50 protein-coding genes and 4 pseudogenes (2 of these 54 only partly in view) are annotated in these 57,263 nt (G+C 69.6%); 28 read left to right on the top strand and 26 right to left on the bottom strand.

All coding sequences use genetic code 11. The features are described from left to right. From ACFYO0_RS12855 to ACFYO0_RS12845, 3 genes and pseudogenes are all read right to left on the bottom strand, one after another. Nucleotides 1–177 (bottom strand): annotated as a pseudogene (locus ACFYO0_RS12855) (glycoside hydrolase family 43 protein) (its annotated part extends 204 nt beyond the left edge of the window); the annotation flags it as partial. A 420-nt stretch (nt 178–597) separates the two neighbouring features. Next, nucleotides 598–1,056 (bottom strand): ricin-type beta-trefoil lectin domain protein, encoded by a 459-nt coding sequence (locus ACFYO0_RS12850; RefSeq protein ID WP_388674115.1) that lies wholly within the window; start codon nt 1,054–1,056, stop codon nt 598–600. Then, nucleotides 1,002–1,244 (bottom strand): hypothetical protein, encoded by a 243-nt coding sequence (locus tag ACFYO0_RS12845; RefSeq protein WP_388674113.1) that lies wholly within the window; start codon nt 1,242–1,244, stop codon nt 1,002–1,004. The genes ACFYO0_RS12850 and ACFYO0_RS12845 overlap by 55 nt, the downstream gene beginning before the upstream one ends. Before the next feature lie 549 nt (nt 1,245–1,793). Here ACFYO0_RS12845 and trpC point away from each other — a divergent pair. After that, on the top strand, nt 1,794–2,579 hold the full coding sequence (trpC, locus tag ACFYO0_RS12840) for an indole-3-glycerol phosphate synthase TrpC (protein WP_388674111.1): 786 nt from the start codon (nt 1,794–1,796) through the stop codon (nt 2,577–2,579). A gap of 270 nt (nt 2,580–2,849) precedes the next feature. Here the strand turns inward: trpC and ACFYO0_RS12835 are convergent, their stop codons facing one another. Further along, complete coding sequence (locus ACFYO0_RS12835; protein ID WP_119100237.1) at nt 2,850–3,272, bottom strand: MerR family transcriptional regulator; 423 nt, start codon at nt 3,270–3,272, stop codon at nt 2,850–2,852. Between the two features lie 55 nt (nt 3,273–3,327). Here ACFYO0_RS12835 and ACFYO0_RS12830 point away from each other — a divergent pair, with 55 nt between their 5' ends. Beyond that, nucleotides 3,328–4,299, top strand: coding sequence for an SDR family NAD(P)-dependent oxidoreductase (locus tag ACFYO0_RS12830; RefSeq protein ID WP_388674108.1), 972 nt, complete (start codon nt 3,328–3,330; stop codon nt 4,297–4,299). A gap of 85 nt (nt 4,300–4,384) precedes the next feature. Continuing rightward, nucleotides 4,385–4,633: pseudogene (locus ACFYO0_RS12825) on the top strand (hypothetical protein); the annotation flags it as partial. Nucleotides 4,634–4,692: 59 nt separating this feature from the next. Here the strand turns inward: ACFYO0_RS12825 and ACFYO0_RS12820 are convergent. After that, nucleotides 4,693–7,122, bottom strand: coding sequence for a SpoIIE family protein phosphatase (locus tag ACFYO0_RS12820; protein ID WP_388674106.1), 2,430 nt, complete (start codon nt 7,120–7,122; stop codon nt 4,693–4,695). A gap of 164 nt (nt 7,123–7,286) precedes the next feature. On the opposite strand from ACFYO0_RS12820, the pseudogene ACFYO0_RS12815 reads away from it, so the two are divergent. After that, a pseudogene (locus ACFYO0_RS12815) lies at nt 7,287–7,651 on the top strand (aldo/keto reductase); the annotation flags it as partial. Beyond that, nucleotides 7,642–8,364, top strand: a complete 723-nt coding sequence (locus ACFYO0_RS12810; protein WP_388674104.1) for a FadR/GntR family transcriptional regulator — start codon at nt 7,642–7,644, stop codon at nt 8,362–8,364. The pseudogene ACFYO0_RS12815 and the gene ACFYO0_RS12810, both read left to right, overlap by 10 nt. 222 nt (nt 8,365–8,586) lie before the next feature. Here the strand turns inward: ACFYO0_RS12810 and ACFYO0_RS12805 are convergent, their stop codons facing one another. Further along, nucleotides 8,587–8,730, bottom strand: a complete 144-nt coding sequence (locus tag ACFYO0_RS12805) for an aldehyde dehydrogenase family protein (RefSeq protein ID WP_388674272.1) — start codon at nt 8,728–8,730, stop codon at nt 8,587–8,589. Next, nucleotides 8,719–8,877 (bottom strand): annotated as a pseudogene (locus tag ACFYO0_RS12800) (XdhC family protein); the annotation flags it as partial. The gene ACFYO0_RS12805 and the pseudogene ACFYO0_RS12800, both read right to left, overlap by 12 nt. A gap of 6 nt (nt 8,878–8,883) precedes the next feature. On the opposite strand from ACFYO0_RS12800, the gene ACFYO0_RS12795 reads away from it, so the two are divergent. The 4 genes from ACFYO0_RS12795 (at nt 8,884) to ACFYO0_RS12780 (ending at nt 13,669) form a co-directional block, all read left to right on the top strand. Beyond that, nucleotides 8,884–9,012, top strand: a complete 129-nt coding sequence (locus ACFYO0_RS12795) for a hypothetical protein (protein ID WP_388674102.1) — start codon at nt 8,884–8,886, stop codon at nt 9,010–9,012. 122 nt (nt 9,013–9,134) lie between these two features. Beyond that, nucleotides 9,135–12,359: a fused isobutyryl-CoA mutase/GTPase IcmF gene (icmF, locus tag ACFYO0_RS12790; protein ID WP_388674100.1), complete on the top strand. Its 3,225-nt coding sequence runs from the start codon at nt 9,135–9,137 to the stop codon at nt 12,357–12,359. A gap of 51 nt (nt 12,360–12,410) precedes the next feature. Further along, nucleotides 12,411–13,271 carry a 3-hydroxybutyryl-CoA dehydrogenase gene (locus ACFYO0_RS12785; RefSeq protein ID WP_388674098.1) on the top strand — a complete coding sequence of 287 codons (861 nt, stop codon included), beginning with the start codon at nt 12,411–12,413 and terminating at the stop codon, nt 13,269–13,271. A gap of 50 nt (nt 13,272–13,321) precedes the next feature. Continuing rightward, nucleotides 13,322–13,669, top strand: a complete 348-nt coding sequence (locus ACFYO0_RS12780) for a transposase (RefSeq protein WP_388674096.1) — start codon at nt 13,322–13,324, stop codon at nt 13,667–13,669. An 85-nt stretch (nt 13,670–13,754) separates the two neighbouring features. On the opposite strand, the gene ACFYO0_RS12775 is transcribed toward ACFYO0_RS12780, so the two are convergent. Next, a complete protein-coding gene (locus ACFYO0_RS12775; protein ID WP_388674094.1) occupies nt 13,755–15,221 on the bottom strand; it encodes a non-reducing end alpha-L-arabinofuranosidase family hydrolase in 1,467 nt (488 codons plus the stop codon). 898 nt (nt 15,222–16,119) lie between these two features. On the opposite strand from ACFYO0_RS12775, the gene ACFYO0_RS12770 reads away from it, so the two are divergent. The 10 genes from ACFYO0_RS12770 (at nt 16,120) to hypA (ending at nt 25,968) form a co-directional block, all read left to right on the top strand. Further along, nucleotides 16,120–17,550 (top strand): endo-1,4-beta-xylanase, encoded by a 1,431-nt coding sequence (locus tag ACFYO0_RS12770; RefSeq protein ID WP_388674092.1) that lies wholly within the window; start codon nt 16,120–16,122, stop codon nt 17,548–17,550. A 100-nt stretch (nt 17,551–17,650) separates the two neighbouring features. Then, on the top strand, nt 17,651–18,952 hold the full coding sequence (locus tag ACFYO0_RS12765; RefSeq protein ID WP_388674270.1) for an RICIN domain-containing protein: 1,302 nt from the start codon (nt 17,651–17,653) through the stop codon (nt 18,950–18,952). A 476-nt stretch (nt 18,953–19,428) separates the two neighbouring features. Beyond that, nucleotides 19,429–21,045 carry a hypothetical protein gene (locus tag ACFYO0_RS12760; protein WP_388674090.1) on the top strand — a complete coding sequence of 539 codons (1,617 nt, stop codon included), beginning with the start codon at nt 19,429–19,431 and terminating at the stop codon, nt 21,043–21,045. Nucleotide 21,046: 1 nt separating this feature from the next. After that, nucleotides 21,047–22,135, top strand: a complete 1,089-nt coding sequence (locus ACFYO0_RS12755; RefSeq protein ID WP_388674088.1) for a hydrogenase expression protein HypE — start codon at nt 21,047–21,049, stop codon at nt 22,133–22,135. Between the two features lie 63 nt (nt 22,136–22,198). Next, entirely contained in the window at nt 22,199–23,992 is a 1,794-nt protein-coding gene (locus ACFYO0_RS12750; protein WP_388674086.1) for a nickel-dependent hydrogenase large subunit, read from the top strand. Next, nucleotides 23,985–24,536 carry a NifU family protein gene (locus ACFYO0_RS12745; protein ID WP_388674084.1) on the top strand — a complete coding sequence of 184 codons (552 nt, stop codon included), beginning with the start codon at nt 23,985–23,987 and terminating at the stop codon, nt 24,534–24,536. The genes ACFYO0_RS12750 and ACFYO0_RS12745 overlap by 8 nt, the downstream gene beginning before the upstream one ends. Beyond that, nucleotides 24,533–25,129 (top strand): DUF5947 family protein, encoded by a 597-nt coding sequence (locus tag ACFYO0_RS12740; RefSeq protein WP_388674082.1) that lies wholly within the window; start codon nt 24,533–24,535, stop codon nt 25,127–25,129. The genes ACFYO0_RS12745 and ACFYO0_RS12740 overlap by 4 nt, the downstream gene beginning before the upstream one ends. 42 nt (nt 25,130–25,171) lie before the next feature. Then, nucleotides 25,172–25,378, top strand: coding sequence for a hypothetical protein (locus ACFYO0_RS12735; protein WP_388674080.1), 207 nt, complete (start codon nt 25,172–25,174; stop codon nt 25,376–25,378). Between the two features lie 22 nt (nt 25,379–25,400). Beyond that, nucleotides 25,401–25,604: a hypothetical protein gene (locus tag ACFYO0_RS12730; RefSeq protein WP_388674078.1), complete on the top strand. Its 204-nt coding sequence runs from the start codon at nt 25,401–25,403 to the stop codon at nt 25,602–25,604. 7 nt (nt 25,605–25,611) lie between these two features. Next, nucleotides 25,612–25,968, top strand: coding sequence for a hydrogenase maturation nickel metallochaperone HypA (gene hypA, locus ACFYO0_RS12725; RefSeq protein WP_388674076.1), 357 nt, complete (start codon nt 25,612–25,614; stop codon nt 25,966–25,968). Between the two features lie 47 nt (nt 25,969–26,015). Here the strand turns inward: hypA and hypE are convergent, their stop codons facing one another. The 8 genes from hypE to ACFYO0_RS12685 form a co-directional block, all read right to left on the bottom strand. Beyond that, complete coding sequence (hypE, locus tag ACFYO0_RS12720) at nt 26,016–27,086, bottom strand: hydrogenase expression/formation protein HypE (protein WP_388674074.1); 1,071 nt, start codon at nt 27,084–27,086, stop codon at nt 26,016–26,018. Continuing rightward, a complete protein-coding gene (gene hypD / locus ACFYO0_RS12715) occupies nt 27,079–28,224 on the bottom strand; it encodes a hydrogenase formation protein HypD (RefSeq protein ID WP_388674072.1) in 1,146 nt (381 codons plus the stop codon). Before hypD ends, hypE begins: the two co-directional genes overlap by 8 nt. Continuing rightward, a complete protein-coding gene (locus tag ACFYO0_RS12710; protein ID WP_388674070.1) occupies nt 28,221–28,502 on the bottom strand; it encodes a HypC/HybG/HupF family hydrogenase formation chaperone in 282 nt (93 codons plus the stop codon). The genes hypD and ACFYO0_RS12710 overlap by 4 nt, the downstream gene beginning before the upstream one ends. 3 nt (nt 28,503–28,505) lie before the next feature. Then, complete coding sequence (gene hypF, locus ACFYO0_RS12705; RefSeq protein ID WP_388674068.1) at nt 28,506–30,827, bottom strand: carbamoyltransferase HypF; 2,322 nt, start codon at nt 30,825–30,827, stop codon at nt 28,506–28,508. Continuing rightward, entirely contained in the window at nt 30,824–31,567 is a 744-nt protein-coding gene (hypB, locus tag ACFYO0_RS12700; RefSeq protein ID WP_388674066.1) for a hydrogenase nickel incorporation protein HypB, read from the bottom strand. Before hypB ends, hypF begins: the two co-directional genes overlap by 4 nt. Nucleotides 31,568–31,683: 116 nt before the next feature. Continuing rightward, nucleotides 31,684–32,217 (bottom strand): hydrogenase maturation protease, encoded by a 534-nt coding sequence (locus ACFYO0_RS12695; RefSeq protein ID WP_388674064.1) that lies wholly within the window; start codon nt 32,215–32,217, stop codon nt 31,684–31,686. Next, complete coding sequence (locus ACFYO0_RS12690; RefSeq protein ID WP_388674062.1) at nt 32,214–33,959, bottom strand: enoyl-CoA hydratase-related protein; 1,746 nt, start codon at nt 33,957–33,959, stop codon at nt 32,214–32,216. The genes ACFYO0_RS12695 and ACFYO0_RS12690 overlap by 4 nt, the downstream gene beginning before the upstream one ends. Before the next feature lie 1,048 nt (nt 33,960–35,007). After that, entirely contained in the window at nt 35,008–35,643 is a 636-nt protein-coding gene (locus tag ACFYO0_RS12685) for a TetR/AcrR family transcriptional regulator (RefSeq protein WP_388674060.1), read from the bottom strand. A gap of 73 nt (nt 35,644–35,716) precedes the next feature. Between ACFYO0_RS12685 and ACFYO0_RS12680 the strand changes: the two genes are divergently transcribed. The 3 genes from ACFYO0_RS12680 to ACFYO0_RS12670 all read left to right on the top strand — a co-directional run bounded on the left by ACFYO0_RS12680 (nt 35,717) and on the right by ACFYO0_RS12670 (nt 38,041). After that, entirely contained in the window at nt 35,717–36,724 is a 1,008-nt protein-coding gene (locus ACFYO0_RS12680; protein ID WP_388674268.1) for an SDR family oxidoreductase, read from the top strand. Between the two features lie 515 nt (nt 36,725–37,239). Next, entirely contained in the window at nt 37,240–37,857 is a 618-nt protein-coding gene (locus tag ACFYO0_RS12675) for a histidinol dehydrogenase (protein ID WP_388674058.1), read from the top strand. After that, nucleotides 37,742–38,041: a hypothetical protein gene (locus ACFYO0_RS12670; protein WP_388674266.1), complete on the top strand. Its 300-nt coding sequence runs from the start codon at nt 37,742–37,744 to the stop codon at nt 38,039–38,041. Before ACFYO0_RS12675 ends, ACFYO0_RS12670 begins: the two co-directional genes overlap by 116 nt. Here ACFYO0_RS12670 and ACFYO0_RS12665 read toward each other — a convergent pair. From ACFYO0_RS12665 to ACFYO0_RS12620, 10 genes are all read right to left on the bottom strand, one after another. Then, nucleotides 37,942–38,586 carry a TetR/AcrR family transcriptional regulator gene (locus tag ACFYO0_RS12665; RefSeq protein ID WP_388674056.1) on the bottom strand — a complete coding sequence of 215 codons (645 nt, stop codon included), beginning with the start codon at nt 38,584–38,586 and terminating at the stop codon, nt 37,942–37,944. The two genes, ACFYO0_RS12670 and ACFYO0_RS12665, sit on opposite strands and share 100 nt — an antisense overlap. A gap of 28 nt (nt 38,587–38,614) precedes the next feature. Further along, on the bottom strand, nt 38,615–39,019 hold the full coding sequence (locus tag ACFYO0_RS12660) for a PaaI family thioesterase (protein WP_388674054.1): 405 nt from the start codon (nt 39,017–39,019) through the stop codon (nt 38,615–38,617). 171 nt (nt 39,020–39,190) lie between these two features. Then, a complete protein-coding gene (locus ACFYO0_RS12655) occupies nt 39,191–40,540 on the bottom strand; it encodes an MFS transporter (RefSeq protein ID WP_388674264.1) in 1,350 nt (449 codons plus the stop codon). Between the two features lie 68 nt (nt 40,541–40,608). Continuing rightward, the gene (locus ACFYO0_RS12650; protein ID WP_388674052.1) at nt 40,609–41,088 is read right to left on the bottom strand and encodes a MarR family winged helix-turn-helix transcriptional regulator; all 480 of its coding nucleotides are present in this window, start codon (nt 41,086–41,088) and stop codon (nt 40,609–40,611) included. Nucleotides 41,089–41,146: 58 nt separating this feature from the next. Further along, entirely contained in the window at nt 41,147–41,374 is a 228-nt protein-coding gene (locus ACFYO0_RS12645; RefSeq protein WP_388674050.1) for a hypothetical protein, read from the bottom strand. A 135-nt stretch (nt 41,375–41,509) separates the two neighbouring features. After that, a complete protein-coding gene (locus tag ACFYO0_RS12640) occupies nt 41,510–43,387 on the bottom strand; it encodes an AMP-dependent synthetase/ligase (RefSeq protein WP_388674048.1) in 1,878 nt (625 codons plus the stop codon). 168 nt (nt 43,388–43,555) lie between these two features. After that, nucleotides 43,556–44,971 carry an ATP-binding protein gene (locus ACFYO0_RS12635; protein ID WP_388674046.1) on the bottom strand — a complete coding sequence of 472 codons (1,416 nt, stop codon included), beginning with the start codon at nt 44,969–44,971 and terminating at the stop codon, nt 43,556–43,558. Next, complete coding sequence (locus ACFYO0_RS12630; protein WP_388674044.1) at nt 44,968–45,687, bottom strand: response regulator transcription factor; 720 nt, start codon at nt 45,685–45,687, stop codon at nt 44,968–44,970. Before ACFYO0_RS12630 ends, ACFYO0_RS12635 begins: the two co-directional genes overlap by 4 nt. A gap of 105 nt (nt 45,688–45,792) precedes the next feature. Next, nucleotides 45,793–48,045 carry an MMPL family transporter gene (locus tag ACFYO0_RS12625; RefSeq protein WP_388674042.1) on the bottom strand — a complete coding sequence of 751 codons (2,253 nt, stop codon included), beginning with the start codon at nt 48,043–48,045 and terminating at the stop codon, nt 45,793–45,795. A 110-nt stretch (nt 48,046–48,155) separates the two neighbouring features. After that, nucleotides 48,156–49,067 (bottom strand): LysR family transcriptional regulator, encoded by a 912-nt coding sequence (locus tag ACFYO0_RS12620; protein ID WP_388674040.1) that lies wholly within the window; start codon nt 49,065–49,067, stop codon nt 48,156–48,158. Between the two features lie 206 nt (nt 49,068–49,273). Here ACFYO0_RS12620 and ACFYO0_RS12615 point away from each other — a divergent pair, with 206 nt between their 5' ends. From ACFYO0_RS12615 to ACFYO0_RS12590, 6 genes are all read left to right on the top strand, one after another. Continuing rightward, nucleotides 49,274–50,428, top strand: coding sequence for a tartrate dehydrogenase (locus tag ACFYO0_RS12615; RefSeq protein ID WP_388674038.1), 1,155 nt, complete (start codon nt 49,274–49,276; stop codon nt 50,426–50,428). Continuing rightward, a complete protein-coding gene (locus ACFYO0_RS12610; RefSeq protein ID WP_388674036.1) occupies nt 50,425–52,104 on the top strand; it encodes a hydantoinase B/oxoprolinase family protein in 1,680 nt (559 codons plus the stop codon). The genes ACFYO0_RS12615 and ACFYO0_RS12610 overlap by 4 nt, the downstream gene beginning before the upstream one ends. Then, nucleotides 52,101–54,173, top strand: coding sequence for a hydantoinase/oxoprolinase family protein (locus tag ACFYO0_RS12605; RefSeq protein ID WP_388674034.1), 2,073 nt, complete (start codon nt 52,101–52,103; stop codon nt 54,171–54,173). The genes ACFYO0_RS12610 and ACFYO0_RS12605 overlap by 4 nt, the downstream gene beginning before the upstream one ends. Nucleotides 54,174–54,458: 285 nt before the next feature. Then, on the top strand, nt 54,459–55,733 hold the full coding sequence (locus ACFYO0_RS12600; protein ID WP_388674032.1) for an MFS transporter: 1,275 nt from the start codon (nt 54,459–54,461) through the stop codon (nt 55,731–55,733). A gap of 60 nt (nt 55,734–55,793) precedes the next feature. After that, nucleotides 55,794–56,780 (top strand): phosphoglycerate dehydrogenase, encoded by a 987-nt coding sequence (locus ACFYO0_RS12595; protein ID WP_388674030.1) that lies wholly within the window; start codon nt 55,794–55,796, stop codon nt 56,778–56,780. Nucleotides 56,781–56,821: 41 nt separating this feature from the next. Further along, nucleotides 56,822–57,263: the beginning of an acyclic terpene utilization AtuA family protein gene (locus tag ACFYO0_RS12590; RefSeq protein ID WP_388674028.1), read on the top strand. The gene runs 941 nt beyond the window's last position; 442 of the gene's 1,383 nt are visible here — the first part of the coding sequence; it begins with the start codon at nt 56,822–56,824; its stop codon lies off the right edge, out of view.

Genomic DNA, 57,263 nt, shown 5'->3' with positions numbered 1-57,263 from the left:
AGCCGGCGGTTCCGTGATCGTGACGGCGAGGACCACTGGCCCCGCGGGAATGGACTGTGCGGCCACGACCGTGCGCAGGGAGCCGACGCGCGCGACCACCCGCACCCGCGTGCCGGACACCTCGATCGCGTAGTGGTGCCGCTCGTCGAGCCGGACTGCGAGGCCACCGCGTCCCTCCGCGTCCTGCGGTGGTGTCGAAGCGCTTCACCTCCAGGCGCAAGTTGAAAGGACAAGTTGCTCGCGAAACAAGAGCCTCTACTGCGAGACACTTTTCCCCTGCTGGCTCATCTACAGCCTGCCAGGGAAAATGGGCTCGTTGAAGCGCTTCGACTACCCTCGCTTCAGAGCCAGCTCCATACTCGGCTTCCGAGGGATGTGCGCCGTGGGCTCGGCGTCCTTTCCGCCACTGACCGGCATTCCTTCCGCGAGCCCGGATCGCTGGGGCGCGGAGCTTCGCCGGCCTGCTGGAACGGCCCACGTGCGACGAGCGGTTCGCGATGCCGCACTCGTACGATCCGGAGCCAGGCGCTGTGCGGCGCGGCCGAACGACTGCTGTGCAACCGAGCCCGGAAAGGGCTCGGGTCCCGGGAGCGCGTGTCATCCGGCGGTCAGAGTGGTCCACTTCTGGTTGGAGCCGCCGTTGCAGTCCCACAGCACGGGCTGTGTGCCGTCGGCCGAGGAGGAGCCCGGAACGTCGAGGCAGCGGCCGGAGGCGGGGTTGCGGTAGCCGCCGTTGTAGGGCTGCCAGACCTGGTTGGAGCCGCCGTTGCAGGCCCAGGTCTGCACCTTGGTGCCGTTGGCGGTTCCCCAGCCTGCGGCGTCGAGGCACTTGCCCATGGAGCGCAGCGTGCCGTCGGTGTAGGCGGACCAGGGTTGGTTGGCTCCGTCGCCGCAGCTCCAGATCTGGACGGCGGTCCCGTCGGCGGTGTTGGCGCCGTTGACCTCCAGGCACTTGCCGGCGATGCCGGACTGCACGCGTGCGGCGGCGGGGGCGGGGTTCCTCAGCCACCCGGCGCTGTCCGCGGCCTGGATGCCGCGGTGGAAGGCGTCTGCCATGTTCTGGTAGCCGTGTCGTTGGGATGCAGGGTGTCGGCCAGGTCGGCCGTGGTCAGGCTGCTCGTGTCCACGTACGCGCCGTGCTTGCCCGCGGCCTGTGCCTCGCTCACGATTTGAGGGATGGCCTGGTTGTAGGCGGCGCGGTACTGCTCCTCCGAGCCGCTGGTGGACACGACCAGGGAGGCCACGAGGACGGTTGCGTCGGGGACGTCGGCGGTGATCTGGCTGACCAGCGTTTCAGCCGGGCGGCGGCGGTGGAGACCTGGTAGCTCTCGTTGAGGTCGTTGGTGCCGATCACCAGCGTCACGACGTTGGGCCGGTAGCGGGTCAGCGAGGCGTCGGCGAGTGCGGAGATCTGGTGGATCTTGTATCCGGAGTGACCTTCGTTGTCGGGGTCGGACATCGAACCGCCTCGCAACGTGCCCACGAAGTCCAGCGAATGACCGTCTGTCGCAAGCTTGTTCCGCAACGGAGCCCGGTAACCGTTGCCCGTACTGCTTCCCACACCCCAAACGGATGGCCGCCGGCAGGCGGCAGAGCCGCCAGGTCCGGGATCACCGCACTTCACCTGGTATCCGCGAGAAGTTCGATTCCCGCGCCCCGAGACAGGCCGATACTCTCGCCATGATCGATGCGAACAACGTGCGTTCTGAGGACGGCTTGGACGTGGGTGATGGACGGTTCCACACAAGCCGCGGGACGTCCGGAGCGTCAGACGATTCGGCAGGGAGAGGGCAATGACCGTTCTCGATGGGATCCTCGCGGGAGTTCGCGAGGACTTGGAACAACGCAAGCGTGCGACGCCGTTGGCGGAGCTGCGCTCCCGGGCGGCAGACGCGGCACCCGCGCTTGACCCCCTGCCCGCTTTCCGCGCGCCTGGGGTGTCCATCATCGCCGAGGTGAAGCGAAAGAGCCCCAGTAAGGGCGCGCTGGCGGACATCGCCGACCCTGCGTCCCTCGCGGCCCAGTACGCGGCCGGCGGTGCCGCTGCGATCAGCGTGCTCACCGAGAGCAGGCGTTTCGGCGGCTCCCTCGCCGATCTGGACGCCGTACGTGCCCGGGTCGACGTGCCCGTCCTGCGCAAGGATTTCATCGTCGACCCCTATCAGCTGTGGGAAGCTCGCGCTCACGGCGCCGATCTTGCGCTTCTCATGGTCGTGTCGCTGGACGACGGCCGGCTCACGGACTTGATGGGGCTGTGCAAAGAGTTGGGTCTCACGCCGCTCGTGGAGGCGCACACGGCCGACGAAGTGCGGCGCGCTGCCGCCGCGGGAGCTGAGCTCCTCGGAATCAACGCGCGGGACTTGACAACGCTCGACGTGGATCGCACCGTGTTCGCCGACCTGGTGACGGGTATCCCCGAAGGCACGGTCAGCGTCGCGGAATCAGGAGTGACGGGCCCAAAGGACGTCGCGGAGTACCGCGGTTGGGGAGCCGACGTGGTATTGGTCGGCGAGGCACTGGTCCGCTCGGGGGACCCGCTCAGCGCGGTGCGCGAGTTCATCGGGGCTGCCGGGGCGTGATGGCGTACGGCTCGGCCAGTGGCACGCCCGGACAGTGGCCGAGCCTCTCACCGCCGAACCGGCTGAAAACGGCCCCGGCTTCCACCGCAGCGGGAGCGCGACCCCGCGCAAGTGGCCGCTGTTTGTGAGCAACTGGGCATGGGGGGGAAGGGCCGTTCATGCGCCAGTTGTCGCGCGGCAGAACGTTGTTGACGCCTCCGGCACAGCAGACGCTTGAAGCCGCGGGGCCAATCCCGCACAGCGCACACGGCGCGGCCGTCCACGCTTGCCTCAGGCTGTGGGGTCCCAGAGTCCGCCGGCTTCGTCGCGGGCGAGGTGCTCGGCGTAGACGCCGACCTTCCAGGCGATGACGGACCGGCACTCCTCCAGCGCCTGGATCTGTGCGTCGACGCGCTGTCGATGGGCGTCGAGCAGTCGCAGGCGTTCTGCCTCGTTGCCTGGACCATGCCGTACCAGTTCGGCGAAGTGCTTGAGGTCCGCGAGCGGCATACCGGACTCGCGGAGCCTGACGCAGATCAGTAGCCAGTCGACATCCAAGGACGTGTAGCGCCGCCTGCCGCCCGACGTGCGCTGGACAGGTCCGACGAGCAGGCCCTCGCGCTCGTAGAAGCGCAGGGCGTGCACGCTCAGTCCGGTCCGCTCGGCCACCTCGCCGATGCTCAGCAACTGCACGGCAGCCTCGGTGGTCGTCATACCGCTCACTCCTGGACTTGATCTAGACCTCGCTCTAGATCGTAGCGTCGGCGGCATGACCATTACTGATCAGCAGCCGCTCGGCTCGCCCTTCTCCGCTGCCACCCCCGCCGAGGACATCGTGGCCGGCTGCGACCTTTCCGGCATGACCGCTGTGGTGAGCGGGGGCTACTCCGGGCTCGGCCTGGAGACCGCCCGGGCTCTGACGGCCGCCGGGGCCCGGGTCATCGTTCCAGCCCGCCGCCCCCACGTCGCTCGTGCCGCTCTCCAGGGAGTGAAGGGCTGCGAGGTCATCCCCATGGACCTGGCCGACCTCGCCAGCGTCCGCTCAGCCGCCGCGCACATCTGTGACTCCGCCGACCGGCTCGACCTCCTGATGGCCATCGCCGGAGTCATGGCCACCCCGGAGCGGCGCGTCGGGCCCGGCTGGGAAGGCCAGTTCACCGCCAATCACTTCGGGCACTTCACCCTCGCCTGTGAGCTCTACCCGCTCCTTGACGCCGCAGGCGGCGCGCGCGTCATCGTCAACAGCTCCGCTGGGCACACCCTGACCGGGATCCGCTGGCACGACCCGCACTTCCGTGCCGGCTACGACAAGTGGCTTGCCTACGGCCAGTCCAAGACCGCCAACGCCCTGTTCGCCGCGCACCTCGACGCCCTCGGGCACAACGATGGCGTCCGCGCGTTCGCCCTCCATCCAGGCAAGATCATCACCGGTCTCCAGCGCGAGATGGCCCTCCAGGAACAGATCGACCGCGGCTGGGTGGACAAGCACGGCAACGTGATCGGCGTCGACTTCAAGACCCCGTCCCAGGGCGCCGCCACCGGCCTGTGGGCCGCCACGTCCCCGCTCCTCCACGGCCGCGGCGGGCTCTACCTGGAGGACTGCGACATCGCCCGCGTCTCCACCCCCGACCAGCCCATGGACGACGGCGGCGTCCGCACGTACGCCATCGACCCCGACGAGGCCGCACGCCTCTGGGACCTCTCCGTCGCCGCGACCGGCGTCACCCCGATCGGCCGGTGAGCCCGCGCCCTGCATACGCCGCGCTGCCCGACGCTGCGGCGGACAGCGCGGTACTTCCCGCCCCTCGGTCCGCGATTGACGTCTGAACATCCACTACAACTACCACCGGCCGCACAGTGGAGCGGGCGGTCCACCGCCGGCATCACGGCTCCAGAGCGGTGTCACCAACGTCCGGCCCTCCTACACCTGGTGCTCTGGCTGGCCGGGCTGCTGGGCGGAGACGCGCGCAGCCCCGGGTGTCCGCACCTGGTGTCTCGGATCCCGGCGACGCCTGCGGAGATCGACCCGCAGCCGGACGTGGTGCCAACCACTACGCGGCGGCGGGCCCCACTGAGGGGCGCAGGCCGTAGCCGCCCTGCGGCTAGCCCGGTGACCGCCCGCCGGGCTCGGATCTCATCGCGGTTCGGGCTCGGCGAGGGCCTGTGCGCACCAGATCGTCTTGCCGTCCGTGGTGTGCCGGGTACCCCACCCCTGGGTGAGCTGGGCGACGAGCAGCAGGCCCCGGCCGCCCTCGTCGAAGGCGCGCGCCCGGCGCAGGTGCGGTGCGGTGTTGCTGGCGTCGGAGACCTCGCAGATCAGAGAGGAGTCGCGAATCAGCCGCAGCCTGACAGGGGGCTCGCCGTATCTGATGGCGTTGGTGACGAGCTCGCTGACAACCAGTTCGGTGACGAATGACGCCTCCTCCAGGCCCCAGGCCTCCAGCTGGTCGAGGGTGAACTCCCTGGCGCGCGACACCTGCGCGGGGTCGGGTACGACGTCCCAGTCGGCGACATGCTGGGGATCCAGCGCGTGAGTGCGAGCGAGCAGCAGGGCGGCGTCGTCGGTGCGGCGTTCGGGAAGCATGGCGTCCATCACTGTGTCGCAGAGGCCTTCCACTGAGGTGGCCGAATGGTTCAGGACGCGCAGCAGTTCGGCGATCCCCTGGTCGACGTCGCGCTCGCGGCTCGCCACCAGTCCGTCGGTGTAGAGGGCGAGCAGGCTGCCCTCGGGCAGCTCGAGTTCCGTAGCTTCGAAAGGCAGCCCACCGATGCCGAGAGGTGGTCCCGGCTGTGCGGGCGCCGGGGTCCTGGTGCCGTCCGGGGAGATGATCAGCGGCAGCGGATGACCCGCGCTCGCCAGTGTGAAGCGGCGGGAGACCGGGTCATAGACGGTGTACAGGCAGGTAGCCCCGAACTCGCCGGTCGGCTGGAAGTGGCCGGCGGGCTGGACGTCGCTGGCGAGGTGGATGACCAGGTCGTCCAGGTGGGTCAGCAACTCGTCCGGCGGCAGGTCCACGTCGGCGAGCGTGCGGACCGCCGTGCGCAACCGGCCCATGCTGGCCGAGGCGTGCAGGCCGTGACCGACTACATCGCCGACGACCAGGGCGACCCGGGCACCGGAGAGCGGAATGACGTCGAACCAGTCACCACCCACTTCCGCGCCCGTCCCGGCGGGCAGGTAGCGGGATGCCACCTCGAGCGCCTCCTGGCTTGGCAGTTGCTGCAGCAGCAGACTGCGTTGCAGGGTCAGCGCGGTCGTGCGCTCGCGCGAGTACCGGCGGGCGTTGTCGATGGAGACGGCTGCCTTGGCGGTCAGCTCTTCGGCGAGGATCAGGTCGTCGGCGGTGAAGGCCTCGGGCCGGTCGCTGCGGGAGAACACGACGACGCCGAGCAGCGCGCCGCGGGCCCGGAGCGGCACGGTGATCCGGCCGGTCAGCCCGTCCGCGGCGATGGACTCGTCGATCACCGGGTTGCCCGGCGGCCAGTGGGCCGGGTCGGCGGCGAGCCCGGGCCCGAAGGCCCATTCGCCGCCGTGGCCTGGTTCGGCTGGGAGCTGAACCGTGGACCTGCCGGTGGCCATGCAGCGGGTGGCGACGGAACCGGGAGCGTGACTGACCGGCATCGGGTGCCCGGGAGCCCGGTCGGTGTCAGACTTCGCGCTGTGCTCAGCGGCGCGGCTGAGCGCGATGGCTTCGCCGGTGGCGGAGGCGGAGGGAAGAGGCGGTTCCTCGCCGCGCAGCACCTCGTCGAAGAGATCGACGGTGACGAGGTCGGCAAATCCCGGCACCGTGGTCGTGGCCAGTTCCTGGGCGGTGCCGAGCACGTCGAGCGTCCGGCCGATGCCTCCGCTGGCCTCGTTGAGGATGAGCAGGCGCTGCCGGGCCCAGTACTCGGCGCTCATGTCGAATCCCCAGTTGGCGACCGCGCGGACCCTGCCCTCGGCATCCCGGACGGGCCACATGCTGGTGGCCCAGGCGTTGGCGTAGTCGCTGCCGAGCGGGCGGAAGACGGTGATGAGACGCGCGGGCTCGCCCGTCCTGGCCACCTCCGAGAGCTGGTTGGTATACGCCTTGTCGTCCAGTTCGGGGAACAGTTCGCGGTACTTCTCACCGAGCACTTGTTCCTCGGAGTGCGCCATCACCCGGCACGCGGATGCGTTGACCCACAGAAACCGCAAGTCAGGGTCGTAGACGCCCAGAGCGAAGGGGCACTGTTCGAAGGCCAGGTCGGCGATCACCGGGCGGCGTTCCCAGCGGTGGACGGTCACCGCATGGCCCAGCGCCCGGCCGTCGGCGTCGAACAGCGGGTGAGCCGACACCAATGCGTCCACTGTGGAACCGTCCCGGTGGCGCAGGGGCATGAGCCCCGTGTGGTCGGGGCCGCTGCCGTAGCTCCCGGGGAAGCCGGGTGGTGGGGGAGCGGCCAGCAGGTCGGTCACGGGGCGCCCGACGGCGTCCTCCGCCGTCCAGCCCAGCAGCAGCTGCCCGCTCTCGCTCCAGCCGCTCACCACGCCGTCCGGGCCCACCACAAGCGCAGCAGTGCGGGCATCCTGCCTGCCGGCCATGTCCACGCGCTACGCCTCCGTCCGGACAGTTTTGCCCGTCAGGGCTGGCTTCCAGCCGCAGCTTCCAGCCTAGGTCCGCTTCTGCTCCACGGCGCCCCGGCCGGTGCGTTCCTGACAGCCGGGTGCAGGGCCGAGCGGGGCCGGCGCCTGCGCGCCCCAATCGAGAGAGCGTGGTGGCGGTAAGTGTCTTCAACTCGGGACTGCTCTTCCGAGACTCGCCCGCCGAGGGGATGCAGTACGACTACCAGGGCGCCCCGCCGGCTCTGGTCGCCCGTGCCCGGGCGATCGCCGAGGTCTGCGCGGCGCACGGAACCGCCGTGCCCGCCGCCGTGATCGCCTTCCCGCACACGCATCCCAGTATCATCAACGTCACCCTCGGCATGCGGACTGCGGAACAGGTCGGACGGAACGTGGAACTCCATGATCGGCACGTCCCGGGCGGCCTCTGGGCCGATCTCCGAGCTCAGGGGCTGATCAGGTCGGACGTGTTCACGGGGCACAGTGGGGGAGGGAGGCGCGTTGTCTCTGACGGACAAGGCCATCGAGCAGATCCGTGAACTGATCCGGACCGGTGCCCTGCCGCCGGGCTCCAAGCTCCCACCGGAGCTGGACCTGGCCGCCCAGCTGGGCCTGTCCCGCAACCTCGCCCGGGAAGCGGTCAAGGCGCTGGCCGTCGCGCGGGTCCTGGAGGTCAGGCGGGGCGACGGCACGTATGTGACCAGCCTGCAGCCGAGCCTGCTGCTGGAGGGGCTCGGTGGCGCGGTGGAACTGCTGCAGGGCGACTCGGTCGCCCTGCAGGACCTCATGGAGGTACGGCGGCTCCTCGAACCGATCGCGACGGCCCTTGCCGCCACTCGAATCTCCGACGCCCAACTGGCCGAAGTGAAGCGGCACCTGGACGCCATGCGCGAGGCCCGCGACGACGTCGAACAGCTCAACGCCCACGACGCCGCCTTCCACCGCGCCGTCATCTCGGCCACGGGCAACGAGACCCTCCTCACCCTCCTGGAGGGCATCTCCGGCCGCACCCTGCGTGCCCGCATCTGGCGCGGTCTGGTCGACGACAAGGCCGCGGGCCGCACCCTCGCCGAGCACGAGTCGATCTTCAAAGCCCTGTCCACCCGTGACGCCGCCCTCAGCCAGGCCGCCGCACTGCTCCACGTGAGCAACACCGAGCAGTGGCTGAGGGAACACCTGCGCTCCGGCGAACCCCTCCCCTCAGGGACGACAGCGCGGAAGTGACGGGCCGGCGCTGCCCGCCACGGTGGCCCAAGTCCCAGCTTCCGGGCAGCCCGCAGCCGCCGCCGTCCTCGCACAACGGCAGGGATGAACAAGGCAGGCTATGAGGCGATCAGGGGAAGATCCTTGAACACGTGGTGTTGCCGGAGGCGGCGGGAGGCTTCCTCCGGGTAGGTGGTGGTCATCGGCTCCGTGTCGAGGATGTGTGTCAGGCGGTGCTCCGTGTCATAGGCGGGCCGGCCCGGATCGCCGGTGGTGGCGAAGGATGTCCAGGCAGCGCGGTGGCGACGTCGGGAAACGGTTCTGTGGTTTGACGATCACGGTGTTCCCGCAGGCGAGGGCCGGTGCGATCTTCCAACTCGCGATCATCTCCGCCGCGATGGACAGGGCGGTCTCCTCGGGCGTACGGGCCCCGAGGTCGATCGGCGACCGCAGCAGCGCCAACTCTCGTTCCGTCACGCCCGCTTCGCGCAGCCGACGGGCCCGATGCATGTGGGTGCGCCGGGAGCCCATCGCTCGCGCGTGGACTGTGCCCTCACGGGGCTCGGCCGCGAGGCCGCCGAACAGGTCCGTGGCCTCGCGCGATGGATGGAGCGGCGGATGGTGGAGGTCCGCAGGGCGCGCCAGGAGTGCGAGGCGACGGGGATGTGACTGCCGTGCTCCGGAGGTCCGTCTCCTCGCTGCGTGTGCTTCTCCTCACGCCCGAAGAATTACTAGGACGTCCTAGTATCTAAGGTGCCAGCGTTTTCCAACGCGTTCCGGAAGGCCCCGCCATGAGCGATCTGCACCGTCCCGTGCATCCCGTCCGTCTGGTCACCGCCTCGGCCTTGTTCGATGGGCACGACGCGTCGATCAACATCATGCGGCGGATTTTCCAGGCCCAGGGCGCCGAGGTGATCCACCTCGGCCACAACCGTTCGGTGCGGGAGGTGGTGGACGCGGCGCTGGACGAGGACGCGCACGGTGTCGCGGTCTCGTCCTACCAGGGTGGGCATGTCGAGTACTTCGAGTACCTGGTGGAGTCGCTGCGCGCGCAGGGCGCGGAACACGTCCGGGTGGTGGGCGGCGGGGGCGGTGTGATCGTGCCGGAGGAGATCGCCCGGCTGCGGGGGAGCGGGGTGACGATCTTCTCCCCGGAGGACGGCCAGCGGTTGGGCCTGGCCGGGATGGTCAACTCAGTCGTGAAGGACTGCGACTTCGACCTTTGGGACGGCAAGCCGGCCGACGTCGACGCGGTGGTCGCGGGTGACCGCTTCGCTGTCGCCCGGGCTGTCACCGGCGCCGAACTGGGCAAGCTGCCTGAGGAGTTCCTGGCCCGGCTACGGGAGTCGGCGCGTGTGGTGCCCGTGCTGGGCATCACCGGCACCGGCGGCTCCGGGAAGTCGTCGCTCACCGACGAGCTGGTGCGCCGTTTCCGCGTCGACCAGCAGGACAAACTGCGGATCGCGGTGATCGCAGTGGACCCGACCCGCCGCCGTGGCGGCGGAGCGCTGCTAGGCGACCGGATCCGCATGAACTCCCTCGACGGCAACCGGGTGTTCTTCCGGAGCCTGGCCACCCGCGGCAGCCGCGAACTGCCCGAGCACCTGTCCGACGTGATCGACGTGGTCAAGGCCGCCGGGTTCGACCTGGTGATCGTGGAGACGCCGGGCATCGGCCAGGGCGACGCGGCGATCGTGCCGTTCGTCGACACCTCGCTGTACGTGATGACGCCGGAGTTCGGGGCCGCCTCGCAGCTGGAGAAGATCGACATGCTCGACTTCGCCGACGTCGTGGCGATCAACAAGTTCGAACGGCGCGGCGCCAAGGACGCGCTGCGTGACGTGGGCCGCCAACTGGTCCGCAACCGCGAGGCGTTCGGCATGCGGCCCGAGGACATGCCGGTGTACGGCACCTCCGCGGCCACCTTCAACGACGACGGCGTCACCGCCCTCCATCAGCACCTGAAGACCGTCCTGGCGGAGAAGGGCCTGGAGGTGTCCGAGGGCGCGCTGGCCCCGGTCGACGTGCGCCACTCCTCCGGCATCCGGCAGGTGGTACCGGCGGACCGGGTGCGCTACCTCGCCGAGATCACCGACGCCGTCCGCTCCTACCACACCGTGACCGGACAACTGGCCGAAGCGGCACGGCGGGTGCAGCGACTGGAGGCCGTCGAGGAAGAGCTCCTCGATGCCGGCTCCGACGCCGAGAACGTACGGTCGCTGCTCCAGGAGGCGCGTCGGCAGCTGCCGCACGAGATCACGGAACAGGTCGAGAACTGGCCGGCCGTCATCGCCTCCTACTCCGGCGACGAGCAGGTCGTGAAGATCCGCGACAAGGAGATACGCACCCAGCTCAAACGCGAGTCTCTGTCGGGCAACAAGATCCCCCGCGTGGCGCTGCCCCGCTTCACCGACCACGGGGAACTGGTGCGGTTCTGGCGTGGGGAGAACCTGCCCGGCCACTTCCCCTTCACGGCCGGGGTGTTCCCGTTCAAGCGTGACGGCGAGGACCCGGCCCGGATGTTCGCCGGCGAGGGCGACCCGTTCCGCACCAACCGGCGCTTCAAGCTGCTCTCCGAGGGCCAGCCCGCCACGCGCCTGTCCACCGCCTTCGACTCCGTCACCCTCTACGGCCGGGACCCGGACGAACGCCCCGACATCTACGGCAAGGTCGGCACGTCCGGAGTGTCGGTGGCCACCCTGGAGGACATGAAGGCGCTCTACGACGGCTTCGACCTCGTCGCGCCGACCACCTCGGTGTCGATGACGATCAACGGACCCGCGCCGACCATCCTGGCGTTCTTCCTCAACACCGCCGTCGACCAGCAGATCGACCGGTTCCGCGCAGACGAGGGCCGCGACCCCTCGCCCGAGGAGGCGGCCGAGCTACGGGCCCACGCCCTGGCGACCGTGCGCGGCACGGTGCAGGCCGACATTCTCAAGGAGGACCAGGGCCAGAACACCTGCCTTTTCTCCACCGAGTTCTCCCTGCGCATGATGGCCGACATCCAGGAGTGGTTCATCGCCCACCAGGTTCGCAACTTCTACTCGGTGTCCATCTCCGGCTACCACATCGCCGAAGCGGGCGCGAACCCGATCAGCCAGCTCGCGTTCACGCTGGCCAACGGCTTCACGTACGTCGAGGCCTACCTGGCCCGGGGCATGCACATCGACCACTTCGCCCCGAACCTGTCGTTCTTCTTCTCCAACGGCATGGACCCCGAGTACTCCGTCCTCGGCAGGGTCGCCCGCCGTATCTGGGCCGTCGCCATGAAGGAGAAGTACGGCGCGGGCGAGCGCAGCCAGAAGCTCAAGTACCACGTCCAGACCTCCGGACGCTCCCTGCATGCCCAGGAGATGGATTTCAACGACATCCGCACCACCCTGCAGGCGCTCATCGCCATCTACGACAACTGCAACAGCCTGCACACCAACGCCTACGACGAAGCGGTCACCACCCCCACCGAGGACTCCGTCCGCCGGGCCCTGGCCATCCAGCTGATCATCAACAGGGAATGGGGCCTGGCCATGAACGAGAACCCGCTGCAGGGCTCGTTCATCATCGACGAGCTCACCGACCTGGTCGAAGAGGCGGTACTCCAGGAGTTCGAGCGGATCAACGAGCGCGGCGGGGTGCTCGGCGCCATGGAGACCGGCTACCAGCGCGGCCGTATTCAGGACGAGTCGATGCTGTACGAGCAGCGCAAGCACGACGGCAGCCTGCCCCTGATCGGCGTCAACACCTTCCGCAACCCGCACGCCTACACCGCCGAACCCGCCGTCATCGAACTGGCCCGCGCCACGGAGGGGGAGAAGCACTCCCAGCTGGAGCGCGTGCAGGACTTCCAGGCCCGCCACCAGGAGCCTGCCCACGCCGCCCTGGCCGCCCTCAAGGACGCGGCGGTCAGCGGGGAGAACGTCTTCGCCGTCCTCATGGACGCCGCCCGGGTCTGCTCCCTGCAGCAGATCACCGACGCCTTCTTCGAGGTCGGCGGCCAGTACCGCCGCAACGTCTGACCCGACCACCGGTGGCTGCAGCGCAGCCACCCCCTTCAGATTGGACCTCAGATGGACCCCGTCACCCGTCTCGGCGTCGTCGGCTGCGGCCTCATGGGCTCCGGCATCGCCGAAGTCGCCGCCCTGGGCGGCATCGACGTCCGTGTCGCCGAGGCCACCCCGGACGCCGTCGACGCCGGACGCCGCCGTATCACCGCTTCCCTCGACCGGGGCGTACGGCGCGGCAAGCTCACCGAGGAACAGCGAGACCAAGCCCTCGTCCGGCTCTCCTTCGCCCATGACCTCGGCGACCTGGCCGACCGCCAGTTCGTCATCGAGGCCGTCGCCGAGAACCGCGAGATCAAGACCGACGTCCTGCGCGCCCTGGACAAGGCCGTCGAAGATCCCGCGGCGATCCTGGCCACCAACACCTCCTCCATTCCCATCGTCGATCTCGCCGTCGCCACCGAGCGGCCCGGCCAGGTCATCGGCATGCACTTCTTCAACCCCGTGCCCGTGCAGCAACTGATCGAGCTCATCCCCGCCCTCACCACCAGCCCGGACACCGTGCAGCGCACCCGCGACCTCGCCGGGCAACTCGGCAAACAGGCCGTCCAGGCGCCCGACCGCTCCGGCTTCGTGGTCAACGCCCTGCTGGTGCCCTATCTGCTCAGCGCGGTCCGGATGGTGGAGTCGGGCGGCGCACGGCCGGAGGACATCGACCGCGGCATGGAACTCGGCTGCGCGCACCCCATGGGGCCTCTGCGCCTGCTCGACCTCATCGGCCTCGACACCGCCCAGGCCGTGGCCGAGTCGATGTACGAGGAGTTCAAGGAGCCGCTGTACGCACCGCCCGCCCTGCTGCGCCGGATGGTCGCCGCCGGCCATATCGGCCGCAAGAGCGGACGCGGTTTCTACGCCTACGACAGCTGAACTGATGAGGTGTCAAACTGTTGCCGGCGCGGTGCGGAATTCCCCATCTGGTGGCCGGGCTGAAACGGTACGAGGCCGAGCACTTCTGGCTCACCACGGTCCGCCTCCCGCCCCATGCGCCCGACCTGAACCCCGTCGAGGCCCTCTGGTCACTGGTACGCAGAGCTATGGCCAACACTGTCTTCGGCACACCCGACGACCTCGACCGTGTGCTCCGCCGTGAGTTACGCGGGATCCAGCTCCAGCCACACCTGATCGACGGCTGCCTCACTGGCACCGGCCTGGCTATGACCCACTCACCACCCCAAGCGCCACCGGCGGCGGCACCGCGTTACGGGATGGCTCTCGGGCTGGTGAGCGTTGCCCGACCTCGCGCTCCGTCGCCGTATGAGCGCTGAAGTTGTCGCGTGACCCGGGCGGGCTCGGCCTTCCGCCGAGCCCGCCACGCCGGCTCCATATCGGAGCTGGACTCGTGTCACGCCGTCAGCGCTGCAGTGTCAGCAGACCCGGACGGTAGGGCAGGAGGCCGTAGTCGCCGCCGGAGTTGGGGCTGCGCCCCTGGTAGAGCAACTGCAGATTGCAGGGATCGACGGTCATGGTCTGATCGGGGCTGGTGCGGATCAGTTCGCCATGGCTGATGTCGTTGGTCCAGGTGGCGCCACTGTTGGCCTTGCCGGCGAAGGGACTGCTCTCGGTCGCGGCCTGGGGTGTCCATGAACCGTTCAGGCTGGTGGCCGTGAACGAGCGGAAGTAGCGGCCCTGCGAGCCGATCGCCTCGACGATCATGAGGTAGCGGTTCTGGCCCTGCAGCTTGTAGACCTGCGGGGCTTCGAACAGGTTGTTCCTCGTATCGCTCATGACCACTGTCGAGGTCGAGCCGAAGCTGCCCGGGAAGTTCCCGATCGGCATACTGGCCCGGTAGATCTTGCCGTTGTCGCCGGCGAAGAACAGGTACATGTTCGTCCCGTCACCAATGAGTGTCTGGTCGATGGGTCCTGTTCCGGAGTCGCCGATGCTTCCGGAGAAGAGCACCTGCTCCGATGACCAGCCGTTCGGGTTGGTGGGGTCGCTCGACGTCCGGTAGGAGAAGGCGGTCCTACCCCACTGGTAGGCGAGCACCCAGATGTTCTTCGGCGCGAAGTAGAAGAGCGTGGGCGCGACGGTGGATGTCGACATCGTGTTCTGGCCGGCCGATGCCATCTCCGACCAATTGGTGAACAGGCCGAAGTTCATCGAACCCCAACTCGTCCCCGTGTCATGCGTCGTCGCGTAGACGAGCTGCTTGCCGTTGTAGGGGGCGACGGTGAAGTCCTTGAGCGAGACCCACCCCGGCTTGGGCTGGGCCAGCGCGCCCGTTGATGTCCAGCGGTACGTCGACGGAAGAGCGCACGGGCCGGGGTTGTCGCCGCCGACCTTGACGAGTTGCCACTGCTGGTTGGTGCCGCCCCAGTCGTCGTACTGGACGATGTTCGCGTTGTCGGCGGTGGAGGCGCCTTGTACTTCGAGGGCCTTGTTGCTGTGGCGCGAGATGAGCCTCACGTAGCCGTCCGAGCTGTCGGCCAGCCGCCACTGCTGGTTGGTGCCGTTCAGGTCTGCCCACTGGACGATCGAGCCGCCGTTCGCGGTGGACCAGTTGTGGACGTCCAACACCTTGCCCGAGTGGCGGGATTTGATGCGGTAGTAGCCGCCTCCGGCATCGACGAACTGCCACTGCTGCTGGTTCTGATCGTTCCTGGTCCACTGGGTGATGCGGGCGCCGTCGTTGGTCGCCAGGTTGTAGACGTCCAGGGCCTTGCCGCTGTTGCGGTTGACCAGCACATACGAGGCGTTGGGGTCTACGGTCGCCGCGCCGGCGGGCTGGGCGCCGAGGAAGGTGGCCACGAGCAGCAGGGGCGCAAGGACGGCGAGTAGGCGTCTTGGACGGACCGGGGACGGGTGGCGAAACCACATCAGAGGGCCTCCTTTGGGGGGCGGGGGTGAGGTGACCCCGATGAACCGGCGAGCGGATGTGCCGGGGGCAGGCAAGCTCGAATGTTTCGAAGGATTCTCCGGATGCTTCGACGCCACAAGCTAGGAATGCGAGGCCCTCTGGTCAAGGCCTGTCGCCGATCTGTCCACAAACAGCGCATCCCCCTCTGGGCTTGACGGGATGTCGTGCCGACCAGAACCACTCCGGGAGTTTGCGCGGATGCAGCTCGCCAGTCCAAGGTGGCATCCGCCGACGTCGGCGCCGGGGGCTCGCCTTCCGACTCGCCGGTATTCCAGAAAGTTTCGGACTAGGAATCGAAACTTCTCCTGCGGAGAGTATTGACGATCCACCGTCAATACCTCAATCATCCCTGTCTGAGAAACCGGGGATAGTTCGAGATGTCGAACAAAGGGATAGTTCGGATATCGAACCACGTCGGCCCTGAGCAATCTGTGCTGCACGGCAGATCCACGTACGGCTGCACGGCAGATCCGCGCACCAAAGCACCCGCGCCACCCCGTTTCGTTCCGGTGAGGTTCGCACCAGCGCATCCTGGCTCTTCGCGCAGTCGGAGAGGTACGCGACGCTGCGTGGCGGTCCCCCGGCTGAGCCGCGATGGAGTACCCCCATGCCTGTGTCGAAACACCGCCCGCCGCCCGCCGTACGTCACCCGACGGCCGACCGGGTGCCGTCCGTGCCGGTTGAGATCGTCCCGGTCTCATAACCGCGGTGTCCGGTGATCCGGTCCTGTGACCGCGGTGTCCGGTGATTCCGTGCTGCCCGGATACCGGCCCGCCCCGTCCGTCTGCCGAGTGGGAGCGGACGACGCATTCCCCCGCGCTTCAGTCCTTCCGTGATCTCTACCTTGGAGGCACAGCCATGGGCTCGTATGCCCTTCCCAGACCCGTTATCCGCCGGAAGATCCGCGGCCTGCTGCTAGCGCTGGTCGTCGGCGTCCTCGGTACGGTCGCCGCACTGGTCGCGCCGCCGACCGCACACGCTGCCGAGAACACGCTCGGCGCCGCGGCGGCGCAGAGCGGCCGCTACTTCGGCGCCGCCATCGCCTCGGGCAGGCTGGGCGACTCGGCGTACACGACGATCGCGGGCCGTGAGTTCAACTCGGTGACGGCCGAGAACGAGATGAAGATCGACGCCACCGAACCGCAGCGGGGCCAGTTCAACTTCACCGCAGGTGACCGCGTCTACAACTGGGCGGTGCAGAACGGCAAGCAGGTGCGTGGCCACACCCTGGCCTGGCACTCGCAGCAGCCCGGCTGGATGCAGAGCCTCAGCGGCAGCGCGCTGCGCCAGGCGATGATCGACCACATCAACGGCGTGATGGCCCACTACAAGGGCAAGATCGCCCAGTGGGACGTCGTGAACGAGGCCTTCGCCGACGGCAGTTCGGGAGCCCGGCGCGACTCCAACCTGCAACGCACCGGCAACGACTGGATCGAGGTCGCCTTCCGCACCGCGCGCGCCGCCGACCCGGCCGCCAAGCTCTGCTACAACGACTACAACGTCGAGAACTGGACCTGGGCCAAAACCCAGGCCATGTACGCCATGGTCCGAGACTTCAAGCAGCGCGGCGTGCCGATCGACTGCGTCGGTTTCCAGTCGCACTTCAACAGCGGCAGCCCCTACAACAGCAACTTCCGTACCACCCTGCAGAACTTCGCCGCCCTCGGCGTCGACGTGGCCATCACCGAACTCGACATCCAGGGTGCCCCGGCCACGACCTACGCCAACGTGACCAACGACTGCCTGGCCGTCCCGCGCTGCCTCGGCATCACCGTCTGGGGAGTGCGTGACACCGACTCCTGGCGAGCGGAGCAAACGCCTCTGCTGTTCAATGGCGACGGCAGCAAGAAGCCCGCCTACACCGCCGTCCTCAACGCACTCAACGGTGGCTCCACTACGCCCCCTTCGGATTCCGGACCGATCAAGGGCGTCGGGTCGGGCCGCTGCCTGGACGTGCCCGGCACCAGTACCACCGACGGCACCCAGCTCCACCTGTGGGACTGCCACAACGGCACCAACCAGCAGTGGACGTACACCGCCGCCGGCGAGCTCAGGGTCTACGGCAACAAGTGCCTGGACGCCGCCGGCACCGGCAACGGCGCCAAAGTCCAGATCTACAGCTGCTGGGGCGGCGACAACCAGAAATGGCGCCTCAACTCCGATGGATCCATCGTCGGCGTCCAGTCCGGACTCTGCCTCGACGCCGTCGCAGGCGGCACCGCCAACGGCACCCTGATCCAGCTCTACTCATGCTCGAACGGAAGCAACCAACGCTGGACCCGCACCTGAGGGGATCTGCCACGAACGAAAGGGTGAGTCGATGAAGACCTACGGTGCGGCTTCTCCCGCCCCTTCACGGAGACATCGCTGGTGGTCCCGGGTCGCCGCCGTGGTGGCGGCGACCCTCGCGATCGGCATGCTCGCCGCGGTGAATCCGGCGCCCGCCGAGGCGGCGACGGTGGACACCAATGCCTGGTATGTCCTGGTCAACCGCGCCAGCGGCAAGGCGCTGGACGTCTCTGGCGCGTCCACCGCCGACGGCGCGCGGGTCAGCCAGTGGACGCGCAACGACGGAGCCAACCAGCAGTGGCAGTTTGTGGACTCCGGCGACGGCTTCTACCGCCTCAAGGCCCGGCATTCGGGCAAGGTTCTCGACGTGGCCGGCGCCTCGACCGCAGACGGTGCCGCGATCCAGCAGTGGGCCGACCACAACGGGGCCAACCAGCAGTTCCGCCTGGCCGACTCCGACACGGGCCACGTCCGGCTGATCAACCGCACCAGCAGCAAGGCGGTGGAGGTGCAGGGCGCCTCCACCGCCGACGGCGGCAACGTCGTCCAGTACACCGACTGGGGCGGCGCCAACCAGCAATGGCAGATGATCAAGCTGTCGTCCGGTGGCGGCGGCGGATGCGGCAGCGCCCCGACTCTGGCGAGCGGTACGCACACGATTCAGAGCGGCGGCAAGAGCCGCAGCTTCATCCTCAGGGTTCCCGCCAACTACGACAACAGCCACCGCTACCGGCTGATCTTCGCGTTCCACTGGCGGGGCGGAACCGCCGGCGACGTCGCCTCGGGCGGCACGAGCGGGAACGCCTGGTCCTACTACGGCCAACAGGAACAGTCGAACAACGGCGCGATCCTCGTCGCCCCCCAGGGCCTCGGCAACGGCTGGGCCAATTCGGGTGGTGAGGACATCACCTTCGTCGACGACATGATCCGGCGCATCGAGGGCGGCCTCTGTGTCAACCCGGCACAGCGTTTCGCCACGGGATTCAGCTGGGGCGGCGGGATGAGCTACGCACTCGCATGCAGCCGGGCGAACATCTTCAGGGCCGTCGCGGTCATATCCGGCGCTCAGATCAGCGGGTGCAGCGGCGGCACCCAGTCCATCGCCTACTTCGGAATCCACGGCATCAGCGACTCCGTCCTCAACATCGCGCAAGGACGGTCCCTGCGCGACAGATTCGTGAGCAACAACGGCTGCACCCCCCAGAGCCCGCGCGAGCCCGCGCCGGGCAGCCGAACGCACATCACCACCACCTACTCGGGCTGCCGTGCCGGATACCCGGTGCATTGGGCCGCGTTCGACGGAGGCCACATACCCGGTCCCGTTGACGGCTCCCCCGGCGAAAGCGGCGTCGCCACCTGGACCAAAGCAGAGATCTGGAGGTTCTTCGCGCAGTTCCAGTGACACGCCCGCACCACGGAGTGGAGCCCGGATAATCCTGGCTCCACTCCGTCGACGTCAATCCCAGATGCAGCGCGTCGCCGCGACGCCTGGCCGCCTACCAAGAGGACTGGGGAATCCGGGGGAACAGAGGTCCGCGGGTGGGATCTCGCCCGGCGGTGATTCCGAGTTGACGAGGCAGAGCTCGTGCAGTCCGCCATCTGGTCGCTTCATCCGAGCCTCGGCAGCTCTCACCGCTCCCGCCGACGGCCGTGGCGGGACGGCCCGACGCGGCGCACCACGGTGGTGTGGTCCTTGCTCCGACCTGGTGCTTCGACGCGACACCCACGGGAGTGCTGGTTCACGAGCACCCGCCCGCGTCTCCCTTGACACCGTGAGCTCGAACGGCTCAGTGAGCTCCGCCGGAGGAGGCGAAAGTGGATGAGCGATGTGACCTTGGTGGAAGGGATGGCCGTGCACACGGACAGGAGGAGGCTGCGATGTCGCAGGGACTGGTCGAGGGCGGCACGGCGTGTGCTGCCACGGTCGGGGGCACCGACCTGTCGCCGGACCCCTCCCGGCGTGTCTTCGAGCAGATCACCGCCGTCGCCGACGCCGTCCTCTACGAGGGCTACCTCCTCTACCCCTACCGGCGGTCCTCGGCCAAGAACCGCGTCCGATGGCAGTTCGGGGTGTTGTTCCCCCAGGAGTGGGTGGAGTCGGACGCCCCTGTCGTTCCCGGTTTGTCCGGCTCCGCCGACTCCTGGTACCAGCAGACCGAGTGTCTGCTGCGGATCCGACGGCCCGACGCGTCCGTCCGGGTGAGGCTGCGTCACCTGCAGATGCAGCGCAAGCAGGTGGAGGAAGCCGGCCGCGACGGTGGCCACCGCGCCGTCGAATCGCTGAGAACCGACGACGGCATGGTCCATCTGACGTTCGACGAGGCAGTCCCGTGCGAAGTCGATGCCGTGGTCCCTCTGGGCGACCTGCTGCACGGCGAGAGCACCGTCCCGGTGGAAGCGGCGGCCGGTGAGGACATCGAGCCACTGCCGGGTCACGCCGGGCGGGTGGTACGGCGTCGCGAGGAGGCACGGGCGAGCGTCACGCTGACGGCCGAGCGGCTCGCGGACGACGTCTGTCGGCTCCGCGTACGCACCGCGAACGCCGGACGTGCCCCCGAGCCCCGGGCTACTCGCGACGAGGCGCTGCGCCGGGCGCTCATCGCCACCCACACCCTTATCGGCGGTGACGGCGTGGAGTTCGTCTCGCTGATCGATCCACCGGCGGACCTGCGCGAACACGCGCGGGCGTGCCGGAACGAGTTCACCTTCCCCGTCCTCGGCGGCGAGCCCCCCACCGGACCCGTCCTGCTTTCCGCACCGATCATCCTGCCCGACCACCCCCAGGTGGCCCCGGAAAGCCCGGGTGACCTGCACGACGCGGCGGAGATCGACGAGATCCTCACACTGCGCACCATGCTGCTGACCGACGAGGAGAAGCGAGAGGCGCGCGCCACCGACCCGCGGGCCGCCGCAATCCTGGACCGGGTTGACACCATGCCCCCGGAGGTCTTCGCGCGCCTGCACGGCGCCGTCCGCTCCTTGGCCCCGGTCGCCGCCCCGGCGACCCCCGTCACCGCCCAGGCGTCCCACACCACTCCTGGAACCGCCGTCACCAGTTCCGCACCCCGGAGCACCACCCCGCCACCCCCGACCCCCGAACGCCCCGTCTGGTGGCAGGAGGGCGCCGACGACAGCCTCTCCCCGGCCACCGACACGGTGCTCGTCGACGGCGTCCCCCTCGGCGGCGGCAGCCGCGTACGGCTACGCCCACGACGGGGCGCCGACGCCCAGGACATGTTCCTGGCGGGCCGCACCGCCGAGGTGGCCGCCGTCTTCCACGACGTGGACGGCAGCGTGCACGTCGCCGTCACACTCGACGACGATCCCGCGTCCGAACTGCACACCTGGTACGGCCGCTTCCACTACTTCCAGCCCGACGAGCTCGAACCTCTGGAGCCCGCCACACCCCCGGACGAGCCGTCGAAACCGGCTCCCGCCGCAGCCCCGGCGCGGCACACGACCGACTCCGAGACCCCCTGCAGCGGAGGCCGATGACATGACGACACAGAGCAGTACCGCCGAAGTGAGCAAGGAACCCAGTCGCGCCGAGGACCGTGAGGGCTTCGACGAGATCACCATCCTCTGGATCTCCGAGGGCATGAGCTGCGACGGCGACACCGTCTCACTGACCGCCGCCGGCCAGCCCTCCATCGAGGACCTGGTGCTCGGCCTGATCCCGGGCCTGCCCAAGGTGAACCTCGTCAACAAAGTGCTCTCGCCGAGCCTGGGCGGCGAGGACTTCCTCGCTCCCTACCGGGCGGCCGTACGCGGCGAACTCGCCCCGTTCATCCTCGTCATCGAGGGCTCGATCCCGAATCAGAACATCATCGAGGGCGACGGCTACTGGACGTCCTTCGGCAACGACCCGGAGACGGGCGAGCCCCAGACCCTCAACTGGTGGATCGATCAACTGGCTCCCAAAGCCTGGGCGGTGGTGGCTGCCGGCACCTGCGCCACCTTCGGCGGAATCCACGCCATGGCCGGAAACCCGACCGGCTGCATGGGCCTCGCCGACTACCTGGGCTGGGACTTCACCTCGCAGGGCGGGCTGCCCGTGGTGAACGTGCCCGGCTGCCCGATCCAGCCCGAGAACTTCATGGAGACCCTGGTCTGGGTCCTCTACCACGCGGCCGGTTCCGCGCCGCCGCCCCCGCTGGACCACATGCTGCGCCCGCAGTGGCTGTTCGGGAAGACGGTCCACGAGGGCTGCGACCGCGGCTCGTACTACGAGCAGGCCAGCTTCGCCAAGGACTACAACTCACCCAAGTGCCTGGTCAAAACGGGTTGCTGGGGTCCGGTCGTCAACTGCAACGTGCCCAAGCGCGGCTGGATGGCCGGAATCGGCGGCTGTCCGAACGTCGGCGGCATCTGCATCGGCTGTACGATGCCCGGCTTCCCCGACGCGTTCATGCCGTTCATGGACGAACCCGCCGGCGCGACCTTCTCGTCCCTGGCCATCAAGCCGTACGGGGCCGTCATCCGCCGACTGCGCGGCATGACGAACGAACTGGTCAACCACGAGCCCAGGTGGCGCCACAACAAGCGGAAGCTGACCAGCGGCTACGACCCGCGCTGGCGGCCCTGATGCCGCGCGACCCGCACTCCACCACCCACCACGGAACACCGACAGCGAGGGGCAGTACCGCAGATGACCACAACCGAGGCCCGGCCCACGGAGCGCAAGCCGCCACAGCTCGTGGACATGTCCTGGGATCCGATCACCCGGATCATCGGGAACCTGGGCATCTACACGAAGATCGACTTCGCCAACCAGGAAGTCGCGGAGTGCCACAGCACCTCGTCGCTGTTCCGCGGCTATTCGGTGTTCATGAAGGGCAAGGATCCGCGCGACGCGGGATTCATCACGTCCCGGATCTGCGGCATCTGCGGCGACAACCACACCACCTGCTCCGACTACGCCCAGCAGATGGCCTACGGTGTCAAGCCTCCTCCGCTGGCCGACTACATCGTCAACCTCGGCGAAGCGGCCGAGTACATGTTCGACCACACGATCTTCCAGGACAACCTGGTGTTCGTGGACTTCTGCGAGGCCATGGTCAAAGCCACCAACCCCGGTGTGCTCGCCCGTGCCGAACGCACCGAAGCGCCCCGCGGGGAGATCCACGGCTACCGGACGATCGCCGACATCATGCGGGCCTTCAACCCCTTCGAGGGCGAGGTCTACAAGGAGGCGCTGAAGGTCAGCCGGGTGACCCGCGAGATGTTCTGCCTGATGGAGGGGCGGCACGTCCACCCGTCCACGCTGTACCCCGGCGGCGTCGGCACGATGCCGCAGCCGACCACCTTCACCGACTATCTCAGCCGGCTCATGCGGGTCATCGACTTCGTCAAGAAGGCCGTGGCCATGAACGACGACGTCTTCGACTTCTTCTACGAGGCGCTGCCCGGCTACGAGGAGGTCGGCCGCCGCCGCATCCTGCTGGGCTGCTGGGGCGCCTTCCAGGACCCCAGGACCGTCGACTACCGGTACGAGACGATGAACACCTGGGGCAAGCAGATGTACGTCACCCCGGGCGTCATCGTCGACGGACAGCTCATCACCAACAACCTCGTCGACATCAACCTCGGCCTGCGGATCCTGCTCGGCAGCTCGTACTACGAGGACTGGGTCAACGAACAGCCCTTCGTCACGCACGACCCGCTCGGCAACCCCGTCGACATGCGCCACCCGTGGAACCAGACGACCGTCCCGGTGCCGCAGAAGCGCGACTTCGACGACAAGTACAGCTGGGTGATGAGCCCACGCTGGTACGACAAGAGAACCGATCAGCACCTCGCCCTCGACACCGGCGGCGGCCCGCTCGCCCGGCTCTGGTCGACCGCCCTGAACGGACTGGTCGACACCCCGTACGTCAAGGCCACCGGCCACAGCGTGCGCATCTCGCTGCCCAAGGGTGAGTCGCTGCCGGAGACGACCCTGGAATGGCACATCCCGCAGTGGAGCAACACCATCGAACGCGACCGTGCCCGGCCGTACTTCATCGCCTACGCGGCCGCCATGGCCCTGCAGTTCCTGGAAGAGGCCATGGGGCTCGTGCGGGCGGGCGAGACCAAGGTGTTCGAGAACTACGAGGTCCCCGACGAGGCGATCGGCTGCGGCTTCCACGAGGCGGTGCGCGGCGTCCTCTCACACCACCTGGTGATCAAGGACAAGAAGATCGCCAACTACCACCCGTACCCGCCCACCCCGTGGAACGCCAGCCCCCGCGACATGTACGGAACCCCCGGCCCGTACGAGGACGCCGTCCAGGGGCAGCCCATCTTCGAGGAGAACGGCCCCGACGACTTCAAGGGCGTCGACATCATGCGCACCGTGCGCAGCTTCGACCCGTGCCTGCCGTGCGGCGTGCACATGTACGTCGGCAAGGGCAAGACGCTGACCACCCTCCACTCGCCGACGTACGGGGCGAACCATGGCTGAGGCCTGTGCCGCACGGCTGGCGGACCCGGACGTCGAGGCCCGGCTCGCCCGGCTCGACGAGCTGCTGGACGGACTCCAGTCCGTGCCCGGCCCGGCCACGCGCTCCGCGACCGAGGCGGTACGGCTGCTGACCGAGATGTACGGCGAGGCGCTGGCCCGTGTCCTGGACCACGCGGACGCACAGCTGGCCGAACGCCTCGCCGACGACGAGCTGCTGGGGCACCTGCTGGTGCTGCACGACATCCACCCCGAGCCTCCCGAACGCCGGGCGGCCCGCGCGGTCGAGCGGCTGCGGCCCGCCGTGCGGGAACGCGGCGGCGATGTCGAGTGGGCCGGTGTGGACGGGGACGTGGCCCGGGTGCGGCTGACGTCGGGTGGCGGATGTGGCTCCGGGTGCGGCGGTGGAGGGGGCGAGGCCGCCGCCGCCGTCCGGGAAGCGGTGCTCGCCGTGGCTCCCGAGCTGACGGCGGTGGAGCCGCTGCCGGACACCCCGCCGCCTGCGTTCGTACCGCTGACCACGCTCAAGCGCCGAGGTGCCCCGTGACCACCGAGGGAGCACTGGCCCGCCTCATCCGTTCCTCGGCCGACCACACGGTGGCGGACAAGGCGGAGGTGTGCGACCTGTGTGCCGCTCCGGTCGCCGACGAACACGCCCACCTGTACGACACCGGGCAGGCGGAGGTGCGCTGCGCCTGCGGCCCCTGCTCGGTGCTGTTCGCCGGCGCCGGGGCGGGTGACGGCCACTACCGGCTCGTGCCCCGGCGCCGGATGCGGCTGCCCCGTGTCGACACGGCGGTGCTGGGCGTGCCGGTCGGCCTGGTCTTCTTCGTGCCCCGGACCGACGGCACGGTCACCGCGCAGGGCCCGAGCCCGGCGGGGGCCATGCGGTGGGAGGTGGACGCGGCCGCCTGGCAGCGGCTGGCCGGTACGTGTCAACAGCTCGCCACCATGGAACCCGATGTGGAGGCCCTGCTGGTGAACACCGTCCACGGCCTCGACCACCACTGGATCGTACCGATCGACGACTGCTACCGGATGGTCGCCGTCGTACGCCGCGAGTGGCGCGGCCTGTCCGGCGGAGGCCACGTCTGGCCGGCCGTCGAGCAGTTCTTCGAGGACCTCACCGAGCGGCCATGAGCACGCACTCCGCAGGTCGGAGGCGAGGAAGGAGAGCACCCCATGGGCAGCATCAGAGTGGGCCGGGCCCAGGCCAAGCCCGACACGCCCCGACACGTCGTCGGCATGCACCAGGGCAACAGGGGACGGTACGAGGACCAGAAGGGGCACCACGAGGACGGCACCGCTGACGCGCGCCGCTCCACCGGGATCCACTGGAAGCGGCATGACGCCCTCGCGGAGACCATGCCGAACATCTCGCCGGGATGACAGACAGCAGGGAGTCGCCTCAATGAAGACGCACATGCGAGTACGAAGGCCGGCTGCCTCCGGCAGACGGGCCGGGATGACCGGACAGCGGGTTCTGAAGGCCGAGGCCGCCATGATCGGAGGCCTGGCCCTGGCGCTGTTCGTCTGGGAGCTGCCGAGCCTGAGGCGGGAGGCGCGGATCTGGCGGATGGCCGGCGGCTTCCGCGCGGGCCACCGCTATCCGTGAGCCGGCCGTGCACGAGTTGTCGATCGCGACCGCGATCATCGAGCGGGCCGACGAGCTGGCCCGGGCGGACGGCACGGACGCCGTCTCGGCGGTGACAGTCCGAATCGGCGAGCTGGCTGGTGTCGTGCCTGACGCCCTGAGCTTCGCCTTCGAGGTGGCCCGCGACGGCACCGCCCTCGCCGGGGCGCGGCTCGTGGTCGAGCAGGTCCCCGCACAGGCCTGGTGCGGCCCGTGTGCCGAGGAGTTCGCGGTGGGCATGCCCCCGTTCTTCTGGTGCCCGCGGTGCGACCAGCCCTCCACCGACCTGCGCAGCGGCCGGGAACTGGAGATCGCCGTGATCGAGCCGTCACCGGCCTCCGCATAGCTCGAGGGGCCCCGCCGGTACGGCGGCGGGGCCCCTCGGGTTCCAGGTCAGCAGATGCGCGGCAGTTGCTCGCCGAGTGGCAGATCCACCACCCGCGTGCCGCCGAGGGCGGTGGCGACCACAACCATGCCGGGATGGTCGGCGACGCACTCGCCGATCAGCGTGGCGCCGGCGCCCTGCGGGTGGGCGCGCATCACCGCCAGCACCGCCTCCGCCGCCGACGAAGGCACGAAAGCGACCAGTCGGCCCTCGTTGGCGACGTAGAGAGGGTCGAGCCCGAGGAAGCCGCAGGCGTTGGCCACCGCGTCCGGCACCGGAAGGGCGCGCTCCTGAAGCCGGACCCCGGTCCCGGAGGCACGGGCGATCTCGTTGAGGGACGCTGCCAGACCGCCCCGGGTGGGATCGCGCAGCACATGGATGTCGGGGGTGACGGCCAGCATCGCCGCCACCAGATCCGCCAGCGGCGCGGTGTCGCTGGTGACCTCGACCCCGAACTCCAGTCCCTCCCGGACGCTCATGATCGCAACCCCGTGCAGGCCGATCGGCCCGCTGACGATGACCGAGTCCCCCGGCCGCGCACGCTGGGGCCGGATGTCCACGCCGTCCGGGACGAGCCCCACCCCGGCCGTGGTGACGTACACCCCGTCTCCGTGTCCGGACTCCACCACCTTGGTGTCACCCGTGGCAACGGTGACCCCGGCGGTCTCGGCCGCCGCGCCCATGGCCTGTGCGATCCGCTCGACGACCGTCAGCTCCACGCCCTCCTCCAGGACGAAGGCGGCGGAGAGGTACGCGGGCCGCGCACCGCTCATCGCCAGGTCGTTGACGGTGCCGTTGACCGCGAGATCGCCCAGGCAGCCGCCGGGGAAGAACAGCGGCCGGACCACGTAGGAGTCGGTGGAGAAGGCCAGCCGCGCGCCGCCCAGTTCGAGGACGGCGGAGTCTGTGAGCGAGGCCAGGGTGGCGTTGCCGTAGGCGGGGGTGAAGACCTGCTCCATCAGCTCCGCCGACAGCGCCCCGCCTCCGCCGTGCCCCATCACCACGACCGGCTGGTCGCGCAGCGGGGCGGGACAAGTCCAGTCGGCCGGGTCGACCACATCGGCGCGTTGTTCAGGCAACGGGGTTCATCTCCTCCCGCGCGGCCCGGGCGGCCTGCGGTGTCGGGGCGTCGTTCATCCGGCGGTACAGGTAGTAGGCAGCGCAGGCGCCCTCGCTGGAGACCATGGTGGCGCCGAGCGGCGTGCGCGGGGTGCAGGTGGTGCCGAACGCGGCGCACTCCGTCGGCTTGATCAGCCCCTGGAGCACCTCGCCGCTGCGGCACTCTTCCGGCTCCTCGGTACGGATCCCGGTGACGTCGAAGCGGTACTCGGCGTCGTACGCGCGGAAGGCATTGGTCAGCCGCCAGCCACTGGACGGGATGCACCCGATACCGCGCCAGTTCCGGTCGGTGACCTCGAACACCTCCTCGATCATGCGGACGGCGGCCGGATTGCCGTCCTCGCGCACGGCACGCTCGTAGGCGTTCTCCACCCGGTGCTCGCCGCGCTCCAGCTGGCGCACCGCGAGGCGGATGCCCTCGAGGATGTCCAGCGGCTCGAAGCCGGTCACCACGATCGGGACGCCGTGCCGCTCGGCGAGCTCCGGGTACTCGGCCGTGCCCATCACGCTGCACACGTGCCCGGCGGCGAGGAAGCCCTGCACCCGGCAGGCGGGCGCCGTCATGATGGCCTCGACGGCCGGGGGCACCCGCACGTGCGACACCAGCAGGCTGAAGTTGGTCAGGCCCAGGCGGCGCGCCTGGTGCACGGCCATCGCGTTGGCGGGGGCCGTCGTCTCGAAGCCGATCGCGAAGAAGACCACCTCCCGGTCCGGATTGCGGCGCGCCAGCTCCAGAGCGTCGAGCGGCGAGTACACGACGCGTACGTCGCCGCCCTCGCCCTTGACCCGGAACAGGTCCCGGCCGGTGCCGGGCACGCGGAGCATGTCCCCGAAGGAGCAGAAGATCACCCCGGGGCGCGCGGCGATCTCCAGCGCCTTGTCGATGACCTCCAGGGGTGTGACGCACACGGGGCAGCCGGGCCCGTGGATCAACTCGACCTCTTCGGGCAGCAGTTGATCGATGCCGTGCCGGATGATGGAGTGGGTTTGCCCGCCGCACACCTCCATCAGGGCCCACGGCCGGGTTGCGGTGGCACGGATCTCGTCCAGCAGGCGCCGCGCCAGAGCCGGGTCGTTGAACTCGTCGATGTACTTCACGGGGTTCCCGCCTCCTTCGCCGCCTGCTCCCAGGCATCGCCGAACTCCTCTTCCAAAAGCCCCAGTTCCTCGAAGAGCTTCAGGGAGGCCAGGGCCGACTCCTCGTCCAGGCGCTGGAGGGCGAACCCGACGTGCACGATGACGTACTCACCCACCCGCACGTCGGGCACGTACTCCAGACACGCCTGCTTCTGCACACCACCGAAGTCGACCAGCCCGGTGAGCGGATCGGCGCTGTCGTCGATGGCCACGACCTTGCCGGGCACTGCCAAACACATGGGTCACTCCTCTTGTCGTCGGTGAGCCGCGACCACCAGTTGGCCGAGGGCCAATCCGCCGTCGTTCGGGGGGACTTCGCCGTGCCGGAGCACCGCGAAGCCGTCCCGGGCCAGCAGCCGCGCGCACTCCTCCTCCAGCAGGGCGTTGGCGAAGACGCCACCGCTCAGGGCGACGACGGCCAGGCCGGTGTCCCGGCGCGCACGCCGGCAGATCTCCGCGACGGCCCGTGCGACACCGCGGTGGAAGCGCGCGGCCAGCACGGCGGGCGGGGCGCCCCGGCGCAGGTCGGCGACCAGTGCGCGCAGCACAGGCGCGGGGTTCCACGCACCTGCGGTGATGCCGAAGGCGTACGCCGAGCTGTCGGCGCCCCAGGCCGAAGCGGCCGCTGCCTCCAACTCCAGGGCGGCCTGGGCCTCGTATCCCGCGCGGTGGCACACGCCCGCGAGGGACGACACGGCGTCGAAGAGCCGTCCCATGCTGGAGGTCGCCACACAGGCCAGCCCGCGCGTCAACTGTCTTTCCAACATCCCGAGTTCCTCGGGTGCGCAGGCGGTCACGCTGGGCAGGTCCGCATCCCACGGCAGGCCGGCGGCCCACAGCCGGGCCAGCGCCAGCCGGCACGGGTTGACCACACCCGCGTCTCCGCCGGGCAGCGGGGCGGGGACCAGGTGGGCGAAGCGCCGGTGGCCCGCGTAGTCGGCGAGCAGGATCTCACCGCCCCAGACGGTGCCGTCGTCGCCGTAGCCCGTGCCGTCGAACGCGACGCCGATCACGGGCGCCGTGCCGTCGAGGCCGTGTTCGGCCATCGCCGAGGCGATGTGTGCGTGGTGGTGCTGGACGAACACGGGCCTGTCCCCGGCCAGTCGAGCGGCCCACCGCGCGGAGTGGTAGCCCGGGTGCCGGTCCGCGGCGACGAGTTCAGGGCTGACGCCGGTCAGACACCGTATCCGCGACTCCGTCCGCCGGGCCGCCTCCAGGGTGGTCAGATCGCCCATGTCGCCGATGTGCGGACCGAACCACGCCTGGTCGCCCTCGCCGACACACAACGCGTTCTTCAGGTCGCCGCCCACCGCGAGCGCGGGCCGCACCGCCACCGGTAGGCGCAGCGGGCGGGGTACGTATCCGCGGGAGCGGCGCAGCACCTGCTCGGTGCCGTCGGGGCGCACCCGCAGCAGGGAGTCGTCGCAGGGAGAGGCGATGACCCGGTCATGGGCGAGCCAGGCGTCGGCCATCCCGGCCAGCCGGATCAGTGCTTCGTCGTCATCCGTGACGATCGGTTCTCCCGAGCGGTTGCCGCTCGTCATCACGAGCACCCGTGGGCCCGGCGGATCGCCGGGCAGCCCGAAGAGCAGCGTGTGCAGCGGGGTGTACGGCAGCATGACGCCGAGGTGCGGGCTGCCGGGACAGACCCCGGGCGCGAGAACCTCCTGCCCCGCGCGCCGGCGCAGCAGGACGATGGGACGCCGAGGGCCGGCGAGCGTCGCCGTCTCGGCCGCGGAGACGACGGCGATCCGCCGTACGGCGTCGAGGTCCGCGCACATGACCGCGAACGGTTTGCCACCGCGCGCCTTGCGGGTGCGCAGCGTCGCGACGGCCCGTGCGTCGGTGGCGTCGCACGCCAGGTGGTAGCCGCCCAGGCCCTTGACGGCGACGATCCGTCCGGCGGCCAGCAGCGCCCGCGCCGCCGCGAGGGCGTCGGCGTCCCGCGCCGGCCGGACACCGCTGCCGGGCGCGGGCACCAGACGCAGCCGGGGACCGCAGTCGGGGCAGGCCACGGGCTGGGCGTGGAAGCGGCGGTCGCCGGGGTCGCCGTACTCCCGGGCGCAGGCGGGACACATCGGGAAGTCGGTCATGGTCGTGACCGCCCGGTCGTACGGCATCCCGGTGGCGATGGTGAAGCGGGGCCCGCAGTGGGTGCAGGTGACGAACGGGTGCCGGTGGCGGCGGTCGGCCGGATCGGCCAGCTCCCGTAGGCAGTCCGCGCAGGTCCCGGTGTCCGGCGGGAGGAGGGTGCGGCCCGGGGTCCGGTCTGTGGAACGGATCGTGAAGGAGTCGTCGGCACCGGTGACGGGCAGGTCCTCGACCCCGACGCCGGTGACGGCGGCCAACGGCGGGGGCGACGTCACCAGTCGGTCGCAGAAGAGGGCGACACCGTCCGGCGGGCCCTCCACCTCGATGAGCACGCCGTTCGCCGTGTTGCTCACGAACCCGGCCAGCGCCAGGTCGGTGGCCAGGCGGTGGACGAACGGGCGGAAACCCACCCCCTGCACCGTTCCGCGCACGGTGACGCGCCGGCGCACCGCCTGGGTGGCGGGAGCCGTCACGAGACGCGGCCGGCCGAGAGGCCGGACCCGGCGTCCTCATGGCTGTGAGGGTGGGGCGCCAGGGGAGGCCGATGGACGGGCGCCCCGTCCCGCGTGGTGAGCACCCGTTCCAGGACGGTGTCGACGCCGTCGCCGTTGCGGGCGCAGGAGCGTACGACCTCCACTCCCGGGTTGACCCGTTGCACGTGGGCGGCGAAGGCGGACTCGTCGAAACCGGCGGCCTCGGCCAGATCGGTCTTGGTCAGCACCACCAGATGAGCGGAGCCGAAGGCCGTGGGGTACTTCAGCGGCTTGTCCTCGCCCTCCGTCACCGCCATGAGTACGATCCGCAGGTTTTCTCCGAGGTCGTAGGACGCTGGGCAGACGAGGTTGCCCACGTTCTCCACGAACAGCAGCGAGGTGTCCGTGGGGAGCCAGCTCTCCACGTGTCCGCGCAGCTGCCGGGCCTCCAGATGGCACAGCCCGTCGGTCAGCAGCTGTTTCACCGGCGCCCCCGAACGGGCGAGCCGGTGGGCGTCGTTCTCGGTCGCCAGGTCCGCGGTCAGCGCGGCCACTGGGACTCGCCGTTCCACCGCCCGGGCCAGCACCCGCCCGAGCAGCTCCGTCTTGCCGCTGCCCGGGCTCGACAGCAGGTTGACCACGCTCACTCCGCGCCGGGCCAGTTGGTCGCGCAGGCTCGCGGCCAGACCGTCGTTCTTCGCCAGGACGGCCTGGGTGACGTCGTCCACGGACTCGCACATGGGCTGCTCCTCGCGAGGGGATACGGGTGGGGCGGACCGCTGTCGATCCTCGGCGCCCTCGGCCACCAGGCGGGGGAGACGGGCCGCGGACGGGTCCGCGGATTCCTCCGGGCGGCTCAACGGGGCATCGCCGCCGGGGTCAACGGGGGCGTCGCGGCCGGATCGGCGAGCAGCACCGGGACCATCGTGTGCAGCGCCGCGACGGCCTGCTCGACGGCTTCGCGCACCGTCGCGCTGACGCCCGGGGCGATGTCCTCGTCGCCGCGTGGCCGCACCTCCGGTTCGCAGGCGAGGACGAGGACGCGGGGGAGCGGCTCGTCGCCCAGGTGGGTGGCCAGGGTCAGGACCTTCGCGGGATCCATGCCGTGGGCCTCGGGCGGGGCGCCGCCCGTGGAACGGTCGGGGAGCTCCGGTTCGATCAGCGAAAGGGTTCCGGGCCGGTGCCCCCGTACGGCCGCGTCGACCAGGACGGCCGTGTCGTAGCCGCCGAGCAGTTCGTAAGCGAGGTCCATGCCGCGGATGCCGAAGTCCCGCACCCGCACCTCGGGCGGCAGCGGGCGCCGGTCCAGGGCGCGGATCACCTCGGGGCCGAAGGCGTCGTCCGCGAGGAAGATGTTGCCGACGCCCGCCACCAGCAGGCGCGCGGTCATCGCGCGCCTCCCGTGGCCGGCGGCATGGCGGAGCCGTGCGGCAGCTTCCGGACGAATGCCGCACGCAGGGCGTGGTACGCGGCGTGCGGATCGAAGAAGACGCCGTGCATGCGAGCGAGTTCGGTCCGCCGGTATTCGGCGAGCGGCCGCCGCTCCTCGTCCGCCTGACGTGCCGCGGCCTTCGCGGCGATCCGCCGCGCGAGGTCCGGGGCGGCGGCGAGGGCTGCCGCCATGCGCTCGACCTCGGCGGTGAAACCCTGCGGCGGGACCGGCACCAGACGGTCCACCAGTCCGATCCGTGCGGCGGCCGTGGCGCTCACGGGCAACGCCTCGCTCGTCAGCCGCTCGGCCGTCTCGGTTCCGACGCGGCGCGGCAGCGTGTACGTCCAGTACTCCGACCCGTACAGGCCCATGCGCCGGTAGTGCGGGTTGAGGACGGCGCCCTGGCGGCACCACACCTCGTCGGCGGCCAGGGCGAGCATGACGCCGCCGGCCGCCGCATTCCCGCCGAGCGCCGCCACCACGAGGCGGTCGGTGGTCTGCAGCACCGCCTCGACCAGGTCGTTCATGGCGTTGACGTTGGCCCAGGACTCGGCCGCGGGGTCGGCCGACGCCTCGATGACGCTCAGGTGAATGCCGTTGGAGAAGAAGTCGCGGGTTCCGCCGAGCACCAGCACCGACGTGGGGCGGGCGAGGGCGTACCGGTAGGCGTCGAGCAGTCGGCGGCAGTGGTCGGTGCTCATCGCACCGCCGGGGAAGGAGAAGTCCAGAATCCCGATCTCTCCGTGCTGCCGGTACCGGATGTCGGTGAAGGTGCGCCGGTCCGGGGGCAGTTCGAGCGGGACGGTGTCCACCCGCAGCCGGCGCGGGCGGTCGTCGGAGCTCGGCGTCCCCCGATCAGCGCCGGGCGGAGCCGGGAGGGACGCGAGGACGGAGGCCGCCGGGCGGCGGAACGGTGCCGGGTCACCGGAGCTCTTGCGGGGGCGCAGTTCCGGAATCCACACCGCGCCGTCCCGGGTGGCCCGGCAGACCGCCCCGGCCCGCGTCGCCAGCAGCTCGCCGGGGCTGCCGCGGAGCCGGTCCTCGGTGTGTCCGCCGTGCAGGAACATCTCCCGGCCGAGCAGTTCGTCCAGGACTCCCGGCTGCGAGTCGGCCCCGCGGAGCTTGCGCAGCACCGTCTCCGTGCTGTCGTTCTCCCAGTCGATCCTTCGCTGCTCCTGGCGAAAGAAGTCGCGCCACACCACCGGGATCCCGGGATCGCTCTGCGGCTGAGGTTTGAAAGATCCGTCGGCGTACCGCCGGACGGCCAGCAGGACGGCGGCCGAGGCGGCGTCGGAGACCTCGCCCCGGTACAGGTCGCTCTTGCCGACCGGCGACACCGGGAAGGACGCGGAGGCCCAGACATCGCCCGCGTCCATCCCCGCCTCGGCTTGGAGAACCGTCACACACCAGTGGGGCGCCTCCTTGGCGATCGCCCAGTCCAGGGATGACGGGCCACGGTCGCCGGGCGGCCCCGGGTGCACGATGAGGCAGGTGTGCTCTCGCCATACGTCCTCGGGCAGAGCCGTCTTCAGCATGGGAGCAACGATCAGCTCCGGGCGCGCCTCGCGTACGGCGGCCAGGACCGCTCCGGTGCCGTGCGAGGCCAGAACGACGCCCACTCGATGCCCTTGGTCCGACAGTTCCGCGTACACACGCTGGGACAGGCTGTTGAACGTGCTGGCCACGAGCAAGATGTCCATGACGTGGCATGCTCGCCGGTCCCGGGAAGGTCGAGAAGGACCACGGCGGCGTTTCGCCGACCTCCGGCGGGCCCTTCCTCCATCCGGGCCCGGTACGCCGCCGGAACCGGCCGTCAGCGCAGTCGTCCAGCGACCAGTACCGCCAGGGACCCGCTCGGACCGCGGGACGGTGCCGCAACCGAGTGGCGAGCTGCTCTCGCGCGGGACGCCGTCGTCGCCGAGATCGCCGCCTCCCGCCTCACCGAGCGCGCGCCACCCGCGCCGACCCCGTACGAGCCGTCAGGAGCGGGACAATGCTGGGAGGAAGCGGGGGTACGGCGCAAACCAGGCCTTTGGTCCGAGTGAGCCCAGCGAAACGTACCTGACGGGTGAAAGGCCAGGTCAGTGCCTCCTTCGTGCGCTCAGAAGAAGCCCAGCTTCTTCGGGGAGTACGACACCAGCAGGTTCTTCGTCTGCTGGTGGTACATCATGCATAGCGTCGTGACCTGGGAAAACGAAGGCTGGGCTCACTATGAGTGGGGTGTTGGCCCGTGTGTGGTCCGGATCTCGGTCTTGATTGAGTTGGTGGGCGGAACCTGGAAAGAGGTTCTGCACCCCGGAGGGCTCAGGGGGGTGAGCGGGGGCCGCTCGCGGTTGCAGGGAGCCCGAATGGCGGCGTGGCGTTCGCCGCGGGGATGATGCGAGGGATCCGACCGCCGTTCTTGGTCGTGCGGACTGGCGGGTGCCGTCGACGTGTGGCGGCGACCGCCGATCACACTTGCCCGGTGCCCGGCAAGGGCGCCACAGGCTCCGGCGGCGGTGTCAAGATGTATCGGGCATTCCAGGTCCGTGCCGGGGACGGATCACCGTCGTCGACGGCCCGCCGGGATGTCGCGGTGATCACCTCGGCCATGACCGCGAGCCGATGGTGGAGGCGAACACGACCGTCGTCGCTCTACGTGATCAAGGCGTCGGGCCGCCGCCCGGCCCGTGCCGCCTCAGCGGCACGGGAGCCTTGTGCGTGGCGGACGTCTGCATCGTCACCCGGCTGGCGGGCCCTCGGAGAGTGTCAGTGCACCTTTGGGGCGGCTCGCAGCATCTGCTGGAAGAGTGCCGCAACCTGGGCTGTCAGCTCGGTAGCGTTGGAGCCGCGTGCGGCCGACATCGACTCCATGGGGCCGTCGATGGCGAGCATGGCCAACCCGGCTCCCAGCGACCAGACCATGGTGACCAGCGGAGCCGGATCTCCCGGCGGGGCGGTTCCCTCGCGCTGGGCGGCCAGCACCGTGTCGGTGGCCAGCTGTATGCCCTCCTGCGTCAACGCCTCGGCCATGGGGTCCTTGGTCGACTGGGACAGCTCCGGCCGGTACATCAGCCGGGCATACCCGGTGTGCACGCGGGCGAAGTGCACGTACGCCTCAATCATCGCTCCCAGCGCCTCGACCGGCGTACCGGCATGGTCGTGGGCCGCGCGCAACTCGGTGACCAGGAGATCGAAGCCCCGGGCGGTGATGGCGTGGAGCAGCGCCGCACGGTCGGGGAAGTGGTGGTAAGGCGCCCCCGGACTCACCCCGGCCTCCCGCGCGACCCGCCGGAGACTGACCGCGCCGATGCCCTCAGCCTCGATCAGTTGGAGGCAGGCGGTCATCAGCTCCTCGCGCAGGGCGCCGTGGTGGTAGGTGGACATGGTTTCGCTGGAAGGCACCTCTTGAGTCTAGTGCCCGCCTATCTATACGATGCTTACATTCTAAACGCTGATTAGATTGGTGAGCGTGCTCATGAAAGTTCTGGTCACCGGGGCCACCGGATACCTCGCCGGACACTGTGTCGCCGAACTGCTGACCCACGGCTATTCCGTACGCGGTACGGTGCGCGATCTGCGCACAGCGGACATCGCCCATCTGAGTGCGCTCGCCGCGCAGACGGACGGCGAGCTGGACTTCGTCGAGGCTGACCTGACCGACGACTCAGGCTGGAGCGAGGCGGTCGAGGGGTGTGTGTACGTCTGGCATGTGGCGTCGCCGTTTCCCACCAGCGTCCCAAAGGACGAGGACGAGGTGATCCGCCCCGCGGTCGAAGGCACTCTGCGTGTGCTGCGGGCCGCCCGGTCCAGTGGCTCTGTTCGCCGCGTGGTGCTGACCTCTTCGGGGGCCGCCGTGCACCACGGGCATGACGACGACCGCATCTTCACCGAGAACGACTGGACAGACCTGAGCAAGGCAGGCCCGTATGCGAAGAGCAAAACACTGGCCGAGAAGGCGGCGTGGGACTTCGCCCGCGAGTCCGGACTGGAACTGGTCGTACTCAACCCGAGCACCGTACTCGGACCGATATTGAACGCCGATGTCAACACCTCGGTGGAACTGATCCGGCGGATCATGCAGGGCACGCTGCCGTTCCTTCCGAGGATCAGCTGGGACATCGTGGACGTCCGTGACCTGGCCCGCCTGCACCGGCTCGCCATGGAGACGCCTTCGGCGGCAGGCAATCGGTACATCGCCGCCGGGCAGTTCATGTGGGCCCACGAGATGGCGTCCGTGCTGGCCGATCACTACAGGCCGCGTGGCTACCGGATCGGGACGGGCACGATGCCGTACTGGTTGATGTGGGTAGTCTCCCGCTTCGATCCGAGCAGCCGTCTGGCACTCACCTTCTGGGGGCGTATGGATCGCAGCAGCGCTGCCAAGGCGGAGAAGGAATTGGGGTGGACCTCCCGGCCACCGTCCGAGGCTGTCCTCGACACCGCCGCCAGCATGATCGAGCTGGGCGTGGTCCCCCGGCGCTGACCTCGACCGGCTCATCAACACCAACCACTAAGCCCGCGTAGCAAGACTCCGCATGACGGCGCCGGGCCCACCGCCGCTCCGCGAACGCGGGCCCGGCGCCGTCGCGGTGATTGTCCTGACGCATGGCGGATCAACGCGCTCTCGATGGACAGGCTTTCCTCGCCCCACCTGGCCCCCGGCGTGGACCGCACTGACTGGGGACAACCTTGCCGCTGTCTGGCGTGCTGATGACTGCCGACGAGGCGACCGCGCGCCACCGCTTTGGTGCAAGAGGGAACGGAGGGCCGTTCCGTTGTGGACATCGCACGCGACTTCATCGCTGCCGCCAACTGGTCAACCGACCGACCGCTGCCTTCGGATCGCGATCTACTGCTGGAGTACCGAGGTCCGCCACGACTCGGTCAAGGGTGGGGGCCGTCAGGCTCGGCCCGCCGGTGCCAGGTGCTGCCGAAGGGAGAGGGCGGGAGTTCGGATCAGTTGCCCAGCGCGGTGGCACTTCCGACGTCACTGACACGGTGGCCGCTGCCATCGCCGACGTCCGTGTCAGCGGAGATGACGCGGTGCGTCGCTACTCGGAGGCTTTCGACCGCTGGTCACCGGGTTCCTTCCGGCTCTCCGAGGACGAGGTCCGCGGCATCGTCTCCTCGGTTCCCGAGACCGTGCTGGACGACATCAGGTTCGCGCAGGCCCAAGTGCGCCGGTTCGCCCGCGTCCAGCGTGAGTCGCTGCACGAGTTCGAGATCGAGACGCTCCCCGGTGTCTTCCTGGGGCAGCGCAACATCCCGGTGCAGGCCTCGGGCGCCCATGTCCCGGGTGGTCGCTACCCGCTCACGGCCTCGGCGCACATGACCGTGCTGACCGCCAAGGAGGCCGGTGTGGAACGAGTGGCCGCGACCACTCCACCCAGTGCCGGACTGCCTCCAACGTGTGTCGCCTACGGTGACAAGGTCATCGGAACCAACCACGCCGACCCTCGGTTCCGCTCGCCACACCGGCGGGCTGTGGGTGGGCAAGTTCCTGAAAACGGTCACCTACCAGGAGGTCCGCAACCCCGACAGCAGCGCGCTGCTCGGCGAGGCATGCGGTCGCCTGTCCCGGCTGGAACGCTTCGAGGGACATGCTCGCTCCGGTGATGTACGCGCGGCGAAGTACGGTGCGGCCCCGCTGGGTCGGGCCCCGCGATCCGGCCGGAACCAGGGTCCGTCCTCACACACGTTTCAGCCCGACCGCATCACGGCGGACATCGAGGGTCTGGACGCGTGGGACGCGGTGAGCAAGGCGCCGTGGACGGCTGAGGAAGCCGCCCGGGTGGCATAGCGAGCGGTGTCCAAAGGCCATGCGTCACGCTCCTGGTGGATCAGGAGAGAGACCGCGCCGTGCACGCTGGCACACAGCAGTCTGGCGGTTTCGGTCCTGCTCTCCACCGGTACCCCGGCATCGAGACAGGCTGTGACCTTGTCCCGGAAGTAGCGGAAGCATGCGTCTTCGTTCTGGCGACTGGCTTCGGTGGCCTCGCCATCCATCACCAGTCGGTACTGGGATGGATGACGAAGCCCGAATGCGATGTAGGCGACGCAGGTTTCGTAGAGCGCCGTTACGGGATCCGGGATCTTTTGGGACACCGCTTCCAGCTCGATGAACAGTGAACTCCACACACGCAGGCACGTGGCATGGACGAGTTCCCTCTTCGAGGCGAAGTGGAGGTAGACGGCTGGCGGGGTGACGCCCGCACGTGTCGCTACCGCGCGAATCGTGAGAGCGTCGGCGTCGCCGTCCTCGAGCAGCTGATCGGCGATGTCGAGAAGCTGGTCGCGGAGCAGGCCGCCCTGGCCCTTGGCAGCGCGAACTCGGGAGCCGGGCATGGATAGGAACCTTCGGGAGGGAGCGGCATCAGGATGTCTTCGGTTTGACGGCAGTGACCACCTGAGTCACCCGGGCGCACAGTTCGCCTTGGGTGTCATGCACGTTGATCTCGACGACGGTGTTGCGCCCCACCCGCAGGGGACGAGCGGTCGCGACGACGTCCGTGTGTGCCGGCCGGAGGAAGTGCGTGGTCGACTCCACGGTGGCCGGTGCGGCGCCGGCCGGGCCGTTGAGGGCGGCACACACGGCAGCGCTCACATCGGCGAGTCCCATCAACGCTCCTCCATGGAGGCCACCGCCCACCGTGGAAAGAGAGAGATCGTGCGCCAGTGTGGCTCGGACGCCGGCCGCCGTGATCTCGTCGAACACGACTCCGAGCGTCTTGGCGTAGGGCGCGAGGGCGTAGACGTCTTCGGCTGCGAGTGTGGGCACGGGCGACTCCCCATCTGAGTTAGTGGCGATAAGTTATCGACGTTATCTCACTTCGTCAATACGGAACTTCCGGCCGGTCGGTCAGTTGTTCCCCAGCGGCTGGGGCGGCGCGTCCTGGTCGACGTGAGGCCGCGGAGCGCGGCACGCCCTGGACCGAAGGGTGGTGAACGACTACCGCGCAGTCCCCTTGCGGGCGGTGGGGGCCGCGTCGCCAGGCGTTGTGCCGACGCGGCCCAGCGACCGGTCGGCGGTGCACAGGACCAGGAACAAGGTGGCCACGCCGATGAGCAGCCAGGCCATGGCATGCAGTCCGGAACTGGTGGCGCCGTCGCGGAAGAACACCGCGCTCGCCGCCGCCGCGAACAGTGCGCCGATGTACATGAACGTGCGCAGCAGTCCCGCGGACGAGCCCATGCGGGCCGGGTCGGCCTGCGCGTACAGGGCGTTCTGGTTGGCCAGCCCGATCAACCCGTGCGGGATGCCGACGACCGCGCTGAGCACGACGAGCAGCCAGACCGGACTGTCGGCACGCAGGAGCAGCAACGCCGCGCAGCCGAGGCACTGGAAGACCGCGCCGACGACGACTTTGCCCCGCACTCGGCTACGGCGTCCCGTCAGCGCGGTGACTCCGATGGCCGTCACCGACAGCGGCACCAGAAGCAGACCGGCCTGCGACGCGCTCAGTCCCCGGCCCTCCTGGAGCCACTGGCTGTAGCCGTAGAAGAAGGCGTACGACGTGGTGTAGGCGAGGCACTGTCGGGTGAACGTGGCGAGCAGCGGTACGTTTCCGCCGAGGACTCGAAGGTCTATGAACGGCTGGTCGGTGCCGAGTTCGCGGCGGACGAACACCGAGCCCGCAGCCAGGCCGAGCGCCGGCAGATACCAGTGTGTGACCGCCGGGTTCATCAGGAAGAACATGAACGCGGTCAGTGATCCGGCGAACCACAGCATGCCCGGCACATCGATCCGTGTCGTCCTGCCCGAAGGCGTCGCACGGGGCAGCCACAGTGCGCCCAGGACAAGACACAGGAGCGACAGCGGCACGTTGATGCCGAAGATCAGGTGCCAGCCACCCGCGCCGATCAGCAGGCCGCCGAGAGCCGGGCCGACGACCGCGATGACCTGATTGGAAGTCGACAGCGCGGCGAGGACGCCACTCGGGTTCTTCCGGCCGGTGCGCTCGGACTCGGAGCGCAGCAGCGACATCGACGCCGGAAAGGCCGCAGAGGTTCCGAGTCCGAGGAGGACCCGGGAGGCGACCAGCACCCACAAGTTCGGTGCGAGGGCGCCGAGCAGTCCGGCGAGGCCCGCCAGCGCGGTGCCCAGCAGATAGAGCCTACGTGGACCGAACGCGTCAACGAGTCGGCCGATCACCGGCTGACCGACGGCCGTCGCGAGGTAGAGGCCGGAGACCAGCCATGCCGTCTGCGAGGGTGGCACGTCGAAGGCACGGCCGATGGGGATCAGCGCGACCGCGAGCATCGAGGAGTTGATGGGGTTGAGAATCGAGCCCAGGATCATCGGTACGATCAGGCGACGGTCGAAACCGCCCTTCTCGGCCCGACGCGGCCTGCGCGCGGCTATTCGCGTCACGCTTGCGCGACCTTGTCGAGCAGTGCCATGGCGGTGATGACCGCCCGCACCTCGTCCTCGGTGCCGTGCTCTTGCAGGGCCCGGGCGAGCCACTCCTGACGGGCGAGGCGCTCGCCCCTGCGCCGTTCGTGGCCCCGGTCGGTGAGCGAGACAAGCTGCCGCCGCCCGTCATCGGGGTCCGGGCTGCGCAGGACGAGCCCGGCCGCTTCCAGGGCGATGACGGTCTTTGCCATGGACTGAGGCCGAACGCCTTCGGCAGCGGCGAGATCACTGGCGGAGGCGGGGCCGTTCCTGGCGAGGCGGCGCAGGACGGAACTCTGCGGCGGGGACGGTTCCCTGTCGCCGTCTCGGCCCACCGGTTCCTCGGCCGCCTCCAGGGCTCGCAGCTTGCGGCGGAGGCGACCGAACACCACCCAGATGTCGCCGGCTGCTTGAACGGCGGCCTCGGTCAAGGGCTCTTCGTCCGCTGGCATCATGCTCTCATGGTAGATAGGCAGCCCAGGCTGTACAACTTCGGCTGTCTATCTGGCGCCTTCAAGGGGCCGGTCTGTCGGCGGTACTGTCGAGGAGACTGTGGAAGGCCTCGCACATGCTGGCCGCGGCGTTGGCCGCGGTGTCGGCGAGCGCCGCGTACTTCCAGAATCCGTGCGGCAGGGTCGGCTCCTCGAAGAACAGCACCCTCACACCCTTGGCACGCAGCCGCTCCAGGAAGAGGCGGGCGTCATCGCGAACCGGCTGCGACCGGCCTCGTAAAGAGCCCACTGCGCAGAGGTGCGGAGGACCGGCAGGTCACACCAGGTGAGTCCGGTACAGCTCTCGCACCGTCCCGGTGATGCCCTTCCGGCCCTCCGCACAGACCGCCGCACGTTCAACGGCGTTCAGCCAGACGTACAGGCCCTATGCCTCGCGTGTTCCCTGGTACATCTCGTCGATGAGGTGCTTGTACTCGCGTTCGACCACCGGCCGCTTCAGTTTCAGGCTCGGGGTGATCTCGCCATGGTCCACATCGAGGTCGCGGGGCAGCAGCCGGAACTTCTTGATGGTCTGCCAGCGCTGTATGCCCTCATTGAGCTGCCGCACGTACCCGTCGACCATCTCGACCGTGGCGGGCGCGGCGACGATGTCCGGGTACGGCCTGCCCGCCATGCCGTTCTCCGCCGCCCAGGCCGTGATGGCGGCCTCGTCGAGGGCGATGAGCGCGGTGCAGAAGTTCCGGTCGGCACCGTGCACCAGGATGTTGGAGACGTAGGGGCAGATCGCCTTGAACTGGCCCTCGACCTCGGCCGGCGCGATGTACTTGCCGCCGGAGGTCTTGATGAGGTCCTTCTTGCGGTCGGTGATGCGGAGGTAGCCGTCGGCGGACAGCTCGCCGATGTCGCCGGTGTGGAACCAGCCGTCCTTCTCCAGGACCTCGGCGGTCTTCTCGGGCAGGTTGTGGTAGCCCTGCATGATGCCGGGTCCGCGCAAGATGATCTCGCCGTCGTCGGCGATCCGGACCTCCATGCCGGGCAGCGGCTTGCCGACCGTGCCGGTGCGGTAGGCCTGGTGGGGGTTGACGAAGGCGGCGGCGGAGGACTCGGTGAGGCCGTAGCCCTCCAGCACGTGGATACCGGCGCCGGAAAGGAAGTAGCCGATCTCCGGGGCGAGGGCGGCCGAACCGGAGACGCAGATGCGCAGCTGCCCTCCGAACGCCTCGCGGATCTTGGCGAAGACCAGCGCGTCCGCGGCCTTGTGCTTGACGGACAGGGCGAACGGGACGGATGCCGTGCCGGAGCGGCGGAGACTGTCCTGCCTGGTCTTGGCGTACTCGCGGGCCACCTGGGCCGCCCTCAGGAAGATCTTGTACTTCGAGGCGCCGGAGGCCCGTGCCTTGGCGGCGACGCCGTTGTAGACCCTCTCGAAGATGCGGGGCACGGCCGCCATGAAGGTCGGCCGGACCACCGGAAGGTTCTCGGTGATCTTGTCGGCGCGACCGTCGACGGCGACGACATGGCCGATCTCGATATGGGTGGAGGTCATCGCCTTGCCGAAGACGTGCGAGAGCGGTAGCCACATGTACTCGACGTCGGTGGCGCGGAGCAGGCCTGTGGCGGCGGTGGCCTTGGCCATATAGGACCAGTTGTCGTGCGGGAGCCGGACGCCCTTGGGCCGTCCGGTGGTGCCGGAGGTGTAGATGAGGGTGGCGAGGTGGTCCTTGGTGATGGCGGAGACCCGCTCCTTGATCAGTTCCGGGTCCTTCCTCAGGCGGGCCTTGCCCCGGGCCTCCAGTTCGGCGAGGCTGAGTACCCACTCCTCGCTGGATCCGGTGGCGGCCGGGTCGATGACCACGACATAGGCGAGTTCGGGCAGTGCGGCGCGTTGCTCGACCGCCTTGGCCACCTGCTCGGCGTTCTCCGCGATGAGGACCCGGCTCCCGGAGTCCGACAGGATGTACGCCGACTCATCGGTGTTGGTCTGCGGGTAGACGGTGGTGGTCGCCGCGCCCGCGCACATGATGCCGAGGTCGGCGAGGATCCACTCGATCCGGGTCGAGGACGCCAGCGCCACCCGTTCCTCGGGCCGCACCCCCAACTCGATCAGACCGGCCGCGATGTTGTACACCCGGTCGGCGGCCTGGGCCCAGCTGAGCGACTTCCAGTCGGCCGGGCCATCGACGGAGGCTGGTGGTACCGGATAGCGGTAGGCCTCGGCGCCCGGTGTGGCCGCCACGCGCTCAAGGAAGAGTCCCGCGACGGATGGCGGACGATTCCCAATCGGTGTCTGTGTGTCGTGCACGACATCCTCCGGATATCGGTAGGGGCCGCGGTCGGTGTGGTGAGACCGCGGTAGGCATCGGCTGTGGTGCAGAGGTGCAGAGGTGCAGAGGTGCATGGGGGCTGTGTGCATTGGCGCACAGTGCATGTGTTGACCACGGGTCAGCGGTCCCAGGCGGTATGTGAGTCGTTACGGCCGAGGTCCGCGCGGGAGTCGGATGGTGACGGTGGTTCCGACTCCCACCTCCGAGTACACGGCCACCTGTCCGTTGTGGGCGTGGACGATGGCCTCCACGATGGCCAGGCCGAGACCGGAACCGCCGTAGGCACGGCTCCGGCTGGCCTCGGCGCGCCAGAACCGCTCGAAGACGCGGGGCAGGTCCTCGGGCGAGATCCCAGGACCGTTGTCGATGACACTCAGCTCTACGGTGTCACGGCTGAGGGTGACCTCGACGCGCACGGAGGTCTGAGCCGGGGTGTGCTGGACGGCGTTGCCGACGAGATTGCGCAGGACCTGTTGCAGACGAGCGGCATCCCCGATGACGGGCGCGGGTAGTGCGGGTGCCATGGCGATGTCGCGTCGGGGGTAGATGATCTGGGCGTCCTCGATGACGCTGGCGGCCAAGGCGGTGAGGTCCACGTCGTCCTGCTCGACGGGTCGGCCGGCGTCGAGGCGGGCGAGCAGCGCGAGATCCTCCACGAGCAGGCGCATCCGCCCCACTTCGTTCTCGATGTGCTCCAGCGCGGTCTCCAGGCCCTGACCGTGCAGGCCGCCTTGGCGGTGCAGGTCGAGCCATCCGGAGATGGTGGACAGGGGGGTGCGCAGTTCGTGGGAAGTGTCGGCAGCCAGCGAGCGCACGGTCGCCTCCGCGCGGGCCTGGGCGTCGAACGCCCGGTTGACCGCCTTGGCCAGCAGGTCGGCTTCGCTGCCGTTGCGATGGGTGGGCAGCCGCTCGGTCAGGGAGCCCGCGGCGATGGCGTCGGCGCTGCGGGCCATGCGGGCGAGTGGGCGCATGCCAAGGCGCAGAACGATGACGGACAGCCCCAGGAGCACCAGCAACGCGCCACCGATCAAGGCCAGTTGCCGTCTGATGAGCGCGTCGGTGGTGGCGTCGTCGACGGACGTGTCGATGGTGAGGATGACGGTTGCCGGTGTCACGGTGCCCTCGGCGGGACCGCGGTCGATGACCAGGCCGGGACTGGGGATGCGAACGGCGCCGAGGTCGCCGCCCTCCAAGGTGACGACGCTTCCCGTCGGTGCTGTCATGCTGACCGCGGCCACCTCGTCGGCGGCCCTGGACGCGGAACCGGTGCTCAGCAGGACCTCGTTGTCCTCGTTGACGGCCACCGTGCCCAGGGGCGAGCCGAGAAGGGCGCCGAGTTGGTCGGCGTTGGCGGTCTGCGGTCCCTGGTTGATGACCCGCGTCAAACGCTCGGCATTGGCTTTGAGGGTGTCCTGGTTGCGCTTGTCCAGGAAGTCCTCCAGGAGAAGGGCACTGATGACGGCGCTGGCGACCAGTCCGACGACCAGGAGAACGGCCAGCCCGGCGAGCAGGCGCAGGCGGACGCTGGAGAAGGCCCAGGGAAGACGGCCGCGGAGTGTCACGTGTCGTCCTGCTCTCGGAGGGTGTAGCCGACGCCGCGGACGGTGCGCAGCAGCGGCGTACGGCCATGGTCGATCTTGCGTCGGAGGTTGGAGATGAAGCGCTCGACGACAACGGAGTCCCCGCCGAAGCTGTACTGCCACACGGCCTCGAGGATCTGGGCGCGGGAGAGGACCTGCCCCTGGTGACTCAACAGATAGTGCAGCAGGCGGTATTCGGTGGGGGAGAGTTCGATGAGTTGACCGGCTCGGCGGACTTCGTGGCGCGGGTCGTCGAGTGTGAGGTCGCCGCAGCGCAAGGGTGTCTCCTCGGTGGAGGGGAGCCCGTTGCGGGCGCGGCGCAACAGTGCCTGTAGGCGGGCGCCGACTTCGACGACGCTGAAGGGTTTGGTGACGTAGTCGTCGCCGCCCAGGCGCAGTCCGCGTACCCGGTCTTCGACGGCGTCGCGGGCGGTGAGGAACAGGACGGGTACGTCGATGGCGCGGGTGCGCAGGAGTTGGAGGATCTCGAAGCCGTCGGCGCCGGGGAGCATCACGTCGAGGACGATGACGTCGGGGGGACGGCGGGCGACCTGGTCGAGGGCTTCGGTCAGGTCGCCCGCCGCGTCGACTTCGAAGCCGGCGAATTGCAGTGCTGAGATCAGCAGGCGTCTGATTCCGGGGTCGTCGTCGATGACGAGGACGCGGTCGGCGGTACCGGGGGTGGTGACGGCGTTCATGTGTGCTCCTGGTAGCGGTGGTGGCCGTCTGGTGCGTGCCGTTGTGCCGCTGGTGGTGCGGGCTGGGTGGGGGTCCCGGTGTCGGCTCTGCTGGTCATCGTGGTGTCACAGGCTGGCTGGGGTGGTGTTCTTGGCGGGGGTGTGGGGCGTGGCCGGCTGGGGGGTGTGGAGGTTCTCGCCCTCGACGTCGAGGTGGGGCAGGACGCGGTCGAGGCGTTGTGGCAGCCACCAGGCCAGGTCGCCGAGGAGTGCCAGGACCGCGGGGACGAGGGTCATGCGGACCAGGAAGGCGTCGACCATGACTCCGAAGGCCAGGGCGAACGCGATCGGCATGATGTCGGCGTCATGGGAGAACAGGAAGCTGACGAATACCGAGATCATGATGAGCGCGGCAGAAGTTACCACACGGGCGGCGTTGCGGGCTCCGTTGAGGATGGCGGTGCGGGCGTTGTGGTGGCGGTGGTAGTCCTCGCGCATGGCGGAGACGAGGAACACTTCGTAGTCCATGGCGAGTCCGAACAGGACGGACATCACGATGATGGGGACGAAGCTGGCGACCGGGCCCTGGCTGGGCACGCCCAGCAGGCCGGCCAGCCATCCCCACTGGAAGACCGCGACGGTGGCTCCGAAGGCGGCGCCCACGGACAGCAGGAATCCGATGGTGGCCTTGACGGGGATGGCGATCGACCGGAACGCGATCATCAGCAGGAGCAGGGAGAGACCGACGACGACGATGACGAAGGGGAGGAGAGCGGCGCTGAGTTTGTCGGAGACGTCGATGCTGACCGCGGTCATTCCGGTGACGGCGACGTATGAGCCGCTGGACTGGGCCAGGGGCTGCATCTGGGTGCGCAGCCGGGCCACGAGGTCGCTGGTCTCCTGCGAGCGCGGGCCGGTGTCGGGGATGATCTGGATCCGTGCCGCCCTTTCGTCGTCGGCCAGGTCGATACCGCTGACGTCCGCGATGCCCCTGACCCCGCGCAGTTCGTCTTCGACGGCGGTGGCGGTGACGTTGACGGTGGCCGGGTCGTCGTTCTCGACGAGTACGACAAGGGGGCCGTTGGCGCCGGGGCCGAAGGCGTCGCTGATGACGTCGTAGGCCTGGCGGCTGGAGTTGCTGGTGGCGGCGGAGCCCTCGTCGGTGAGCGCCAGCTTCAGTTCCATGCCGGGAATGGCCACGGCGATCAGCGCGACCGTGCCCAGGATGAGGTTGCGCACCGGGTGGCGCAGGACGCCCTGGGTCCAGCGCACGCCCATGGCGGCTGTCCGGCCACCGTGCGCGGTCCGCCCCACGGCACGCCGGCGACCGATGGGCAGGAACCTGCGACGCCGGGCAGTGGTCCGGGGCTGCTTGGGGATGAGCCGGTGGCCGGCCATCCCCATCAGCGCGGGCAGCAGGGTCACCGCGGTGATGACGGCGACCGCGACCGCTCCAGCGGAGGCCAGACCCATGGAGGTCAGCATCGGCACACCCGCCACCGACAGACCGCACAGCGCGATCAGGACCGTGGCACCGGCGAAGATCACGGCGCTGCCCGCGGTCGCGGTGGCCATGGCAACAGACTCCCGCACCGGCATCCCCCTGCCGAGCTGGGCACGGTGGCGGGAGACGATGAACAGGGAGTAATCGATACCCACCGCGAGACCCAGCATGATCGCCAGGGTGGGCGCGTTGTCGGACACATCGAACACCGTGGCCGCACCGATCATCGCGGCCATCGTGCCCACGACCCCGAGCACCGCGGTCAGCAGCGGCAGACCCGCCGCCAGCAGCGACCCGAACGTGATCACCAAAATGACCAGAGCGACACCGAGCCCGACCAGCTCACTGGGCCCCACCGGCGGATGCGAGGACTCATACGGCTCACCGCCGTAAATGGTGCGCAGACCCGCCCGCTCGGCCTCACTGCCCGCCGCCTTCACCGCCTCCAGCGTGCCGTCCGGCACATCGTCGGCCTCCTTCGTGGCGAAGGTGACCTCAGCCACCGCCGTGCGCCCGTCCTCAGAGACGGTCTCCTCCTCGGCCGGATCACTGACCTCGCTCACCCCGGACACCCGGCCCATAGCCTCCAGCGACCCCTCCAACGCCGCACGCAGATCCGCCTCACCCACCTCACGCCCCGCCGGCGCCTGGAACACCACCTGCGCCGACTGCACATCCGGCTCAGGGAAGTGCCGCTCCATCCTGGTCAGCGCCGTCTGCGCCGGAGAACCGGGAATCGAGCCGCTGTCCGCGAACGACCCCGCGAAAGACAGCCCCAGACCAACCACCACACCCAGACCAACCAGCCACCCGATCAGCATCCTCCGCCACCGCCGAGCACCCCACGCACCCAACCGGTACAAGAACGCAGCCATCAAAAACTCCCTCACTGCTCGAAAGACGACCCGCCACATCCTTCTCAGCAGACTTGACAACCGCCTCACACAGAACCTGAGGGTTTTCTGACGGTTCGGCTACGGCACCGTCAGATACGTCCGGGGCCTTTCGCCTGCTCCAGCCGGACCGGGAGCCGCGCGGCGAGGTAGTCGATGAGCGCGCTGACACGGCGCGGGACATGCCCGTCCTCCTCGATGAGGGCGTAGATGTCGGCGGCGGGTGTCGACATGTGCGGCAGTACGCGGACCAGCTCGCCACGGTCCAAGTGCGGCCTGACGTGCCAGTCCGAACGCATGATCACACCACGGCCTTCCAGTGCCCAGTCGGTCACCACGTCACCGTCGTTGCTGGACAGGCTGCCGTGCACCCGCACATGCCGGGGACGGTCCGCTTCTCCGAAGCGCCAGAGGGCGAAGTCGCTCTCGTTCTCCCGCAGCACGATGCAGTTGTGGTGGGCCAGATCCTCGATGCTGGCCGGGGTGCCGTGTTCGGCGAGGTAGGACGGTGCCGCACAGGGCACGCGCCGGTTCTTGGCCAGCCGCCGCATGCGCAGCGAGGAGTCGGGCGGCATGCCGACGTGGACGGCCACGTCGAACTCGCGCTGGTGGGGCCGCAGCGGAAGCGCCGACGTCTGCATCCGGACGTGCAGGTCCGGATGGGCCGCGGCGAACTCGCCCAGCAGCGGCGCGATATGCGCGCGGCCGAGACCCAGGGTCGCTTCGACGACCAGGGATCCGCGCAACCGCCCGGCCGTGTCGGTGATCGTGTCTTCCAGCTCGCGTACCTGGTCGAGGATTGCCTCGACGCGCGCCGCGTACAGCTTGCCTTCCGACGTCAGCACGAGTCGGCGGGCGCCGCGCTGGACGAGCCGGACGTCCAGGCGGCGCTCCAGCGCGCTGAGGCGTTTGCTGACGACGGGCAGCGAGCAACCGAGTTCTCGGGACGCGGCCGTCAGGGTCTCGCTCGACGCGACCACGTGGAATAACTGGAGGTCGTCCACGACTGAACGGCTTTTGGACCAGGGGCGACCAGAACGCCGAGGGCTTTCCATGGGGGAAAACGTACCTTGCCGGTTACGGCCTTGTAACGGGTGTCACCGCTGGCCAAGGTGGGAGCCAGTCGCGCCGTGGCCGGAACGCCTCCTCTCTGGACAGAGTGTTCATCGCCGGACGAGCGCATCGATCACCTGGACTGGGGAGTGGATTCGTGCCGCAGAGTTATCGCATCGCAGCGATTCCGGGCGACGGGATCGGCCGCGAGGTCGTCCCGGAGGGTCTGAGGTGCCTGCGGGCCGCTGCCGAGGTGCACGGGTTCGAACTCGATGTCACCGAGTTCGACTTCGCCAGTGCCGACTACTGGCTGAACCACGGCACGATGCTGCCCGGGAACTGGCGGGACGTGCTCGGTGCGTTCGACGCGATCTTCTTCGGCGCGGTCGGATGGCCGGAGGTGGTCCCGGACCATGTGTCGCTGTGGGGCAGCCTGCTCCAGATGCGGCGGGGCTTCGACCAGTACGTCAATCTGCGTCCCGTCCGGCTGTTGCGCGGCGTGCGCAGTCCGCTGCGTGACCACCAGCCGGGCGACATCGACTTCTACGTGGTGCGGGAGAACACCGAGGGCGAGTACTCCAGCATCGGCGGCCGGATCTTCGAGGGCACCGATCGCGAGACGGTGCTCCAGGAGACGGTCATGACACGGACCGGCGTCGACCGTGTCCTGCGCTATGCCTTCGAACTCGCCGCGTCCCGTCCGCGCAAGCACCTGACCTGGGCGACGAAGAGCAACGGGATCTCGATCTCCATGCCCTACTGGGACGAGCGCGCGACCGAGATGGCCGCCCGGTTCCCCGAGGTGACCGCCGACAAGGACCACATCGACATCCTGACCGCGAAGTTCGTCCTCCAGCCCGACCGGTATGACGTGGTCGTCGCCAGCAACCTGTTCGGCGACATCCTCTCGGACCTCGGCCCGGCCTGCACCGGGACGATCGGCATCGCCCCCAGCGCCAACATCAACCCCGACCGCTCCTTCCCCAGCCTCTTCGAGCCGGTGCACGGGTCGGCGCCGGACATCGCCGGTCTCGGTGTCGCCAACCCTGTCGGCCAGATCTGGAGCGGCGCCATGATGCTCAGCCACCTCGGCGAGCACGAGGCGGCCGCGCACGTCGTGGCCGCGATCGAGAGCGTGCTGGACGAGCAGCCCGGTGTGGTCACTCCCGACCTCGGGGGCCCGGGGACCACGGTGGGGCTGGGGAAGGCCATCGCGGCCCGGATCGCCGCGAGGTCACTCACTGGCCACCGCGACGGAGCGGCTGGTGACGCGGCCGGTCGCGCGGTCGGAGAGGAGATCACGGCGTCATGATCAGGCCTGTCTCCGACCCGGTCGGCCTCGAGGTGCGCTGGGACCGGCTTGCCGCCGCCACCGACGAGGCGGCCTCCACGATGCTGCGCACGGCCTTCTCCACGATCATCCGGGAGTCGAACGACTACACCGTCGTCCTGATGAACCGAGCGGGCCGCACGATGGCCGAGTCGCGGGCGGGCATCCCCGCCTTCGCCGCCCTGATGAGTTCGCTGACCGAGCTGGTCCTCGAACGGTTCCCGATGGACGAGTGGCAGGACGGCGACAGCGTCATCACGAACGACCCGTGGATCGCCACCGGGCACCTGCCCGACATCGCCATGATCTCCCCGGTCTTCCACCGAGGACGGCTCGTCGCGTTCGCGGGCACCGTGGCGCACTCACCGGACATCGGCGGCACACCCTCGATGAACGCGACCGAGCTGCTCTCCGAGGGCGTCCTGATTCCTCCGCTGCGCCTGTTACGGGCCGGACGGGTCGAGCAGGGGGTCAGGGACCTGCTGCTGGCCAACGTGCGACTGGCGGACCAGGTGTGGGGTGACCTGGAGGCGCAGGCCGCGGCGCACGCCGTGTGCCGTCGGCGCGCCCAGGAGTTCCTCACCGACTTTGGTGAGCCGGACTTCGAGGCGTTCGCGGCCCAGGTCCACGCGGTGACCGACGCCGCGATGCGGGCGGGCGTCCGCGACCTGCCCGACGGCGTCTACCGCGCGGCCCTGGACGCGGACGGCGTCGACGGGCACCCCACGCACATCGAGTGCGCGGTGACCGTTCGCGGTGAGCAGGTCGAGGTCGACTACACCGGCAGCTCCCCCCAAGTGCCCTTCGCGACGAACTCGACGCTGAACTACACCCGCGCCTACTCCATGTATCCGCTGAAGATCCTGCTGGATCCGTCCACGCGGACCAATTGGGGCTCGTACCGGTCCATCCGGGTCACCGCGCCGGAGGGCACGATCGTCAATCCGCGGTTTCCCGCGCCCGTGGTGGCACGGCACCTCACCGGGCATCTCCTGTCCTGCGCGGTGTACCAGGCACTGGCCCCGGTGCTGCCTGACCGTGTCATCGCCGACAGCGGCGGCGCCCCCGCCCTGCGGGTCCGCTTCGCCGGGGTCGACGACTCCGGCCGGCCTTTCAGCCTGATGCTCTTCGCCAATGCGGGCATGGGCGCGGCCAAGGAGTCGGACGGGCTGTCCACCATCGCCTTCCCGACCAACTCGGGCGGCGGCAGCATCGAGGCGCTGGAGGCCGCGTCTCCGCTGCACTTCCTCCGCAAGGAGTTGCGCGTCGGATCGGGCGGACGGGGCCGACGCCGCGGCGGCCTGGGCCAGAACATCGAGGTCCGCAACCCGACGAGCCGACCGGTACAGATGGTGCTGCTCGGAGACCGCGAGCGGCATCCGGCGCTCGGTCTGGCCGGCGGTGAACCGGGCGCCACCGCACAGGTCGTCCTGGACTCCGGCGAATGCGTCCCACTGAAGTCGATCTCGCGGCTGGCTCCCGGCTCATCGGTGGTCATCTCCTTCGCGGGCGGCGGCGGGTTCGGCCGGCCCGACGAGCGCGAGCCCGAACTCCTGATCGCCGACGAGATCGCCGGCTACACCGTCCCAGCCGGTCAGCACAACCCGCGCACAGCCCAGACGGTGGGCGGGAGCGCACACGAGGAGGTGAGCCGATGAACCGCACGGTCCGGATCGGCGTCGATGTCGGCGGAACGTTCACCGATCTGCTGCTGCACGACCCGCGCCGGGGACTGACCTGGCCCGGCAAGCTCCCCACCACGCCCCACGCCCCCAACGAGGCCATCACCGCCGGGATCACTCGCCTGCTGGAGGAGACGTCCACGGCCCCCGGCGACGTGGCGGGCATCGTGCACGGCACCACGTTGGTGACGAACACCCTGCTCGAACGCACCGGAGCGGTCGTCGGTCTGCTGACCACCAGCGGGTTCAGCGACTCCCTCGAAATGGGACGGGAGACGAGGTTCGACACCACCGACCTGCTCGCCCGACCGGCTCAGCCGCTGGTGCCGCGCCACCTACGCCGCGGAGTGCCCGGGAGGATCGCGGCGGACGGCAGTGAACTCGAACCGCTCAACGATCGCGCCATCCTCACGGCTGTGCGGGACCTGGTGGACCAGGGAATCGAAGCACTGGCCGTGACCTTGATGCACTCCTACTGCAACGCCGGGCACGAGCACCGCGTGCGGGACCTGGTCGCGCGGGCCCACCCGGACCTCCCCGTCACGATCTCCAGCGCCGTGGCCCCGGTCATCGGCGAGTACGAGCGGGCCAGCACCGCCTGCCTGAACGCCTATGTGCAGCCTCTGATGTCGCGCTACCTCGACGACCTGCGTGACGACCTGACCGCCATGGGCATCGACGCGCCCCTTCGCATCATGCTCTCCGGCGGCGGCGTCACCACCCTCGAGGACGCCAAGCGGTTCCCCGTACGGCTGCTTGAGTCGGGCCCCGCGGCCGGGGCCATCGCCGCTGCCGCCGTCGCCCGGACGCTGGGGGAGCAGGACGTCGTCTCCTTCGACATGGGCGGTACGACCGCGAAGATCGCTGTCGTCCAGGGAGGCAGGCCCAGGCTCAAGCACGCCTTCGAGGCAGGGCGGGTCGACAAGTTCAAGCCCGGCTCAGGGCTGCCGGTGCGCCTGACCGTCGTCGACATGATCGAGATCGGTTCGGGAGGCGGCTCGATCGCGGCACCCGACGCACTCGGGCTGCTCAAGGTGGGACCACGCAGCGCCGGTTCGGTGCCCGGCCCCGTCGCCTACGGACGTGGAGGCGAGCGACCCACCGTGACGGACGCCGACCTCCTGCTCGGCTATCTCGACGCGGAGAACTTCCTCGGCGGCGAGATGAGGCTGCGCACGCGCGAGGCCCACAAGGCGCTGACCCGTGAGGTGGCGGGGCCCCTGGGACTCGACACCGCCGACGCGGCCGCCGGGATTGTCGAGGTGGTCACCGAAAGCATGGCCGCCGCCGCCCGCATGCACCTGTCCGAGCAGGGCAAGGACCCCGCCGACTTCGCGCTGCTGGCCTTCGGTGGAGCCGGACCCGCCCATGCCTACGGGCTGGCGAAGTCGCTGAAGATCCCCCGAGTGATCGTGCCGATGCGGGCTGGAGTGATGTCCGCCTGCGGGCTCCTGGCAGCCGCTCCCACGGTCGACGAGGTCCGCAGTCTGCAGTCGCCTCTCGCCGACGTCGACTGGGGCCGGGTCGCCGCGCTGTACGACGAGATGACGACCCGCGCCACCGAAACGCTCCAGCCGAGAGACCCGGAGCTGGCGCGGGTCCGCCGCTCGGCCGACATGCGCTACCTCGGCCAGGGCTTTGAGATCGAGGTCAGCGTGTCCGAGCAGGACCTTGGCCCAGCCGGTCTCGGACGCATCCGGACCGCCTTCGAGTCCACGTACCGCGCCGTTTTCGGTCGTTCCCTCGACGGGGCCGTGGAAATCGTGAACTGGCGGCTTTCCATGCAACTGCCCGGTCATGAGCTGTCGACGGAGGGCAGCCATACGCGAGGAGGTGAGGCAAGCCGCGGTGTCCGGTCGGTCTACTTTCCGGGACACGGGCTGCTTGAAGCCACCGTATGGAACCGCTACGAGCTCACGCCGGGAACCGAGCTGGCAGGTCCGGCGATCTTCGAGGAACGCGAATCGTCCTGCTCCTTCGGGCCGGACTGCCGGATCCGGGTCACCGACGATCTGACCCTCGTGGTCGAGGTCGACCGGGCCTGAACCCGGTCTTCCTGGTCGTCCCCGAAGAGGGCAGCGTCGAGCAGTCGCCGAAGGCGGGGAATGCTTGGCGACCAGTCCGAGGAGTGGCTTCCTCACCTGCGACGAGAAACGGACCGACGCCGCTCACACAGGTTGCACCTGGTTCGCACGCCGCAGGCCCCGCTCGACATCGAGGAAGCGGTACCGGGCGTGCCGCGGGAGAACCGTCTCTCACCACCCCCACGCCAACACCGATAACTATCCAGTAGCTGCCCGATATGGTGGCGGCGCGAAGGGACGACCCTTATGACGACGGTGTCAGCAGGGCAGCGCACACGTACCCGGCGCATCACGTTCCTGGTCGCTCTCGCGGTCTTCGCACAGGAGTCGACCTGGAACTTCTACGAATCTCAGGTTCCGCCGCTCCTGCGGGAGCATCTCACCAGCGCGGCCGTCGTGGGTCTGCTGATGGGCATGGACAACCTGCTCGGCATCTTCATTCAGCCGTGGATCGGCAACCGGTCCGACCGGACGAGGACCTCCTGGGGCCGGCGGATGCCCTACCTGGTGGTGGGGATGCCGATCGCCGCCGCGCTCTTCATCCTCATCCCGCACAGCGCGGCGTCCTTGCCGCTGTTGATCGTGGTGCTGTTCTCGTACGCGCTCGTCGCCAACACCTTCAAGCCGATCGCCGAGGCGCTCGTACCGGACTTCATCGCACCCGAGCGACGAAGCCGGGCCAACGCCGCAGTCAAGATCGCCTCAAGTATTACGGCCATCGTCGCCGCGCTCATCAGCATCTTCCTGGTCGACAACCATCTGAGCCTCGCGTTCGCGATCCCCGCGATCATCATGCTGATCTCGATCGGGGTGCTGGCGGCCACCGTGCGCGACAACCGGTCCCCGGCCTACCAGGCAGCGGTGGCCGAGTGCGATGAGGAGCACAGTGCCGAGCGCACCGAGCCACGGGTCCGGGACACCTTCATCGAGATCCTCAAGGACACGGATCGCAGCCGGCTTCTGCTGCTCCTCGCGATTCTCCTCTTCGGCAGTGCATGGGCGGCGTCCCGGTCGTTGATCACGCCGTACGGGATGGAGGCCCTGGACATGTCACGGGGAGCCGCGGGCGGTCTCACCCTGCCCAGCGGTATCGCCTTCATCCTGGCGGCCTACCCGGCGGCCGTGCTCGCCGAGCGGTACGGACGGCTCCGGGTCATGACCGTGGGCATGTCGGTCTTCGCCGGCGCCATGGTGCTGGGGACGCTCATCCCGACTCCGATGGGGGCCACCGTGGCCCTGTGCCTCGCGGCGGCCGGCGCGACCTGCTTCCTGGTCAACGCGGTGGTCGTCCTGTGGAACCTCGCACCCTCGGCACGGGTCTTCGGGACCTACGCCGGTATGTACACCGTCAGCTGGGCCGGCGGCGGCTTCCTGGGCCCGGCGGTGGTCGGCGGGATGGTCGACTTCACCGGCTGGCCCCTGATGCTCGTCGACATCGCCATGGTCACCGTGCTGTCGATCATCGTCGTGGCCAGGATCAGTGTGCTTCAGCGGCGCACCGGCCTGACCCTCGCCAAGTAGCCAGCCCATCCCCGCAGCGCGGCGCGCTCAGCGCCGGACGCAGCCAGAGACGAGGAAACTGTGCCCCGCATCCTGATCACCACGGACTACCTGCGGCCCGGCGACGAGGTCGATGACTATCTCCGGGCGCACGGCCACACGACGGTACACGCCCCGCTGGTCGGCCGACGCGGTCCCGAGCAGCTCGTCGCCGCCCTCGACGGGATCGACGCGGCGCTCGTCGGCCACGACCCCCTGACCGCCCAGGTCCTCGCCGAGGCTCCCCGGCTGCGCGCCATCGTGCGCACCGGCGTCGGCTACGACTCGATCGACATCGCCGCCGCGGGAAAGCTCGGCATCACGGTGAGCAACCTGCCGGGAATCAACGCGAACGCCGTGGCCGAATACACCCTGGGCCTGCTGCTGGCGGCCGCCCGGCGACTGGTGCAGAGCGCGGTGGGCGTCGCGGCAGGTCGCTGGCCGAGGGAGGACGGTCACGAGTTGCGTGGCTCGACGCTCGGCCTGATCGGGTACGGGGCGGCAGCACGCGCCGTGCTGCCGCTGGCGCGGGCCTTCGGCATGGAGGTGCTCTGCACCACCGGTGTGCCGGAGGACCAGCGGTCGGACCCTTCGGTGCGCTTCGTCGCGCTCCCCGAGCTGCTGGCGGCGTCCGACTACGTCTCGGTGCACACCGCGCTGACGGACCGCACACGAGGTCTCCTGGACGCCTCCGCCTTCCGGCGGATGAAGCCGACGGCGGTCCTGGTCAACACCGCGCGGGGCGCCGTCGTCGACGAACAGGCCCTCGCCGACGCCGTGCGCGGCGGTGAGATCGCCGCGGCGGCCCTCGACGTGGTGAGCGAGGAACCGCTCCCCGCTGACAGCCCGCTGCGGGACGTCGAGGGAATCGTCGTCTTCTCCCACCTCGCGGGCCAGACCGCCGAAGCCCGCGCCACCGCCGGTCTCGAGGGGGCGGCCGAGGTGGTGGCCGCCCTCGCGGGCCGCCCCCGGCTCGCCGTCAACGCTCACCTCCTGTCCCACGCCCCCACCGCCCAGGTCGACGGGTGACCCCCAGCCGTCACCCGTCCCCACCCACAAGAAAGAGGAACATGGACAACGAACGGGTTGACCAGGTCAAGGTCCTGGCACCGACCGGCATGCTCGGAGCCGGCTTCCCCGAAGCCACGATCGAGCGCGGACTGGCGCTCGGCGCGGACGTCATCTCCGTCGACGGCGGCAGCACCGACTCCGGCCCCTACTACCTCGGCGCCTCCCAGCCCAAGACCACCCGCGCGGCCGTCGCCCGTGACCTGCGCGTGCTGCTCAAGGCCGCGGCAGATGCCGGAATACCGCTGATCGTGGGCTCGTGCGGCACCAGCGGGACCGACTCAGGTGTCGACTGGGTCGCCGGCATCGTCGCCGACATCCTGGCCGCCGAGGGACTCCGGCTGCGGGTGGCCCGCATCTACAGCGAGCAGGACGCGGACGTGCTCCTGGAGCGCCTGGACGAGGGCCGGATCCATGCCCTGCCTCCGCTGGGCGAACTGGAGC

The sequence above is a fragment of the Streptomyces sp. NPDC006365 genome (assembly GCF_042870755.1).
In the GTDB taxonomy this organism is placed as follows: domain Bacteria; phylum Actinomycetota; class Actinomycetes; order Streptomycetales; family Streptomycetaceae; genus Streptomyces; species Streptomyces xiangluensis.
Note: the sequence above shows the minus strand (reverse complement) of the source record. Positions and strands in the feature narration are given on the sequence as shown.

What these genes read in the sequence shown, in the direction of transcription:
- ACFYO0_RS12730 (WP_388674078.1), top strand. Translation starts at nt 25,401, where the DNA reads ATGAAGACGCACATGCGAGTACGAAGGCCGGCTGCCTCCGGCAGACGG.
- ACFYO0_RS12760 (WP_388674090.1), top strand. Translation starts at nt 19,429, where the DNA reads ATGTCGCAGGGACTGGTCGAGGGCGGCACGGCGTGTGCTGCCACGGTC.
- ACFYO0_RS12830 (WP_388674108.1), top strand. Translation starts at nt 3,328, where the DNA reads ATGACCATTACTGATCAGCAGCCGCTCGGCTCGCCCTTCTCCGCTGCC.
- ACFYO0_RS12650 (WP_388674052.1), bottom strand. Translation starts at nt 41,088, where the DNA reads ATGATGCCAGCGGACGAAGAGCCCTTGACCGAGGCCGCCGTTCAAGCA.
- ACFYO0_RS12630 (WP_388674044.1), bottom strand. Translation starts at nt 45,687, where the DNA reads ATGAACGCCGTCACCACCCCCGGTACCGCCGACCGCGTCCTCGTCATC.
- ACFYO0_RS12745 (WP_388674084.1), top strand. Translation starts at nt 23,985, where the DNA reads ATGGCTGAGGCCTGTGCCGCACGGCTGGCGGACCCGGACGTCGAGGCC.
- ACFYO0_RS12850 (WP_388674115.1), bottom strand. Translation starts at nt 1,056, where the DNA reads ATGGCAGACGCCTTCCACCGCGGCATCCAGGCCGCGGACAGCGCCGGG.
- ACFYO0_RS12805 (WP_388674272.1), bottom strand. Translation starts at nt 8,730, where the DNA reads ATGATCGCGAGTTGGAAGATCGCACCGGCCCTCGCCTGCGGGAACACC.
- trpC (WP_388674111.1), top strand. Translation starts at nt 1,794, where the DNA reads ATGACCGTTCTCGATGGGATCCTCGCGGGAGTTCGCGAGGACTTGGAA.
- ACFYO0_RS12820 (WP_388674106.1), bottom strand. Translation starts at nt 7,122, where the DNA reads ATGGCCGGCAGGCAGGATGCCCGCACTGCTGCGCTTGTGGTGGGCCCG.
- hypB (WP_388674066.1), bottom strand. Translation starts at nt 31,567, where the DNA reads ATGTGCGAGTCCGTGGACGACGTCACCCAGGCCGTCCTGGCGAAGAAC.
- ACFYO0_RS12600 (WP_388674032.1), top strand. Translation starts at nt 54,459, where the DNA reads ATGACGACGGTGTCAGCAGGGCAGCGCACACGTACCCGGCGCATCACG.
- ACFYO0_RS12835 (WP_119100237.1), bottom strand. Translation starts at nt 3,272, where the DNA reads ATGACGACCACCGAGGCTGCCGTGCAGTTGCTGAGCATCGGCGAGGTG.
- ACFYO0_RS12770 (WP_388674092.1), top strand. Translation starts at nt 16,120, where the DNA reads ATGGGCTCGTATGCCCTTCCCAGACCCGTTATCCGCCGGAAGATCCGC.
- ACFYO0_RS12735 (WP_388674080.1), top strand. Translation starts at nt 25,172, where the DNA reads ATGGGCAGCATCAGAGTGGGCCGGGCCCAGGCCAAGCCCGACACGCCC.
- ACFYO0_RS12680 (WP_388674268.1), top strand. Translation starts at nt 35,717, where the DNA reads ATGAAAGTTCTGGTCACCGGGGCCACCGGATACCTCGCCGGACACTGT.
- ACFYO0_RS12610 (WP_388674036.1), top strand. Translation starts at nt 50,425, where the DNA reads ATGATCAGGCCTGTCTCCGACCCGGTCGGCCTCGAGGTGCGCTGGGAC.
- ACFYO0_RS12605 (WP_388674034.1), top strand. Translation starts at nt 52,101, where the DNA reads ATGAACCGCACGGTCCGGATCGGCGTCGATGTCGGCGGAACGTTCACC.
- ACFYO0_RS12710 (WP_388674070.1), bottom strand. Translation starts at nt 28,502, where the DNA reads ATGTGTTTGGCAGTGCCCGGCAAGGTCGTGGCCATCGACGACAGCGCC.
- ACFYO0_RS12695 (WP_388674064.1), bottom strand. Translation starts at nt 32,217, where the DNA reads ATGACCGCGCGCCTGCTGGTGGCGGGCGTCGGCAACATCTTCCTCGCG.
- ACFYO0_RS12755 (WP_388674088.1), top strand. Translation starts at nt 21,047, where the DNA reads ATGACGACACAGAGCAGTACCGCCGAAGTGAGCAAGGAACCCAGTCGC.
- icmF (WP_388674100.1), top strand. Translation starts at nt 9,135, where the DNA reads ATGAGCGATCTGCACCGTCCCGTGCATCCCGTCCGTCTGGTCACCGCC.
- ACFYO0_RS12785 (WP_388674098.1), top strand. Translation starts at nt 12,411, where the DNA reads ATGGACCCCGTCACCCGTCTCGGCGTCGTCGGCTGCGGCCTCATGGGC.
- ACFYO0_RS12625 (WP_388674042.1), bottom strand. Translation starts at nt 48,045, where the DNA reads ATGGCTGCGTTCTTGTACCGGTTGGGTGCGTGGGGTGCTCGGCGGTGG.
- ACFYO0_RS12750 (WP_388674086.1), top strand. Translation starts at nt 22,199, where the DNA reads ATGACCACAACCGAGGCCCGGCCCACGGAGCGCAAGCCGCCACAGCTC.
- ACFYO0_RS12655 (WP_388674264.1), bottom strand. Translation starts at nt 40,540, where the DNA reads ATGATCCTGGGCTCGATTCTCAACCCCATCAACTCCTCGATGCTCGCG.
- ACFYO0_RS12775 (WP_388674094.1), bottom strand. Translation starts at nt 15,221, where the DNA reads ATGTGGTTTCGCCACCCGTCCCCGGTCCGTCCAAGACGCCTACTCGCC.
- ACFYO0_RS12665 (WP_388674056.1), bottom strand. Translation starts at nt 38,586, where the DNA reads ATGCCCGGCTCCCGAGTTCGCGCTGCCAAGGGCCAGGGCGGCCTGCTC.
- ACFYO0_RS12690 (WP_388674062.1), bottom strand. Translation starts at nt 33,959, where the DNA reads ATGGACATCTTGCTCGTGGCCAGCACGTTCAACAGCCTGTCCCAGCGT.